Annotated in this window: 45 protein-coding genes, 1 tRNA gene and 1 other annotated feature (1 of these 47 running past the window's edge); of the genes, 24 read left to right on the forward strand and 22 right to left on the reverse strand. The window is 61.7% G+C overall.

Going from position 1 to position 57,671, the window contains the following annotated elements; all coding sequences use genetic code 11:
* Positions 1-179 precede the first annotated feature (179 nt).
* The 3 genes from abc-f to B5G03_RS03700 all read right to left on the reverse strand — a co-directional run bounded on the left by abc-f (position 180) and on the right by B5G03_RS03700 (position 3,452).
* Positions 180-1,799 (reverse strand): ribosomal protection-like ABC-F family protein, encoded by a 1,620-nt coding sequence (gene abc-f, locus B5G03_RS03690; RefSeq protein ID WP_087180426.1) that lies wholly within the window; start codon positions 1,797-1,799, stop codon positions 180-182.
* Positions 1,800-2,275: 476 nt separating this feature from the next.
* Positions 2,276-2,977: a zf-HC2 domain-containing protein gene (locus B5G03_RS03695; protein WP_087180427.1), complete on the reverse strand. Its 702-nt coding sequence runs from the start codon at positions 2,975-2,977 to the stop codon at positions 2,276-2,278.
* A gap of 1 nt (position 2,978) precedes the next feature.
* A complete protein-coding gene (locus B5G03_RS03700) occupies positions 2,979-3,452 on the reverse strand; it encodes an RNA polymerase sigma factor (protein ID WP_140401632.1) in 474 nt (157 codons plus the stop codon).
* 120 nt (positions 3,453-3,572) lie between these two features.
* Between B5G03_RS03700 and B5G03_RS03705 the strand changes: the two genes are divergently transcribed.
* The gene (locus B5G03_RS03705; protein WP_087180429.1) at positions 3,573-4,724 is read left to right on the forward strand and encodes a hypothetical protein; all 1,152 of its coding nucleotides are present in this window, start codon (positions 3,573-3,575) and stop codon (positions 4,722-4,724) included.
* Positions 4,725-4,856: 132 nt separating this feature from the next.
* On the opposite strand, the gene B5G03_RS03710 is transcribed toward B5G03_RS03705, so the two are convergent.
* The 4 genes from B5G03_RS03710 to pheS form a co-directional block, all read right to left on the reverse strand.
* A complete protein-coding gene (locus tag B5G03_RS03710) occupies positions 4,857-5,453 on the reverse strand; it encodes a hypothetical protein (protein ID WP_140401633.1) in 597 nt (198 codons plus the stop codon).
* Positions 5,454-5,735: 282 nt separating this feature from the next.
* Positions 5,736-6,437 (reverse strand): DUF6198 family protein, encoded by a 702-nt coding sequence (locus tag B5G03_RS03715; protein WP_087180431.1) that lies wholly within the window; start codon positions 6,435-6,437, stop codon positions 5,736-5,738.
* 145 nt (positions 6,438-6,582) lie between these two features.
* Complete coding sequence (gene pheT / locus B5G03_RS03720; protein WP_087180432.1) at positions 6,583-9,024, reverse strand: phenylalanine--tRNA ligase subunit beta; 2,442 nt, start codon at positions 9,022-9,024, stop codon at positions 6,583-6,585.
* Between the two features lie 12 nt (positions 9,025-9,036).
* Positions 9,037-10,059 carry a phenylalanine--tRNA ligase subunit alpha gene (gene pheS, locus B5G03_RS03725; protein WP_087180433.1) on the reverse strand — a complete coding sequence of 341 codons (1,023 nt, stop codon included), beginning with the start codon at positions 10,057-10,059 and terminating at the stop codon, positions 9,037-9,039.
* Positions 10,060-10,108: 49 nt separating this feature from the next.
* Positions 10,109-10,343 (reverse strand) — a binding site (T-box leader).
* A gap of 732 nt (positions 10,344-11,075) precedes the next feature.
* On the opposite strand from pheS, the gene B5G03_RS03735 reads away from it, so the two are divergent.
* The 5 genes from B5G03_RS03735 (at position 11,076) to B5G03_RS03755 (ending at position 18,894) form a co-directional block, all read left to right on the forward strand.
* On the forward strand, positions 11,076-12,119 hold the full coding sequence (locus B5G03_RS03735; protein ID WP_087180435.1) for a 3D domain-containing protein: 1,044 nt from the start codon (positions 11,076-11,078) through the stop codon (positions 12,117-12,119).
* A 461-nt stretch (positions 12,120-12,580) separates the two neighbouring features.
* Positions 12,581-13,516: a magnesium transporter CorA family protein gene (locus B5G03_RS03740; protein ID WP_087180436.1), complete on the forward strand. Its 936-nt coding sequence runs from the start codon at positions 12,581-12,583 to the stop codon at positions 13,514-13,516.
* Between the two features lie 178 nt (positions 13,517-13,694).
* A complete protein-coding gene (gene cysS / locus B5G03_RS03745) occupies positions 13,695-15,095 on the forward strand; it encodes a cysteine--tRNA ligase (protein ID WP_087180437.1) in 1,401 nt (466 codons plus the stop codon).
* A gap of 258 nt (positions 15,096-15,353) precedes the next feature.
* A complete protein-coding gene (locus B5G03_RS03750) occupies positions 15,354-18,317 on the forward strand; it encodes a phospholipid carrier-dependent glycosyltransferase (RefSeq protein WP_087180438.1) in 2,964 nt (987 codons plus the stop codon).
* Positions 18,318-18,678: 361 nt separating this feature from the next.
* Entirely contained in the window at positions 18,679-18,894 is a 216-nt protein-coding gene (locus B5G03_RS03755) for a hypothetical protein (protein WP_087180439.1), read from the forward strand.
* A gap of 212 nt (positions 18,895-19,106) precedes the next feature.
* Here B5G03_RS03755 and B5G03_RS03760 read toward each other — a convergent pair whose 3' ends face one another.
* The 11 genes from B5G03_RS03760 to B5G03_RS03810 form a co-directional block, all read right to left on the reverse strand.
* On the reverse strand, positions 19,107-19,715 hold the full coding sequence (locus B5G03_RS03760) for a V-type ATP synthase subunit D (RefSeq protein WP_087180440.1): 609 nt from the start codon (positions 19,713-19,715) through the stop codon (positions 19,107-19,109).
* 33 nt (positions 19,716-19,748) lie between these two features.
* The gene (locus B5G03_RS03765) at positions 19,749-21,173 is read right to left on the reverse strand and encodes a V-type ATP synthase subunit B (protein ID WP_058965870.1); all 1,425 of its coding nucleotides are present in this window, start codon (positions 21,171-21,173) and stop codon (positions 19,749-19,751) included.
* A gap of 28 nt (positions 21,174-21,201) precedes the next feature.
* Complete coding sequence (locus B5G03_RS03770; RefSeq protein ID WP_087180441.1) at positions 21,202-22,959, reverse strand: V-type ATP synthase subunit A; 1,758 nt, start codon at positions 22,957-22,959, stop codon at positions 21,202-21,204.
* Between the two features lie 11 nt (positions 22,960-22,970).
* Positions 22,971-23,564, reverse strand: coding sequence for a V-type ATP synthase subunit E (locus tag B5G03_RS03775; protein WP_087180442.1), 594 nt, complete (start codon positions 23,562-23,564; stop codon positions 22,971-22,973).
* Positions 23,565-23,601: 37 nt separating this feature from the next.
* Complete coding sequence (locus B5G03_RS03780) at positions 23,602-23,910, reverse strand: V-type ATP synthase subunit F (RefSeq protein WP_087180443.1); 309 nt, start codon at positions 23,908-23,910, stop codon at positions 23,602-23,604.
* A gap of 34 nt (positions 23,911-23,944) precedes the next feature.
* Complete coding sequence (locus B5G03_RS03785) at positions 23,945-24,403, reverse strand: ATP synthase subunit C (protein ID WP_164496667.1); 459 nt, start codon at positions 24,401-24,403, stop codon at positions 23,945-23,947.
* 42 nt (positions 24,404-24,445) lie between these two features.
* Positions 24,446-26,404 (reverse strand): V-type ATP synthase subunit I, encoded by a 1,959-nt coding sequence (locus B5G03_RS03790; RefSeq protein ID WP_087180444.1) that lies wholly within the window; start codon positions 26,402-26,404, stop codon positions 24,446-24,448.
* A gap of 12 nt (positions 26,405-26,416) precedes the next feature.
* Positions 26,417-27,382 (reverse strand): hypothetical protein, encoded by a 966-nt coding sequence (locus B5G03_RS03795; RefSeq protein ID WP_087180445.1) that lies wholly within the window; start codon positions 27,380-27,382, stop codon positions 26,417-26,419.
* Positions 27,383-27,398: 16 nt separating this feature from the next.
* Entirely contained in the window at positions 27,399-28,460 is a 1,062-nt protein-coding gene (locus tag B5G03_RS03800) for a V0D/AC39 family V-type ATPase subunit (protein WP_087180446.1), read from the reverse strand.
* Between the two features lie 3 nt (positions 28,461-28,463).
* Positions 28,464-28,790, reverse strand: coding sequence for a hypothetical protein (locus B5G03_RS03805; RefSeq protein WP_087180447.1), 327 nt, complete (start codon positions 28,788-28,790; stop codon positions 28,464-28,466).
* Positions 28,791-29,068: 278 nt separating this feature from the next.
* Positions 29,069-29,581 carry a GNAT family N-acetyltransferase gene (locus B5G03_RS03810; RefSeq protein ID WP_087180448.1) on the reverse strand — a complete coding sequence of 171 codons (513 nt, stop codon included), beginning with the start codon at positions 29,579-29,581 and terminating at the stop codon, positions 29,069-29,071.
* A gap of 131 nt (positions 29,582-29,712) precedes the next feature.
* Between B5G03_RS03810 and B5G03_RS03815 the strand changes: the two genes are divergently transcribed.
* Positions 29,713-30,846 carry an exonuclease SbcCD subunit D gene (locus B5G03_RS03815; RefSeq protein WP_087180449.1) on the forward strand — a complete coding sequence of 378 codons (1,134 nt, stop codon included), beginning with the start codon at positions 29,713-29,715 and terminating at the stop codon, positions 30,844-30,846.
* A complete protein-coding gene (locus B5G03_RS17975; RefSeq protein WP_087180450.1) occupies positions 30,843-34,034 on the forward strand; it encodes an AAA family ATPase in 3,192 nt (1,063 codons plus the stop codon). The genes B5G03_RS03815 and B5G03_RS17975 overlap by 4 nt, the downstream gene beginning before the upstream one ends.
* Positions 34,035-34,093: 59 nt before the next feature.
* On the opposite strand, the gene B5G03_RS03825 is transcribed toward B5G03_RS17975, so the two are convergent.
* Positions 34,094-35,317 (reverse strand): 6-phosphofructokinase, encoded by a 1,224-nt coding sequence (locus B5G03_RS03825; RefSeq protein ID WP_087180451.1) that lies wholly within the window; start codon positions 35,315-35,317, stop codon positions 34,094-34,096.
* Between the two features lie 189 nt (positions 35,318-35,506).
* Here B5G03_RS03825 and B5G03_RS03830 point away from each other — a divergent pair, with 189 nt between their 5' ends.
* Entirely contained in the window at positions 35,507-36,469 is a 963-nt protein-coding gene (locus B5G03_RS03830; RefSeq protein ID WP_087180452.1) for a DUF4349 domain-containing protein, read from the forward strand.
* Positions 36,470-36,620: 151 nt separating this feature from the next.
* Positions 36,621-38,309: a hypothetical protein gene (locus B5G03_RS03835; protein ID WP_087180453.1), complete on the forward strand. Its 1,689-nt coding sequence runs from the start codon at positions 36,621-36,623 to the stop codon at positions 38,307-38,309.
* Between the two features lie 75 nt (positions 38,310-38,384).
* Here the strand turns inward: B5G03_RS03835 and B5G03_RS03840 are convergent, their stop codons facing one another.
* The 3 genes from B5G03_RS03840 to B5G03_RS03850 form a co-directional block, all read right to left on the reverse strand.
* Positions 38,385-39,521, reverse strand: a complete 1,137-nt coding sequence (locus tag B5G03_RS03840) for an aldo/keto reductase (protein ID WP_087180454.1) — start codon at positions 39,519-39,521, stop codon at positions 38,385-38,387.
* Between the two features lie 127 nt (positions 39,522-39,648).
* A complete protein-coding gene (typA, locus tag B5G03_RS03845; protein ID WP_087180455.1) occupies positions 39,649-41,475 on the reverse strand; it encodes a translational GTPase TypA in 1,827 nt (608 codons plus the stop codon).
* Between the two features lie 139 nt (positions 41,476-41,614).
* Positions 41,615-44,152 (reverse strand): YfhO family protein, encoded by a 2,538-nt coding sequence (locus tag B5G03_RS03850; RefSeq protein ID WP_162613321.1) that lies wholly within the window; start codon positions 44,150-44,152, stop codon positions 41,615-41,617.
* Between the two features lie 138 nt (positions 44,153-44,290).
* Between B5G03_RS03850 and B5G03_RS03855 the strand changes: the two genes are divergently transcribed.
* The 14 genes from B5G03_RS03855 to B5G03_RS03920 form a co-directional block, all read left to right on the forward strand.
* Positions 44,291-44,366: transfer RNA gene (locus B5G03_RS03855), tRNA-Val, on the forward strand.
* Positions 44,367-44,679: 313 nt separating this feature from the next.
* Complete coding sequence (ruvC, locus tag B5G03_RS03860; RefSeq protein ID WP_058965903.1) at positions 44,680-45,177, forward strand: crossover junction endodeoxyribonuclease RuvC; 498 nt, start codon at positions 44,680-44,682, stop codon at positions 45,175-45,177.
* Positions 45,178-45,206: 29 nt separating this feature from the next.
* Complete coding sequence (gene ruvA / locus B5G03_RS03865) at positions 45,207-45,809, forward strand: Holliday junction branch migration protein RuvA (RefSeq protein WP_087180457.1); 603 nt, start codon at positions 45,207-45,209, stop codon at positions 45,807-45,809.
* 45 nt (positions 45,810-45,854) lie between these two features.
* On the forward strand, positions 45,855-46,859 hold the full coding sequence (gene ruvB, locus B5G03_RS03870) for a Holliday junction branch migration DNA helicase RuvB (protein WP_087180682.1): 1,005 nt from the start codon (positions 45,855-45,857) through the stop codon (positions 46,857-46,859).
* A gap of 99 nt (positions 46,860-46,958) precedes the next feature.
* The gene (locus tag B5G03_RS03875; protein WP_087180458.1) at positions 46,959-47,825 is read left to right on the forward strand and encodes a class I SAM-dependent methyltransferase; all 867 of its coding nucleotides are present in this window, start codon (positions 46,959-46,961) and stop codon (positions 47,823-47,825) included.
* Positions 47,826-47,863: 38 nt separating this feature from the next.
* Positions 47,864-48,697 carry an energy-coupling factor transporter ATPase gene (locus B5G03_RS03880; RefSeq protein ID WP_087180459.1) on the forward strand — a complete coding sequence of 278 codons (834 nt, stop codon included), beginning with the start codon at positions 47,864-47,866 and terminating at the stop codon, positions 48,695-48,697.
* 91 nt (positions 48,698-48,788) lie between these two features.
* Positions 48,789-49,673, forward strand: a complete 885-nt coding sequence (locus tag B5G03_RS03885) for an energy-coupling factor transporter ATPase (RefSeq protein ID WP_087180460.1) — start codon at positions 48,789-48,791, stop codon at positions 49,671-49,673.
* A complete protein-coding gene (locus B5G03_RS03890; RefSeq protein WP_087180461.1) occupies positions 49,667-50,485 on the forward strand; it encodes an energy-coupling factor transporter transmembrane component T family protein in 819 nt (272 codons plus the stop codon). The genes B5G03_RS03885 and B5G03_RS03890 overlap by 7 nt, the downstream gene beginning before the upstream one ends.
* 4 nt (positions 50,486-50,489) lie before the next feature.
* The gene (truA, locus tag B5G03_RS03895) at positions 50,490-51,287 is read left to right on the forward strand and encodes a tRNA pseudouridine(38-40) synthase TruA (protein WP_087180462.1); all 798 of its coding nucleotides are present in this window, start codon (positions 50,490-50,492) and stop codon (positions 51,285-51,287) included.
* A gap of 30 nt (positions 51,288-51,317) precedes the next feature.
* Complete coding sequence (locus B5G03_RS03900) at positions 51,318-52,514, forward strand: DUF5711 family protein (RefSeq protein WP_087180463.1); 1,197 nt, start codon at positions 51,318-51,320, stop codon at positions 52,512-52,514.
* Between the two features lie 45 nt (positions 52,515-52,559).
* Positions 52,560-53,237 carry a CvpA family protein gene (locus tag B5G03_RS03905; RefSeq protein WP_087180464.1) on the forward strand — a complete coding sequence of 226 codons (678 nt, stop codon included), beginning with the start codon at positions 52,560-52,562 and terminating at the stop codon, positions 53,235-53,237.
* A 45-nt stretch (positions 53,238-53,282) separates the two neighbouring features.
* Positions 53,283-55,589 (forward strand): ATP-dependent Clp protease ATP-binding subunit, encoded by a 2,307-nt coding sequence (locus B5G03_RS03910; RefSeq protein ID WP_087180465.1) that lies wholly within the window; start codon positions 53,283-53,285, stop codon positions 55,587-55,589.
* A 249-nt stretch (positions 55,590-55,838) separates the two neighbouring features.
* Positions 55,839-56,348, forward strand: coding sequence for a sigma-70 family RNA polymerase sigma factor (locus tag B5G03_RS03915; protein WP_242962282.1), 510 nt, complete (start codon positions 55,839-55,841; stop codon positions 56,346-56,348).
* Positions 56,335-57,671 carry the 5' portion of a hypothetical protein gene (locus tag B5G03_RS03920; protein WP_087180466.1) on the forward strand. The gene runs 112 nt beyond the window's last position, so the window shows 1,337 of its 1,449 coding nt (coding positions 1-1,337); the start codon lies at positions 56,335-56,337; its stop codon lies beyond the right edge, outside the window. The genes B5G03_RS03915 and B5G03_RS03920 overlap by 14 nt, the downstream gene beginning before the upstream one ends.

Raw genomic sequence — 57,671 nt, forward strand, 5'->3', positions numbered from 1 at the left:
GTAAAAAGCAACGCCAAGTGCGGTTGGCGTTGCTCATTACGCACCTTTAGGTGCTGCTGGAATAATGGCCCTTATAGGGCCGTTCTGCAAACCCCACGTTCAACGTGGGGTTATGATTTACTGTTCACTCTTCACTTTTCACTTGCTTCCCGTACCTGAGGGGAAGTTTCTGGTTTCGCTTAAAGCGCCCTCTTTTGCGCAATCAGCTGTGCAAACTCTTTTTCCAGCTCCTCTTTATCCGAACAGTTCGGGAGCGACAGGCGCGAAATCACTTCGGCCAGCCGAAGCTCCAGCAGAACTTTATCAATTTTCTTTTCGGATTTTGCCTCAGCCTGCTTGTTCTCCCAGGCGGTAAGGTTGCCGTCAAAGGCGAGGAGCTTTCTGTTTTCAATCCGCAGAATCCGGGGGGCACAGGCGTCTGAAAACGCCCGGTCATGGGAGACGAACAGAACGGTTCCCTCGTAATCCTGCACCATTTTCTGCAGCGCCTCGATGGCGGGCATATCCAGAAAGTTCGTGGGTTCGTCCAGCAAAAGCAGGTTGGCGGGGGAACCGAACAGCTTGGCAAAGGCCAGTTTCACCCGTTCGCCGCCGCTCAGGACACCCGCTTTTTTGAACACATCCTCCCGGCGAATCAAGAGCCGGGCCAGAATGCTTCGCATGGTGCTTTCGCTCTGGACCGAGGTTTCCATCACGTTTTCCAAAACCGTTTTGTCCGGGTCCAGGGCATCCAGGCTTTGCCGGAAATACCCGATTTTTGCCTTGGGAACCAGACGGATTCCCGGTGCGCCGAAGCGAATCAATTCCATGAGGGTGGTTTTTCCTGCTCCGTTTGGTCCAATCAAAGCGGTTTTGCTCCCTTTGGGCAGCGAGAAGGAGGCGTTTTCAAAAATGAGGTTGTTCCCGTAGCCGAAGGTGATCTGGCTGCCGGTGGCAATTTCCCGGTTGGCAGGGGGATCGGTGAGAGAAAAATCAATATGAACCAATGCCGTTTCCTGCGGCTTTTCTTTTACTTCCAGCTGTTCCAGACGGGATAAGATCGTCTTCCGGGCGCTGTCCAGCTTTTCCATCTTTTCGCCTGCCGCTCGCTTGTGAAGACGGGCTTCGGAATTTCCCATGCGGCTGGGCGCTTTTCGCACGCTCTGGCTGGCCTGGCTCCGCTGACGGGCCGCTTTCTCCAGCCGGGCTTTTTCGCTGCGGTATTGCTGGTACTCAAATTCCTGCCGCTGGAAGGCTTCTTCCCGCTGTTTGTGATAGGCGGTAAAATTGCCGGTGTAAAAATGAAGCTGCCCGTCCCTTACCTCAATGATGCGGGTACACAGCCGGTCCAGAACGGCCCGGTCATGGCTGACCAGCAACAGGGTGGGATGCTGCTCCAAAATCCGGCAGCAGTGCTCCACGCCCTCCGTATCCAGATTGGCGGTTGGTTCGTCCGCAAAGGTCAAGAGCGAATCCGGGTTCATGGCCGCCAGCCCCAGGCGGGTCATCTCGCCGCCGCTTAGCCGTTCGCGGGAAAGCTTTCCCGAAAGGCCCAGCTCACGGCATTTTTGCGGGTCTGCCTGTGCCGCCGGGGCCCGGAACTGCTTGAAATAATTTACCGGCACCGCTCGCGTTACAGTTCCCTCGTCCGGAACCAATTCCCCGGACAGGATATTCAGAAGCGTGGTTTTGCCCGCGCCGTTGGCTCCCACGATCCCGATGCGATCTCCTTCGTATACGTTTAGTTTCTCGAATTCCAGAATTTTATGCTCTCCGAAATACCGGACGATATGGTTTGCAGACAACAAAATTTTGGACATAAAAATACCTCCTTGGCCTTGCAGAAGGCGCCGGAGGGGCGGTTTGGGCGCAAAAAAGCCTGGAAATACACGAAGCCGCACATTTCCAGGCCGTTTTCACAAAAACGGAAAGGCCCAGCAATATCCGCCCGGTTCCAGCACAAACAAAGGGTCCAAAGACCCCTTCTGCAGTTCAGAATTTGTTTGTGTGAAAACGTTAGCGAATACGCATCCTGGCAATACCTTTCCCTTTCTTTTTTATTTGTTCTAAGCATAGCACAGTTGCCGGGTTTGGGCAAGTGCCTTTGCCCAGTACAAGCAAAGGTTTATGTGCGAATCTTTTTGCCTCTTGCGGTTTTCCCATAGGCAGAGATATTTGAACGTTTTAATTTGAATCGACTCTTTTAGAAAAAACGACAAGCCCAGCAGAGGCTTGTCGTTTTTTGTATCTAAGAACTTTTGATTAAGGGGCACATCTTTGCGGGCGAAGAAGTACGTCATCCGATAACAGAGAATGGAGAGGCGGTGGCGGAAGCTTGTAGCTCGATGGATTCAGGGGCAGCGGGCAGAGTACATTCGCCATCCCAGATAACAAGTGTTTCCTGGCTTTGCCGGTAAACAAGCTGGCCGCTGCTGGAGATTTGATTCACGATTTCGGTAGGGATCGTAAAGGCATATCGCTTTTCTGTGTCTTTTGCTCCAGATTTGGCTTGAAGGAGCGTGTACAAGGAGTAGCCCATGTGGATCGAGTAGTCAGAGTCGTTGTGGCCAAAGCCATCGTGATAAGAAATAGAAGAAATATTGCTTTCCGGTGCGACTGCCTGCAATTCAAAATAAATACTTCCATCCGAAAGGCGATACAGGTTTTCAACGGTGAAATGAAAAGGAAGCTGATGCAAAATCACCGCATAGACTGTCAAAGCGCAAACAAGCAGCGTGATGCCGACGGAACACCAAATTTGCCACAGTGTTTTTCTCTTTGCTTTACGGAAAAAGGCCACGGCGGCAGCGTCCGTGTTCAAAGAAGGCTCGCCTACAGGCTGGATGGGGGCTTGTAGCTGCAAAAGCTTTTTCTGGCAGTGTTCACAGTGATTCAGATGGCTTTTGATTTTTTCGTCAGAGTCTTGTGAAGTGAGGTGTTCGATGTAATTGGGAAGCAGGTCTTCCACGATGCAGCACGGCAGATCATGCGGTTTCATGTTACTGTTTCAACTTCTCCTTTGCTCGATAGTAGGTGATGCGCGCCCAGTTGCCGGTATGATGCAATATCTGGCCGATCTCATCAAAGGTCAAATCACCGGAAAGACGCAGGTAGATCACAGTGCGATAGGGCTCATCCAGGGCGTTGATTCGTTGATACAATGCAATTTTTTGCGACGAGTCCTCCACGATATCGTCCAGTCGATAGGTATCTGCGACAGATTCCGGCGAATTGGATACAGAAGAGCGCGACAGGCGGCGGGCCTCTTTGCACCATACATTATGGGCGATCTGAAACAGCCAGGTTTTCAGCTCGCAGCTTTGGTCGTAACGATGAATGCATCGAACTGCCTGAAAGAAGGTTTCTGCGGTAAGCTCTTCTGCAATCTGCGGATCGTGGCATAGACTGAGAAAAAAACAGTAGACGGGATGTGCGTATAAACGGTACATCTCCTCTTGATTGATCGTGTACAATGTTTTTCTCCGATTTTATTGGCCTATGATGTAACAAAAAGCCTGCGAATGGTATTAAGGGATAGAAGCTGCCGCTGTTTTTCGAGCGGCGGTGAATCAACATGAAAACGGAGGAAGGTTATGAAAATCAGAAGCTTTTATGAAAAACTATGGGGAAACCATTCCTTGCTTACGATTACCATCGCGGCAATCGTGCTTCGGGCGCTGTTCATCCCTGTGCAGTCGGGCGACTATGTGGAGTACCTGCATCCATGGTTTTTGGAATTGCAGCAAAATGGAGGGCTTTCTTCCATTGGAAGGCCGGTAGGAAATTACATGGTTTCTTATATTTATATTTTAGCGCTGCTGACCCATCTTCCCGTGCCGGACCTGATTTCCATAAAAGCGGTCTCCTTTTTGGGGGATATATTCCTGGCGATGTATGTAAAAAAGCTGGCATTTGCTGTTTGGAAAGATGAAAAAATGTCAAATATACTATACACCATGATCCTGTTTTTGCCAACCGTGTTTTTGAACAGCGCGGCATGGGCGCAATGCGATGGAATCTATACCGCGGCGCTGATCGCTTGTTTGTATTATTTGCAAAAGGAATGCCCGCATCAGGCCATGATTGCTTTTTCCGTCGCGTTTGTTTTTAAGCTTCAGGCTGTTTTTTTAGCGCCGTTTCTGCTTGCGGTATTTCTGCAAAAAAGAATCCGAATCCGGCATTGCTTTTGGGTGCCGGCGATCTATGCTTTCACAATTCTGCCGGCCTTTCTGGCGGGAAGACCACTGCAGGAACTGCTGCTGCTTTACGTCGATCAAGCGGGTACCTATCAGGCGCTTTCCATGAACGCGCCGAATCTCTTTGCCTGGTTCCCGCCTTTTTATGAGAATTCGTTTTTGGCGGGTTGCGGGATTTTGGCTGCGGCCATTGCCGCTCTGGCTGTGCCGGGATATGTTTGGTATAGAAACATCGAACTGAAAGGCGAAGCATTGCTGTGGACCGCGCTGTTTTCTTTGTTTTGGATTCCGTTTTTGCTTCCGCACATGCATGAGCGATATTTTTTTGCAGCGGATATTCTTGCAGTGACTCTGTTTATGGGGCTTCCCAAGGAAAAATATACGATTCTCCTCATCCCCATGTGCTCGCTCCTGCTGAGCATTCGGTTCCTGACCGGCGCGCTGTGGATATCGCCCGCGGCGCTATCCATTCCGATGCTTATTGCAGGAGGATATTTAATCGGGAAAATGGTGAATTTGCCAGCCCGGAGAAATGAAGGAATAGCGTAAAAGCTGGAAGGCTGATAGATAAAAAGAAAGCCCGCGGAGCAGGTGCTTGCATGCTTTGCTCCGCGGGAATTTGTATTTACTTTGCAAACTGCTACAGGTTGTTTTTGACGTAGCAGAAATCGGGCAGAAAGATTATAAGGAGTTGAACAGATCAATGACCTCCTGGGGAAGAGAGTTGTTGTTCAGCAGCACCAGGCCATCGTGGGCGAGGACCGAAAAATCACCGAAGCCTTCCAGGGTCACAATGCTCTCGGATTCCGCCTTCTTGTATGCGTCGGACTCCGGGTCAAACTGGTACAGCTCGATCTTATAGCCGTCGCATTGGTATTTGTACCCGGTTTCACCGCCGATGTACGTTGCATCCATGGTGACACGCTCGGAGTAGGAGATCCCCAGGCTGGCCAGGCCGGACTCAAAGCGATTGAAGGCATCGGAATCCGGGGTTGGAAGGTCCGGTGCGGAGACAGACGCGTCTGTTACGTCCGAAGCGGAAGAGTCGGACTCGGTAACATAAAAATAATCGGAGCGGATGACGCTGGAGGATTCCGGCGAGGAAGCTGCTTCGCTGGAGGATGCAGGTGCGGAGGCCGCGGGAGCGGAGGACGATGCGCTGGCGGATTCCGGGGCAGAAGCCGGTGCGCTGGAGGCAGGTGTGCTGGAAGCCGGAGCCGAGCAGGCGGCCAGCGTCAGGACCAGAACCACAGTCAGAAGAATGCAGGATGTTTTCACAAAAATCACCTCAGTAGAAAAATGAAATGCCGGAACAAACAGGGCGCAGGCAGCAAAAGCGGGATGGTCCCCCAATGTTCTTGCTCATCCTGTACACTTTTGGCCGGAAGGAAAAATGCAGGAACTGTTTGGCGGACTTGCCGGAGCATCTCAGTGGCGTACTGCTATCCATAGTGTACTACAATTGAATGCTTGTTTCCAGCGATTAGGCATTCAGAAAACGCCTGTCCGGAAAATATAAGCCGGGCAGGCGTTTTTGATGCAGCGGCGGGAAGGAAAGGTTCAGGCGGCCATGCCGGAGAGACGGTCGATTTTTTGCCCTGCCAGATAATAGAACAGGGCAATCACGCGGCCCACGCCCACCACAGCCAGCACCGTGCCCAGTCCAACACCCACCAGATGTCCTGCAAGCAGCAGGCCCAGCAGGACGGTAAGAGTGATGTTGCACAGGTCAAAGCAGTTTTTGGTAAAGCCCACGCTCCGGTGGGTGCAGTCCGAAAGAGTCTGGACGATGCCGTCGCCCGGGTTGGGTACGATGCGCATGGAAAGCGACATGGACGCCCCCATACCGGTGCACAGGATGGCCAGCAGCAGTACCACAAGGCACAGGGGAAGCCGGTCAGTCCAGCCCGCCGCCCCGGCGGAAAGATCCGGGAAAAAGGCGCCGAACAGGTTGAGAAACCGGGTGAATATCAGACTCAGCGGAATCTGCAGCACGTCCATCAGCAGTACAAAGCGGGAATCGGTTTCGGGGTGCTGTTTCCACTGGATGCCGTGCAGAACCAGCTGGGCCAGCACAAACACGCAGTAAAGGAACATGGTGGTGTTGCCGAAGTTCAGCCCAAAGATATGGGCAACGCTGTAGGAAACCGAAATGATGGGGGAAACGCCCAGACCGGCCTTGGTGTTCAGGATCAGACCCAGGGCCAGGATCAGAAGCCCCAGCACATAAAAGAAAATGCGATAAAAAATCTGCTTTTTCAATGGAATGCTCTTCTTTCTTGCATGGAATCGCGCATCCGCCGCTGCTTACCGGGAGAAAGCGCGGCAGGTGCAAACAAAAAGCAGCTTCGCACCAAAAAACGGTACGAAGCTGCCGGGGATGAACCGGTTAAAACGGGCAGGCCGATCAGCGCATGTCGATGTTCAGCTTGTGCTTCAGGTTGCCCAGAATCTTGTTCATGAAGCGGTCGATGTCCTTGGGGGTGAGCGCCTTGTCGGCGGGAACGAAGAAGATCTTGAAGGCCATGCTCTTCTTGCCTTCGCCGATCTGCTCGCTGCGGTACACGTCGAACAGCTCCACGTCGCCCACCTGCTTGCAGGCGGAGCGGATGGTCTCCACCAGGGTGCCGCAGGTCATGCCCTCTTCCACCACCAGAGCCAGGTCACGGGTCACGGCGGGGAACTCGGAAATGGGCTGGTAGCGCATGCTCTCGGGCAGCAGAGCGCACAGAGCGTTGTAGTCGATCTCGCCCAGGAAGATCTTGTGGTTGGACTTGCTGTCCTTGGGCAGCTTCAGCTCGCCGGTTACCTGATTGGCCAGCTTGCCGAACACGCCCACCCGCTTGCCGTTGCACAGGATGTAGGCGGAGATGCCGGGGTGCAGGTAGGGCACATCCTCGGCGCGCTCATAGTCAAAGCGCACGCCGAAGGCCTCGGCCAGGGCCTCCATGGTGCCCTTCACGGTGAAGAAGTCCTCGTCGTCGCCGAAGGCAGCGAAGCCCAGGTGGGGAATCTCGTCCGGCAGCTGGGTCACGGGCAGCTCCTTGGGTGCGTACACGTTGGACAGCTCAAAGATGCGGCCGGCGTTGTTGCCCTTCTTCAGGTTCTCCACCACGGTGTTCAGCATGGAGGGAGCCAGCAGGGGCCGCATGATGGTCAGGTTGGAGGTAATGGGGTTCAGCAGACGAATCACCCGGCGCTCGGGAGCGTCCTCGGCCAGATGCAGCGCATCCAGATCGGCGTCTGCGTAGAAGGCCAGGGTGGAGATCTCGTAGTAGCCCTGGCCGCACAGGGTGCGCTTGAGCTTGGCGCGGCGCTGCTGGGCGGGGTTCAGGCCGCCGTTGGTCACGCTGGAGGCCTGCAGGAAGGTGGGCACAATGTGCTCGTAGCCGTATTCCCGGATGACCTCCTCGGCCAGATCGGGCTCGCCGATCTCGATGTCCTCGCGGTAGCGGGGAGCGGTCACGTCCAGCACGTCGCCGTCCTGCTCCACCTCGAACTGCAGGCGGCGCAGGATGTCCAGAATGGCCTCGGCGGGCACCTCGATGCCCAGAATGCGGTTGATGCCGCTGATGGTGGCGGTGAAGCGCTTGCCCTCACGGGGGGCACCGGCGCTCACGTCAAAGGCGCTGGCGGTCACTTCGCCGCAGCCCAGCTCCTGAATCAGGTGCAAAGCGCGGGCCATGCCCAGCTCGCAGGTGTATTCGGAGATGCCCTTCTCGTAGTGGCTGGAGGCATCGGTGCTCTGGCCCAGGCTGCGGGAGGTCTTGCGGATGTTGTCCCGCATGAACTTGGCGGACTCGAACAGCAGCTGGGTGGTGTTCTCGGTGATCTCGCTGTTCAGACCGCCCATGATACCGGCCAGGGCAACGGGCTTGGAGCCGTCGCAGATGACCAGATTGCTGTCGCTGAGCTGGAACTCCTTGCCGTCCAGAGTGACGATGGACTCGTCGTTGCGGGCGCGGCGCACGATGATCTGGGTGCTCTCCAGGGTGGACATGTCAAAGGCGTGCATGGGCTGGCCGATCTCCAGCATCACGAAGTTGGTGATGTCCACCACGTTGCTGATGCTGCGCAGGCCGCACAGGGCCAGGTACCGGCGCATCCACTGGGGAGACTGGCCGGGGGTGATGTTGCGCACGCCGTGGCCCAGGTAGCGGGGGCACAGGTCCAGAGCCTCCACGGTGATGTTCAGGCCGGGATAGGTGTAATCGCTGGTGGTGTAGTCGGTGGCGGGCATCTTCAGGGGCTTGTTCAGCACAGCGGCCACCTCCCGGGCAATGCCCAGCACGGACTGGCAGTCCGCACGGTTGGCGGTGACCGAGATGTCGAAGATGTAATCGTCCATGCCCAGCAGGGGCTTCACGTCTGCGCCCACGGGAGCGTCCTCAGGCAGCACCAGCAGGCCGAAATAATCGGCGCCGGGGTACAGATCGTCGTTCAGACCCAGCTCCACGCCGCTGCACAGCATGCCGCAGCTCTCGTAGCCCCGCAGCTTGCCCTTCTTGATGGTCAGAACGCCTTCCACGGTCTTGTGGTCCTTGCCGGTGGCCAGCACGGTGGCGCCCACCAGAGCACAGGGGTACTTGCCGCCCGCCTGCACGTTGTCCGCGCCGCAGCAGATCTGCAGCAGCTCACCGGTGCCCGCGTCCACCTTGCACAGGGACAGATGGGTGTCGGGAATCTTCTCACACTCCACCACGTGGCCGACCACCACGCCGGAGATGTCCTTGCCGACAGGGATCAGTTCCTCTACTTCAAAACCGCAGCTGAAGAGCTTTTCCTCCAGCTCCTGGGCGGTCACGTCAATGTCTACATATTCCTTCAGCCAGCTGAATGGTACTTTCATGGGTTTGCCTCCTTAGTCCTTGAACTGCTTCAGGAACCGCAGATCGTTCTCATAAAGCAGGCCGATGTTGTTGATGCCGTATTTCAGCATGGCGATACGCTCGATGCCGATGCCGAAGGCCAGGCCGGAGTATTCGCTCGGGTCGATGCCGCAGTTCTCCAGCACCTTGTGGTGCACGATGCCGCCGCCCAGAACCTCGATCCAGCCGGTGCCCTTGCACAGCGAGCAGCCCTTGCCGCCGCACTCAAAGCAGCTCACGTCCACCTCCACGCTGGGCTCGGTGAAGGGGAAGTAGCTGGGCCGCAGGCGGGTCTTCACCTCGCTGCCGAAGATCTTCTTCACGAACTCGTCCAGCATGCCCTGCAAATCGCACAGGGTGATCTTCTTGTCCACCACCAGACCCTCCATCTGATGGAACATGGGGGAGTGGGTGGCGTCGCTGTCCGAACGGAACACGCGGCCGGGCACCAGCACCTTGATGGGGGGCTTCTCGGCGTCCATCACGCGGATCTGTCCGGGGCTGGTGTGGGTGCGCAGCACGATGTCTTCGGCCACATAGAAGGTGTCCTGCATGTCACGGGCGGGGTGGTTCTTCGCCACGTTCAGCCGGGTGAAGTTGTGGTCGTCGTCCTCGATTTCAGGGCCTTCGTAGATTTCAAAGCCCATGCCGGCGAACACGTCCACCATCTGGTCCTTCACGATGGTGATGGGATGCAGCGAGCCCATGGGCCGCTTTACGGCGGGCATGGTGATGTCCACCTGCTCGTTCTTGTTGCGGGCCTCCAGCTCCTTGCGGTCCATCTCGGCGCGCACTTCCTGGTAGCGCTGCTCGGCGTAGGCCTTGAACTGGTTGATGAACTTACCCATGGCGGGCCGTTCCTCGGCGGAAACCTTGCCCAGCTCCTTCATCAGCCCGGCGATGCTGCCCTTTTTGCCCAGGTAAGCCTGCCAGAATTCGGCCAGCTCTTCCTGAGACTGCACAGCGCCAAGCGAAATCTCCATCTGCTCTTTCAGAGCATTGATCTTTGCTTCCATAATACACCTCATTTTCATGATAAAAAAGAACAGCCCCGCCCCGCAAACACAACGGGACGAAGCTGTAAACTCCGTGGTACCACCCATATTCCGCCGCAAAAAGCGACGGCACTTTCGGCGCCGGTAACGGGGCGAACCGTTCCGCACTACTGAGGCCGTGAAGGCCCGTTGGCACGAACTGCTCCGGAGGGAATTCGCATCGCTCTGTTCGGAAGGCCTTTCAGCCGGTGAACCTTCTCTCTGTACCCAGGGGTGCGGTGCGCTGTCTCCATCTCAGCATTTTAACTTTATAAAGTATACTCGTTTGGAAAGCTTCTGTCAAGGGGCGGGGACCCGGCGCGAAAAACGGCGGCTCTTTTATATATTACATTATATAGGGAGGGGGGGCAGGCACAGAGAAAAGGAAAAACAGCCGCGGATGCCGGAGCTTTTGAACGAAAAAACAGAGTCGGGCGCTCTTCGGCAAAATGTGCCGGGCAGGGGAGACTACAATCAAAAGCAGACCCGGAAAACGGGGCCGGGCGAAACCCGAAAACGGACGGAAAAAGCGCTGGAACCGGCGGCACTTGATGCAAATCATACCGAGTTGCATCGGCGAGGAAAAATCCCCGATCGGAATAAAAATTGTGGAAGCTGCACAAAATCCTTCCAGAGGATTCTGTAGGCGGCAGTAGGAACTTGTGTTGCACAAAAGGTGGTGATGTTGATACAATCGTTTTGAATCTTTAGAAATCTAAAGAAAAAGGCCGAAAAAGAGAGAATTTTAAAAGCAAGAGTGAACGGTAAATATATTTCGGCGAAATTTGAAAGCATGCGGCGAAAAACGGCGGAGCTTTCCCGTTTGACGGCCCCGGCCCGCTTTTGCTACAATGCCACAAGTGCCCGGAACAGGCCGCATTTGACGGCAAAGGCTCCGGGCCATCGAAAGCAGGGCGCGGTCTGGCCCCATGTTCCAGGCCGCCGGCGGGCCGTTTTTGGCCCCCATTGCCCGCCAGCATGGAACGTTAGGAGATTGCATGATTACGATCATCAAGAAATTGCGCCGCCTGGTTCTGGCGGTGCCGGTCAAGGTGTGGGCCTGCCTGATTACCGTGGGCTGCCTGGCGCTCACCCTGATCGGCCTGCATCAGGCGCTGCATCTGGTGCGCATCACCGATTCCGAGGGCGCGAGCGAGGTGGTTATGACCCACCTGGACGACCCGCAGAAGCTCATGCAGCTGAGCGGCATCGTGGCCGAGGAGGGCGACGATGTGCACTACACCGCCTACAAGGGCAATCAGGCCAGCCTGAGCATCCAGCGGGCGGTGGACCTCACCGTCACCGCGGATGGCCAGACCCACGACCTGCGTCTGGTGAACGGAACGGTGAGCGACGCACTGGCCGCCTGCGGCGTGGAGCTGGGCGAGCACGATTACACCGAGCCCAGCCTGCACACCGCCATCTCTGAGGACCTCGATGTGCAGGTGCACCGGGTGGAATACCGGGACACCGTGGTGGAGGAATCCATCCCCTACGAGACCGAGTATGTGTACACCAGTCTGTTCTACAAGAACCGGAACCGGACCCAGCTGGTGCAGCAGGGGCACGAGGGCACCAACCAGATCACCCACCGCGAACGCGTGGTGGACGGCGAGGTGGAATCCAGCCAGGTGATCAGCGTGGTGCAGACCGTGGCACCCCAGAACACCATCATCAAGGCCTATCAGGCCGGGGCGCCGGTTTCGCCCCTGGAAGGTCCTGAGGTGGTGAACGGCGTGCCCACCGGTTATACGGCGGTATACACCGGCCGGGCCACCGGCTACAGTGCCAGCCGGGGCCGGGGCGCTTCCGGCATGGGGCTGTACTGCGGCACCGTGGCCGTGAACCCCGCCCTCATTCCGTATGGTACCAAGCTCTATATCACCAGCACCGACGGCAAGCTGGTCTACGGCTACGCCATCGCCACCGACACGGGCGCTTCGCTGCTGAACGGCAGCTGCCTGGTGGACCTGTTCTACGACAGCTTCTCCGAAGCATTGATGAACGGTGTGCAGGAAGTGAACGTGTATGTGATGGGCTAACGCCCGCAAAACGCAGCACACCGCGCCGGAACAGCCAGCAAAACAGCTGGCTGTTCCGGCTTTCTTTTTTACCCGAACAATCCGGCTGACTTGCCCCAAACCGGGCCGAATTTGCCCGTTTTGGGGCGTTTTTCGCCTTTTTACCCGCTTTTTACCGCATAGCGCCAAAAAGCGGCGTTTTTTGGCGTTTTATGGCTTGACAAACCCGCCCGGCGGGCATACACTAAGTGAGGGCCAATGGGCCCGCAACAAAAAATTCAATGCAAGGAGATGACAGCATGGACGGCGACCCCAGTAGATGTGTGGATCGTTTTATCAGCGGAACCGGCTTTGCTGCCTTACCCTGCATCCTGCGCTGAACAAAAGCGTGGAACCTGCTTTTCGGGGGGCGGCTGTAATGCCGTGCGCCGCAAACACAGCCGGCACAAGGGCCGGTAAGTTTGAGAAAGCAGGTGTTTTTTATGTTGAATATTTATCTGAGCGATAGCGGCCGTATGCTGGAGCAGGACCAGATCCTGCCCGGTTCCTGGATCAACCTGTGCGACCCCAACGAGAAGGAAATCGGCCGGGTTTGTGCCCAGCTGCATGTGGACCCGGACCTGGTTCGGGCCGCCCTGGACGAAGAGGAACGCAGCCGTATCGAGGTGGAAGACAACGGCCACATCCTCATCATCGTGGACACCCCTATCGTGCAGACCGAGGGCCACAGCTTTGTGTATTCCACCATTCCCTTCGGCATCGTGCTCACCGAGGATAACATCATCACTGTCTCCCTGAAGGAGACCGCGCTGCCCCGCGCCTTCATGGAGGGCCTGGTCAAGGCCTGCAGCACCAAGAAGCGCAAGCGCATGGCTCTGCAGATGCTCTACCGCAACGCCAGCCTGTTCCTGTTCTACCTGCGTCAGGTGGACAAGGCCAGCACCCGCGTGGAGAACGAGCTGCACAAGAGCATGAAGAACAAGGAGCTCATTCAGATGCTGGGCCTGGAAAAGAGCCTGGTGTACTTCTCCACCTCCCTGAAGGGCAACGAGATCGTTCTGGAGAAGCTGCTGCGCATGGATTTTGTGAGGGACTTCCCCGAGGATACCGACCTTTTGGAGGATGTAATCATCGAGAACAAGCAGGCCATGGAGATGAGCAGCATCTACCGGGACATTCTGTCCGGTACCATGGACGCCTTCGCCTCCGTGATTTCCAACAACCTGAACATCGTGATGAAGTTGCTGGCCGCCGTGACCATCATCCTCACGGTGCCCACCATCGTGTCCAGTCTGTGGGGCATGAACGTGCCGGTACCCTTTGCCGAGAATCCCTTCGGCTTCGTGATCGTGCTGGCCATTGCCGTTCTGGCTACCCTGGGCGCAGGCTTTTTGGCCCGCTGGAAGAAGTGGCTGTAACCGAGAACGGTTTTCAAAAGTACAAACGCGCCCCGGCGATCTGCGGATCGCCGGGCGTTTTGTTTTCGCCAAAAGGTCCGGTCCGCCGTTGCGTAAACCGCCAAAGGCTGGTATAATGATACCATTGAAACTGCGCCGTGCCATGGGGGCCGTTGCGCAGAGCAAGGAGCGAAGCAGTATGCAGATTTTTAACACCCTCACCCGCAAAAAAGAGGAGTTCATCCCGCAGAAGCCCGGCGAGTACCGCATCTATGTGTGCGGCCCCACCGTGTACAATTTCATCCACATCGGCAATGCCCGGCCCATGGTGGTGTTCGACACCCTGCGCCGCTATCTGGAATACCAGGGCAACAAGGTGATCTACGTTTCCAACATCACCGATATTGACGACAAGCTGATCAAGAAGGGCCAGGAGGAAGGCGTTCCCATGCAGGAGGTCGCCCGCCGCTACGAGGCCGAGTATATCAAGGACAGCGAGGGCCTGAACGTGCTGGCGCCCAGCGTGCGTCCCCGCGCCACCGAGCACATCGACGAGATTCTGGGCATCGTGGCCGACATCATCGAAAAGGGCTACGGTTATGTGGCCAAGAACGGCGACGTGTATTTCCGGGCCAGAAAGTTCAAGGAGTACGGCAAGCTGAGCCACCTGAACCTGGAGGACCTGGAGAGCGGCAACCGTGAGCTGCGCAGCCAGATGGACGACGACCTGAAGGAGGACCCGGCGGACTTCGCGGTCTGGAAGGCTGCCAAGCCCGGCGAGCCTGCCTGGGAAAGCCCCTACGGCCCCGGCCGTCCCGGCTGGCACATCGAGTGCAGCGCCATGGCCCGCAAGCATCTGGGCGCCACCATCGACCTGCATTGCGGCGGTCAGGACCTGATCTTCCCCCACCACGAGAACGAGATCGCCCAGTCCGAGTGCGCCAACGGCTGCACCTTCAGCCGCTACTGGATGCACAACGGCTTTTTGAACATCGACAACCACAAGATGAGCAAGAGCGCCAACAATTTCTTCACAGTGCGTGAGATTGCCGACGCTTACGGCTACGAGCCCATCCGGTATTTCCTGCTCACCGCGGGATACCGTATGCCCCTGAACTACACCGTGGAGCTGATTCAGTCCTGCAAGTCCAGCCTGGAGCGGCTGTACACCTGCCGCGAGAATCTGGATTTCCTCATCAAGAACGCCGCCGAGGCCGGCAGCGACGTACTGATCGAGAAGGCTGCCGCCGCCAAGGCCAAGTTCAACACCGCCATGGACGACGATCTGAACACCCCGGATGCTCTGGCCGCCATCTTTGAGCTGGTGAAGGAGATCAACACCCTGGGCAAGGAGGCCTCCAAGGCTGCTCTGACCAATGCCGCCGAGGTGTTCGACGAGCTGACCGGCGTGCTGGGCCTGCTCTACAACCGCAAGACCAACGAGGTGCCTGCCGAGGTGATGGAGCTGGTGGAGCGCCGCGCTGCCGCCAAGAAGGCCAAGGACTGGGGCACTGCCGACGCGCTGCGCGCCCAGATCACCGAAATGGGCTGGCAGGTGGAGGACACCGCCCAGGGCCCCAAAGTATCTAAAATTTCTTAAAATATCTCAGGCAATACCGGGCTTGCTCTAAAACGGGGCGGCCCTGCGATCCGACGTTTCGCCGGGTGTGGTGAAGGCTTCACCGCACCCGGTTTTTTTGTACCCCTCCCTTGCATTCTTTTTTCGTTTTCACAGGAAAACCACACCCTTCCCCTTGCAATGGGCGGCGGGTTTTGACTATACTGAACATAAGAGCGTCTACGATTTGAATAGACCATCCCCGCGCGGTGCGCCGTGCGTGTGTAAAGGAGAGAGATCATGGCAAACGCCAAACCATATGCCCGCCGGAACGCCCGGCGGCTGCCAGCCGGCCTGCTGGTGCTGCTGGTCTGTGCCGCTGTGCTGCGCATCGGGCTGACCCTGGTCACCGAGGGCTATTCCACCGACGTGGCCTGCTTCACCGCCTGGGCTCAGCGCCTGGCAGACCTGGGGCCGGGGCAGTTCTATTCCCCGGATTACTTTGCAGATTATCCCCCCGGCTATATGCTGGTGCTCTGGGTGCTGGGCAGCCTGGGCAAGCTGCTGGGGATGAATGTGAGCGGAAAGGGCTTTGTGCTGCTGCTGAGCAGCGTGCCCATCCTGTGCGATGTGGGTCTCACCGCTCTGGTATGGCACATTGCCCGCACCCATCTGAACGAAAAGCGGGCCATGCTGATCGCGGCGCTCGTCGCCTTCTGCCCGGCCTTTTTGTACGACACCGCCGTCTGGAAGCAGGTGGACAGCGTACCCGCCCTCTGTCTGGTGGGGGTGTTCTGGCTGCTGAGTCAAAAAAAATATCTGCCTTCTGCATTGCTTTACGGTCTGGCGCTGGCGTTGAAGCCCCAGGCTTTGCTGTTCGGGCCGGTGCTGGCCGTCTGCTTTGCGCTGCCCCTGTTCACCGGTCCGGCGGCCGAGCGGGGCAGGGTAGTGGGCCGCGCGGCACTGGGAGCGGTTCTGTCCGTGGCGGTGGTGCTGGCCTTCGCGCTGCCCTTCTGGGGCGATCAGCCCATGGACTGGCTGGTGGAAAAGTACACCGGCACCGTGTCCAGCTATCCCTATGCCAGCGTGAACGGCTTTAACCTGATTACCCTGCTGGGCGGCAACTGGACCATGCAGACCGATGGCATATTCGGCACGCCCATCACCTGGCAGATGCTGGGCACTGTGGGCATCCTGGTTGCCACTGCGGCGATGCTGTATCTGGCCTGGGTGAGTGTGCGCAGCGGCCGGTTCTGCCCCATGCTGCTGGCGGGCTTTTACGGTGCGGCCATCTTCTGTTTGAGCCACCGGATGCACGAGCGGTACCTGATTCCGGCGCTGGCGCTGCTGCTGGCGGCAGTGGCCCGCTGGGCAGACCGCAAGCTGCTGGCAGGCACGGCGGTGCTGAGCATGTCCACCCTGCTGAATCTGGCGCTGGTTCTGGCCTCCAACGGCACCGAGGACCAGTTCCTCACCAGCGACACCGCCCGGGTGATGATTGCAGTGGTGAGTCTGGCCAACCTGGTGGGCACCGTGATGGTCTGGCTGGCCTGCCTGCGGCTGTGCCGGGGCGGGAAGATCTGTGCGCTGCAGCCCTCCCCGGAGCCTGCCCTCACCGCGCCCGCGCCCCAGCCCCGCTGGACACGGCCGGAGCTGCTCTGGCTGCTGGCGGGCATCCTTCTGGTGGGTGTGGTGAGCCTGACCAACCTGGGCGACTTCACCGCGCCCCAGAACCCGGAGGTGGTGCAGGGGACCAAGAGCTATACCGTTCAGGTGGAGGGGGAGGCCTCCAGCCTGTGGATTCATCCGGAGATCAACTGGAACGGCCAGCTCACCGTGACCGACAGCCGGGGCACCGAGCTGGTGAACCAGACGCTGGACTACGGCAACGTGTTCCACTGGCTGTCCCTGCCGGTCACCGCGAACGAGACCTACACCATTACCCTCACCGATGCCAGCGTGATGGAGCTGGCCTTCAAGAACGATGCAGGCGAGTGCCTGGCCGTGACCGGTGAGAGCGGGGCACTGTTCGATGAGCAGGCCCAGGTGCCGGACACCATCAGCTACAAAAACAGCATGTATTTCGACGAGATCTACCACGGCCGCACCGCCTACGAGCATCTGCACGGCATGCCTGTGTACGAGACCACCCACCCGCCGCTGGGCAAGGTGTTCATCATGCTGGGTATTGCAGTGTTCGGCATGACCGGCTTCGGCTGGCGCGTGGCGGGGGCGCTGTTCGGCATCGCTCTGGTGCCGGTGCTGTATCTCTTTGTGCGGCGGCTCACCCGGTCGCCCCGGTGGGCGGGCTTTGCGGCCCTTCTGGCCGGGCTGGACCTGATGCGCTATGCCCAGAGCCGGATTGCCACCATTGACATCTACGGAACCTTCTTCATCCTGCTGGGGGCCTATTTCATGCTCTGGTACTGTCAGAGCGTGCTGACCAGGGGCGTGGACAAGAGCATCCTGCCCATGGCTCTGGCGGGTGTTGCCTTTGGCCTGGGTGCGGCCAGCAAGTGGACCGGCATCTACGCCGGGGCCGGGCTGGCAGTGCTGTATTTCGGTGTGCTTTGGGCACGCTGGCGGCAGAAGAAGCCGAACTTCGGCCGGGAGCTGGCCGTGGCCCTGGTGGGCGGTGTGCTGTTCTTTGTGCTGATTCCGCTGATCATCTACATTGCGGCCTACCTGCCCTACTGGTGGCGGGAAGGCGGGTTCAGCCTGGGCGAGTGGTGGCAGTGCCAGTTAACCATGTTCAACTACCACAGCCAGCTCAAGAGCACCCATCCTTACGAATCCAACTGGTATACCTGGCCTTTGTTATTACGTCCTGTATGGTATTATTCCGCCAGCGGGCTGCCTGCGGGGATGCGGGGGACCATTGCGGGCATGGGCAATCCCATCGTATGGTGGGCGGCGCTGGCAGGGCTGTGCGCGCTGGTATGGCGGCAGATCAGCGGGCGGGCCTGCCGGGCACAAGGGAGCGTGCTGGTGCTGTATCTGGCGCAGCTGCTGCCCTGGGTACTGGTGACTCGGTGCACCTTCCTATACCATTATTTCCCCAGCCTGTGGTTTGCAGTGGCGGCGCTGATTCTGATGCTGTCCAAGCTGGAACATGACCGGCCGCAGCTTGCGCGGCGACTGGCGCTGGGAATCCTGGTTGCGGCGGCAGTGGTGTTCCTCTGGTTCTACCCGGCGGTGACCGGTATCCCGGTATCCGAAACCTGGATCGCCTCCGCCCGCTGGCTCCCCTCCTGGTTTTTTTAACGACTCGACCGGTAACTGAGTGCGGTACGCAAACTGGTGCGCACCGGATTTTTCTCAGCAAGATACGCCAGCACCCATTTTTAGCGGACTCGACCGTTAGCGGGGTACGGGACGTTTACGGACCCAACCGGCAGGGGAATTGCGGCGGGATGTTTGCTTTGTGATTGTTTCGTATTTTCGTCGAAAAGCCCGGATAAAACTCTGTTTTGACCCTGGAAAGCCCGGTTCCTCCTGTGCTATCATATAAACTGGAACAAATAGAAAACCGACGGCGTATGGCTTGCGTTTGCCATGCGCCGCCGGTTTTTTTCTGCCCGTTTGTTTCCGGAAATTTCACCAGAACCAAAGGAGGAAAACACCCATGCGTTCCATGCCGAACCCCCTGTGCCCGCTGCGTCACTTCCATGTTACAGATTTGAAAGATGGAAACGTCAGTTTCGATCCTTCCATGCGCCGGATGCAGCACTTGAAAGTGACGAAACCGGAAGAGCAATATAAGATACCCAATAAGATATCCAAGAAGATATACACGCACAAAGAAGCACCCCGCCCGAAAAGGCGAGGTGCAATTGCGTGAGTTTTTTGAACACTCAAAGTAATTTTTACTTTTGATTCAACGAACTGGATTGAGATTCCGGCAGGGAATAACGCAATCTTATGCTAACATCCCTGAGACTCGGCGATGAACCGGTCGAGTCCGCCAAAAGGCGGCTGGAGTATTTCGCTGAAGCTTACTCGTCATATATCGGGTACCGCACTCTGTCAATGGTCGAGTCCGCTAAAAAACCGTCAAAAAGAAGATTTGATTACTTTGAGGCGGGAGAAATCTTCCCGTTCTTTTTCTTCCAGCACTTCAGTGATGTACTTGATGTTGGAATTGAACTGCGGGATCATGATGTTGCTCAGGGCGTTGGCCCGCTTCTGGGTCTTCTGAATGGCCTGTGCCAAGCGGTATACGCTGCTCTCCACCTCGGCCAGCTCCACCGTGAGCCGCTTCACCTGGCAGAACTTGCGGTATGCCTCGTCCAGCTGGCTGTTGGTCCCGCCCAGGCCGTAATACAGGCTCTGGGGCGCGGTCTCCTCCAGCTTCACCATAGGCAGCTCCACGCCCATCACGCTGCGCCAGTCCAGTGAAAGACCGTTTTCCACCGGTACCGTGTGTGCAAAACCCGATACCACGCCCAGAGTCACATTGGCCAGCTGCAGGGCAGCGTATGCCTCCGCATAGGCCGCGGCGATCTGGTCCTGAATGGAGGCGGCCCGGTCGATGAGCTGCATCATCTCGCGCACCAGAATGTTGCGCTTGCGGTCCATCAGTTCGTAGCCCTGGCTGGCCAGCGCAAGGCTCTTCTGCTGTGCCATCAGATTACTTTTTGTGGGGAATATCTGCTGTGCCAAAACGCGGCCTCCTTTCTCGGTATATTTGCCCGGTTACTCGGCATCGTCGTGGAAGGCCCGGCGCAGCCCCAGCTCCCGCTGCTTCGGGTCGGTTTTGGGCTTGTAGTAGTGGTCCAGCAATACCTGGTCCACACGGTCCAGCTCCTCCTTGGGCAGCATGCTCAGCAGCTCCCAGCCAAGATCCAGCGTTTCTTCAATGGTCCGGCTGGTGTTGCCCTGACCCACGAACTTCTCTTCAAAGGCGCGGCCGAACTCCATCACCCGCTTATCGCTGGGCGAAAGCTCCTCCTCGCCGATGACGCTGGCCAGCGCTTTTGCGTCCTGCACCCGGGCATAGGTGGCGAACAGCTGGTTGGCAAGCGGGTTGTGGTCTTCGCGGGTGTAGCCCTTGCCGATGCCGTCCTTCATCAGACGGGACAGGCTGGGCAGCACGCTGATGGGCGGATACACGCCGGTGGCGTCCAGATTGCGGTCCAGCACGATCTGGCCCTCGGTGATGTATCCGGTCAGGTCCGGAATGGGGTGGGTGATATCGTCGTTGGGCATGGTCAGAATGGGGATCTGGGTCACGGAACCCTTCTTGCCCTTCACGATGCCCGCCCGTTCATACAGGCTGGCCAAGTCGGAATACAGGTAGCCGGGGTAGCCCTTACGGCCGGGAATCTCGCCCTTGGAGGAGGAGAACTCCCGCAGCGCCTCACAGTAGCTGGTCATGTCGGTGAGGATGACCAGGATGTTCTTGCCCAGGTCAAAGGCCAGATACTCCGCGATGGTCAGCGCCGCCTTGGGGGTGATGATGCGTTCCACGATGGGGTCGCCCGCCAGATTCAGCAGCATGACCACCCGGTCCATCACATTGGCGGCCTCGAAGGAGCTCTTGAAATAATCCGCCACGTCGTTCTTCACGCCCATGGCCGCGAATACGATGGCGAAATCCTCGCCGTCGGATACGTTTGCCTGCTTTACGATCTGCACCGCCAGCTCGTTGTGGCGCATACCGGACCCGGAAAAGATGGGCAGCTTCTGGCCGCGGATCAGGGTGGTCAGCGCATCAATGGCGGAAATGCCGGTGCAGATGTAGTTGCGGGGATAGACCCGGCTCACCGGGTTGATGGGCGCGCCGTTCACGTCCCGGCGGCATTCCGGGTAGATGGCGCCCAGACCGTCGATGGGGCGGCCCAGACCGTCCAGCGTGCGGCCTAAAAGCTCCGGGCTCAGGTCCACCTGCATGGGATGGCCGGTCAGGGTGGTGCGGGTGTTGCTCAGCGAGAACCCGGTGGTTCCCTCGAACACTTGAATCACGCATTTTTCGCCCTCGATCATCACGATGCGGCCGATGCGCTGGCTGCCGTCGTCAAGGCGCAGCACCACCATCTCGTCGTAGCTGGCGTTTTTCACCCCATCCAGAATCACCAGCGAGCCGTTGATCTGGCTGAGGCCAACATACTCTAAGAGCATGGTACAAATCTCTCCTTTCCGGCGCCGGTCACGGGCGCATGAGTTCGCCGATCTTCTGATCGATCTCGGCGGTATAATCGTCGAAAAGCTCCAGGTGGTCGTTGGGGATGTCGTACTTCATCTTGACCAGCTTGTCGAACAGGCCGGTGCGCAGCACCCGGCTCATGGGCACCTGCTTTGCCACCAGCACCTGGCTCTTTTCGTACAGATGCAGGATCACCCGCATCATTTTCAGCTGCTTTTCCAGGCTCACATAGGTGTCCTGGTCGTGGAAGAAGTTCTGCTGCAGGAAGCCCACGCGGATGACGCGGGCGATCTCGATGATCAGCTTCTGATCGTCCGGCAGAACGTCGGAACCGATCAGCTTCACGATCTCCATCAGGCTGGTCTCCTGCAAAAGCAGACCGGCAATGCGCTCGCGGCACTGCATGAAGTCCGGGCCCACATTGTCGTAGTACCAGGGGGACAGATCGCCCAGATACTCGCTGTAGCTGGTGTTCCAGTTGATGGCCGGGTAATGACGGGCATAGGCCAGGGCTTTGTCCAGCGCCCAGAAGCAGCGGGTGAACCGCTTGGTGTTCTGGGTCACCGGCTCCGAGAAGTCGGAGCCCTGGGGGCTGACCGCGCCGATTACCGTTACAGAGCCCTCCTGGCCGCACAGCGCCTGGGCATAGCCCGCGCGCTCGTAGAACTGGGCCAGACGGCTGGGCAGGTAGGCGGGGTAGCCCTCGTCGGCGGGCATTTCCTCCAGGCGGCCGCTGATCTCGCGCAGGGCCTCGGCCCAGCGGGAGGTGGAGTCTGCCATCATGGCGGCATGGTAGCCCATGTCGCGGTAGTATTCCGCCAGCGTGATGCCGGTGTAGATGGACGCCTCACGGGCGGCCACCGGCATGTTGGAGGTGTTGGCGATCAGTACGGTGCGGTCGGTCAGCGGGCGGCCGGTCTTGGGGTCGATCAGCTCGCTGAATTCGGTCAGCGCCTGGGTCATCTCGTTGCCGCGTTCGCCGCAGCCCACGTAGATGATGATGTCCGCGTCGCACCATTTGGCCAGCTGGTGCTGGGTCATGGTCTTGCCGGTGCCGAAGCCGCCGGGAATGGCCGCCGCGCCGCCCTTGGCGATGGGGAACATGGTGTCCACCACCCGCATGCCGGTAATCAGCGGCCGCTGGGCGGGCATCCGGCGGGAGACAGGGCGGGGGATTCGGATGGGCCATTTCTGGCACAGGGTCAGCACCCGCTCGTTGCCCCGATCATCGGTGAGCTTTACCACCGTGTCGTTCACGGTGTAACTGCCGTTTTCGGCCACCCAGGTCACGGTGCCGGACACATTGGGCGGCACCATGCACCGGTGCTCAATGGCGGGGGTCTCCGGGCAGGTGGCGTAGATCTGGCCGGGGGTGAGCCGGTCGCCGGGCTTTGCCAGCACCGTCACGTCCCAGCGGGTGGTCTCGTCCAGTGCGGGGGCGGAGCAGCCGCGGCCGATGAAGGCCCCGCTCAGCTCCTCCAGAGCGGGCAGCGGGCGCTGGATGCCGTCGTAGATGTTGCGCAGGATGCCGGGGCCAAGGGTCACGGCCAGCGCGCCGCCGGTGGAATATACCGGCTCGCCGGGGGCAAGGCCGCCGGTCTCCTCGTATACCTGGATGGTGGCGGCGTCCTCGCTCAGGCGGATCACCTCGCCCACCAGCCGGGCCTCGCCCACATACACCATCTCCATCATGGAAAACCCGGTTTTGCCCCGCACGGTCACAACCGGGCCGTTGATGCTATAGATGCGATTTTCTGCCAATTCCCTTCACCTCACAACTGTTCCAGCGCGATGGACATACCGCAGGAGCGCAAAAACCAGTCCTTCTGGTTCTCCATGCGCATGTCCAGCGTGTCGTCCGCCTCGGTGCTGCCCGCGCGGGCGCGCAGCCCGCCCAGGCGGATGGTATTGTCCGCCTCCACGGTGCAGCCGGCGGGCAGGTTCTGCCGGGCCAGCTCCAGGTCCTGGGGCCGGGCGAAGAACTGGGCGGTATCGCACCGCAGCAGTGTCAGCAGCCCGGCGGCGTTCTGCTTTAAAAACGGCCCGTAATCCGGGCTGTTCACAAAATTCGAAATCTCCTTCTCGCAGGCGGTGAACACCTCGTCCGCGATCTGGCCCCGACGGCGGGCAAGCTCCGCCCCGGCGTCCAACACGCTCTGCGAAAGCAGCCGGTTGGCGTTTTCGGTGGCGCGCTGGGTTTCGTATTCCTCCATACGGGCGGCCTTTTTCTCCGCTTCGGTCCGCTGCTTTTCCAGCTCGGCGGCGGTCTCGGCGTCAATGGCCTTCACGATCTCGCTGCGCCGGTGCTCGGCGTCCCGCTGGATGGCCTGCAGAAACTGCGCGGCCCGCTCGTTTTCATCGATCATGGCTTACACCTCTTTTGGTTGGTTTTCGGCCCTCGGGTCAAATTTTAACGCCGATGGCCTCCCGCACGTAGCGGGTGATGCGATCCTTGCCCAGGGCCGAGCCGTGCCGGTCCGGAATGGCAAGAATCAGCGGGGCGTCCGGGGCCTGTTTGGCTTCGTTCACGATGGCCTCGAAATCGTCGGCAATCTTTTCCGTTACCAGGATCATGCCCACGTCCGGCTGAGCCAGGGCGTAGTCCAGGGCGGCGGTCACCTCGTCGGCCTGGTGGGCCACCACGCCCTCGATGCCCGCCAGCCGCATGCCGGTCTGGGTATCGGTATTGTCGCTGATCAGGTAAAACCGCATGGTCTGCCCTCCCTTCGCTTTTGAAGCCGCCGGGTCAGACCAGCTTGTTCAGGATCAGGATGGAGATAACCACGCCGTACAGGGCGATGGACTCGCCCAGAGCAACGAAGATCAGGCTCTTACCGAAGCTCTTGGGGTCCTCGCTGGCGGCAGCAATGGCGGCGGGAGCACCCGCGGCAACGGCCAGGCCGCCGCCGATGCCGGCAAGACCGGTGACCAGCGCGGCAGCCAGCAGGCCAAGGCCCATGCTCTCGTTGCTGGCGGCCTTCTCGGCAGCGGTCATCACGGCGGTGGTGGCGGCAGCGTCCTCAGCGCTGACCGCGAAGGCAAAGCAGCCGGCGATCAGCAGAACGACCAGAAAACAGCTCAGGTTGAGGGCCAGGGTGCGCTTGACGGGCATACCGGCGGCGGAGCGCTTGGCCAGATAGGCGGCGCAGCCCATGATCAGGGCCAGGGGCAGCAGAACGAGCAGAGCGGTGATTACGGGATTCATAGATCATTACCTCCAAATAACTATCTCAAAGGCGGCGGACGGTCAGCCCTGCTGCGCCTTCTTGGTCAGGTCCACGCCCCGGAAGGGGTGGCCGCCGCCCTCGTAGCAGCGGCTGAACATTTCGTAAAATTCAAGGCGCAGGCCCTGAATGCCGGAGAGCAGGCCCTCCAGTGCGATGATGAGGGCATTGCCCAGCACCACCACGATCATGTTGGGCGGGTCGCCCGCCAGGCTGAAGATGGCCATCATCATGGCCGCGTGCACGAAGACGAAGGCGCCCACGCGCAGGAAGGATACCGTGTTGCTGAAATAGCTCAGCACGTATTCCAGCAGTTCAAAGATGTTCTGCATGCAGTAGTCGGCCCAGCTTTCCGGCTTCCAGTGGGGATGATGATCCACCAGGCCGATGAGCACTTCTTTGAAGAAAAGCACCACCAGACCGACCGCCAGAATCGCCAGAGCAGCGCCGCTGGGAAGGAACACGGGGCCCTTCATAAAGCCGCTCACCAGCGAAACACCGGCGGCGTACACCAGCATGCCCACCAGGCCGTTGTTGGAGAAGATGGCTTCGCCCCACAGCTTTTTGCGCACCGCTGCGTACACGTGCAGCAGCATGGCCAGGAAGACCATGGCCACGCCGATGAAGATGGCGCAGATCAGAATGGGGTTGATGGCGGCGGCATCCAGTACCGTGTGGGGGGCGCCGGGCCACCAGCTGATGGGCTTGCCGCTCCAGCCGAGGGCCTCATACACCGGGTTCAGCGCTTCCTCAAAGCCGAAGACCGAGCCGAACAAAAAGCCGAACACCATGCTGGAGATACCGCAGGGTACCACCAGCCGGGCCAGACCGATTTTTTTCCACTTCCAAAGGACAAAGCCGCCGACAGCAAGCACTGCACCCTGGCCCAGGTCGCCGAACATGATGCCGAACAGCACCGTGAAGGTGATGGCCACAAAGGCGGTGATGTCCATCTCGCCGTAGCTGGGCAGGCCGTACATGTCCACGAACATCTCGAAGGGCCGCACGAACCAGGGGTTCTTCAAGAGGGTGGGCGGCGTGGATTCCTCCACCTCGCCCGGGTCGCTCACCGTGACCCGCATGTGGGGGATGGCCTTTGCCTTCTTCTCGAATTCCGGGGCCTTGTCGGCGGGCACCCAGCCCACGAAGAAGAAGTAGTTGTCGCGGCAGGCGGCGTAGTGGCGCATATCGAATACGCTCTGGTGCCATTTCAGCTGGCGGTAAATGTCCGCCAGAGGCTTTTCCTCTTCGGCCCAGTAATCGGCGGTGCGCCGGGCCACGTCCTCCAGCTTTTTGTCCAGCTCGGCCATCTGGGCGTTCAGCTGGCTCACGATCTGGGCCGGAGTGCCGGTGGCGGCGGGCAGATGCAGCCGCTCAAAGAACAGGGTGGAGAAGATGCCGTCGATCTCGTCGGCGGTCTCCCGGGGGGTGAAATACAACCCCCAGTACCCGGCGGCCTCCTCGCCGCAGGTGACGAAAAGCACATGAGGGTTCTCGGCATAGGCCACCGTCATGCGGGCGTAGCTGGCCTTGGGCAGAAAACCGAATCGGATCTTGATATACTCGCAGCCCAGAATGCTTTCCAGCGGCACATCCAGCCCGGAGAAGTGGGCGAACTGGTCCCGCTGCTGGGCCAGCTGGTTTTTCTTCTCCACCAGTGCGTCCCGCTCGGCGGCCAGGTCCTGCAGCTGCCGGGCCACCTGATGCACCAGTTCCAGCTCCTCGCCCCGGATGTGGCGGGGCTTGCCGGTGACGGCGGGCAGCTCAGTCTGCCCGGCCAGCCGGAACAGCTCCTCCATCTGCTGCACGTCCGGGGTGTAGGGGTTGTCCTCGCTCAGGGTCACGTAGCCCAGCGAGCCGGACATGTGCTGCACCGCGGGCTCCGGGTGAAAATCGCCGTTCAGGCAGCAGGCTGCGATCAGCTCGTCCAGCTGAGGCAGCAGCCCGTCCACCCGAACCAGCTTCATTTTTTCAATGGCCAAGGTGTTCTCATCTCACTTTCGTTCGCTTCTTCCTGTTTCCTGCTCCCAGGCCCGGCGGGCCAGCACCCGGTCCGGCAGCAGATTCAGCTGGCCCAGACCTCGGCAGGCGGCTTCAAAGGCCTCCAGATCCGGCTGGCGCAGCCATACGCAGTAAAAGAATCGCTCGCCGCGCACCGCGGCGCACCGGCGCAGCTCCTCGATCCGGGCCTTCCGGCAGGCCAGGGCGTAAAGGGGAGCGGCCCAGGGCTTTGCCTGCTGCCACAAAGCGGTCCGGTGGTCCAGAGCGGCGGCTTTTTCAGCCTCCAGCAGCCGGATGTTCCGGCCAAGATTTTCCACGATCTGAGCGGGCGTGCCCGCCGCGCCCGGCAGGTGCACCGGCTCGAACCGCAGCTCGGCCAGCACGCCGTCCATGCGGGCGGCCTCCACCATGGGGGTCAGACAGACGCCCCAGCAGCCCTGTTCGTTCTGACCGCAGGGCAAAAACAGCAGGCAGTCTTTGGAATAATCCCGCTGCAGCATCTCCAGACCCCGCTGGGACATGCAGCCGAAGCGCACCTGCACGAAGCGGCATTGCTCCAGCTGATCCACCGGCACCTCCAGCCCGGAAAACTGGTTGAATTGCTCACTGCCGGTACGGCAGAGGGTGAGCTGGTCGTTCAACAGCTTTAAATCCGCGTCGCTCTCGGCCAGCTGGTGCTCCAGCTCCTCCAGCAATTGACGCTGCCGGGGCGAAAATTCTTCACAGGGGTGGGTCAGGGGCAGGGAATCGTCTCCGGCATCCGTCTCCAGCCGGGCCACCAGAGCGGCCCATTCACCGTCTGTTTCCGGCTCGGCGTAGCCCGCCGCTGCGTTCATGTTGTCCAGCGCCCGGGCGGGATGCACCGTGCCCTGGTCCAGGCAGCAGCGCTCGAGAAAATCCGTCAGCCGGCCGATGGGCCCGTTCACCCAGACCAGCTGCATTTTCGGTTCAAACAGCATCGCTCGGCACCTCCCTTCAGTCGCCCACGCCCACCAGCAGGGGGGCGATCTTTTCCGGCGGCAGGTGATAGCGGACGCCCTCGATGATGTGGGTCAGGTTGGTCAGCTCGTTTTCCGCCAAAAAGATGTAGCAGAACAGCACCACGCTGGGGTCGGTGGAAAAGCGCAGCTTTTTCAGATGCCAGCGGTAATCCAGCCGCTGCACCGCGTCCTCCACGCGGGTGAAGGAGGAGCCGAAAAACTCCCGGGCATAAGGGGTACGGGCCAGCCGGTGCACAAAGTCCTCGCAGTCCGCCGCGTCCATCAGGTAAAGCAGCTGTTTCTGGCTCATGTTGCTGTAGCCCACCGCCAGCCGGGGCAAAAGATACGCCCGGTCGGCGCCGGTCATCTGCTTGAGCCGGTACATGTAGACGATGGCGGCCAGGTCACTCTTGCGGCGCAGCAGGTAGTCCATGTCCTTTTTGGCGGCGCCGTGCAGCTTTTTGGCCACCAGCTCCTCCATGGTGTTGTAGATCAGCTGGTCCAGTGCGGCCTGCACCTGCAAAACGCCGTCCTTATCCAGCACAAAGCCCGCCTTTTCGCAGAAGCTCATAAGAATGGGATGGTAGACGGTGCCCTCCACCACGGCGGTCAGGCTGGCAAGATCCCGGGCGGCGGCCAGCGCGGCGGCATCCAGTTTCGAGTGACGGCGGATGAATTCCGGCATCTGATACAGCCGCAGCGTCTCGCTGCCGGGGGCGGCCAGCTCCTGCAGACGGTTGGAAAGCGCCCGAACCTCCGCCTTTAAAATAAAGTAGCGGTAAAAATCGTGGCCGATGTTCATCTCGTACCGGCACAAAGCCGCGTACTGATCGAACAGATTCTGCCGCAGCCGGACCTCCAGCTCCGCCCGGCGTACCCGGGTGGGGTCCGCGCCCTCCAGCGCGCGGGCATAGGCGGTGCGGCTTTTTAAATAGGTGATCACCTCCGGCAGGTCCCGGCAGTTCATCAGCTGCTGGTAATCCTGCCCGGTGAGGCGGCGGCCGTAAAGCGCGCGGCTTTTGGCCAGAATGGAGTTGGAGGCCTGCGTGTTGCCCATGGCTTACGCCTCCCGCCCCAGCACCCGGTCGGTGATGGTCTTCACCCATTCCTCCCGTTTGTCCGCCCGGAACTGCTCCATCCGGCTGAGGGCCTGTTGCTTGCCTGCTTCCAGCTTGGCCAGGCGTTCGTCGGCCCGGGCTTGCTCCTTGGCGGAAAAGGCGTCCACCCGGGTGCGCATGGCGGCCATGATCTCGGCCTCCTGGCTGCGGGCTGCCTCGGTCAGGCGGGTCTGCGCACCGCGCCGGTATTCCTCGGTGGCCTGAGTGCGCAGCCGTTCCTCCTCGTCCATCTTTAAAATTGCCCGCAGCAGTTCGTTGGTGGCATTCATGCTAAGAGCTCCTTTCCCGCAGCAAGGGCGCGGGCCGGACCAAAAACCAGCCCGGCCCGTGGCCCAAAGGGCCGCGTTTGCGATGAAATTTTGATACTATTATAACGCTTTTCTCAGGGTGCGGCAATGGGCATTTGAACAAATTAACTAAAAAATATTCTATATTTTTGAGAAATAATGATTTGATATGCGGTGAAAAAGGCGAAAATATGCGCCGCCGCCTTACCCGAGTGGGAAGAAGGCGGCGGCGTGGTCGCGGTTATGAAAAATGCCATTGGTTACAGTTTGATCCAGTACCGCTGGATGGTCATGCTCCCCATGAGCAGCTCGTCCTGCAGCACCGCCCCGCAGTGCAGCATGGTGCGGGCGGAGGCGACGTTCTTCTTTTCGCAGGTGAGCATCACTCGGGTAAGCCCCAGACGGCGGCATTCCCCCAGGGCGAGGGTGAGCATGGCGGTGGCGTAGCCCCGGCGGCGCAGAGCCGGGCGCACGCTGTAGCCGATGTGGCCGCAGTAGCGGCGCAGATAGTCGTTCAGCCGGTGGCGGATGTCCACCATGCCAACCAGCTGCTCCCCGTCAAAGGCCAGGAACACACTGGTGGCCACACAGCCGGGGCGGGCGGTTTCGTCATGGGAATTGTCGGCTACGAGGTCCATCCACTCGTCAAAGCCGCTGCACCAGGCAAGACCGGCCGAGCCGTCGATGGAGTCGCCGCTGTTCAAAAATTCCCGCCGGTAGGTTTCCACCAGCGGCCGGTGCTCGGGCCGGGGTTCTTCCAAGCGCAGTTCCATCTTTGCTCCCGCCTTTCCGTTTGGGTTTGCCCCTATGGTAGCACAGGGCGGCGGGGCTTTCAAGTGGGCGAAGGCTTTGGTATAATCAAAGGAAAGACCCGAAACGCGGTACCAAAGAAAGGCAACAAAGCATGAAATTTCTGCATTTATCCGATCTGCATCTGGGGCGCAGGCTCTGCGAGGTGGATCTTTACGAGGACCAGCGGCACATCCTGAACCAGTGCCTTGCCATGGCAAAGGAACACCAGGTAGACGGTGTGTTGGTGGCGGGCGACGTGTACGACCGCAGCGTGCCCACCGTGGGCGCGGTGGCGCTGCTGGATGAATTCCTCACCGGGCTGTGCCGGGCGAAGATTCCGGTGTATCTGATCAGCGGCAACCACGACAGCGCCGACCGGCTGGGCTTCGGCAGCCAGCTGCTGGCCGCAGGCGGGGTGCATCTGGCGGCGGTGTTTTCCGGAGGGCTGGAGCACTACGTGCTGGAGGATGCATTCGGCCCGGTGCATCTGTGGGCGCTGCCCTTTATCCGGCCCAGCCAGGTGCGGGCCGCTCTGCCGGAGGAGACCATCGAGAGCTACACCGACGCGGTGGCCGCCCTGATCCGGGCCGCCGGGCCGGATTTTTCCGCCCGCAATCTGATCATGGCCCACCAGTTCGTGACCAGCGGGGGCAGGAGCCCCGAAACCTGCGATTCCGAAACGCTGAACCTGGGCACGCTGGACAACGTGGACGCGGCGGTGTTCGAGGGCTTTGACTATGTGGCCCTGGGGCACATCCACGGCCCCCAGCAGGTGGGCGCGGAGCACATCCGCTACTGCGGCTCGCCGCTGGCCTATTCGGTGAGCGAGGTGCGCCACCGCAAGGCGGCGGTGCTGGTGGAGCTGGGCGAAAAGGGGGGTGTGCGCTGGCAGCCGCTGCCCTTTGCACCGCTGCGGCCGCTGCGCCGGGTGCAGGGCCCGCTGGAGGAGCTGATCGACAGCGCCGAGCCGGGCTGCGCGGATTTTGTCCATGCGGTGCTCACCGACCGGCAGATCCCGCCCAACGCCGCCGCCCGGATGCGCAGTGTTTACCCGAATCTGGTCAAGCTGGAGCTTGCACCCCAGATTCCCACCGGGCGCAGCGAGGCCCAGCTGCGGGCGCGGCAGCTGCAGCGGGCAGGTCTTTTGGACCAGTTCGCGGATTTTTACAGGACGGTGCACGGCCAGCCCCTCAGTGAGGAGGAGCGGGCGGTGCTGGAGCCCATTTGCCGGGAGGTGGAAGCATGAGACCCTTGACCCTGACCCTGACCGCCTTCGGCGCCTATGCGGGCAGCCAGACCGTGGATTTTGAGGCCGCGGGCGCGGGCGGTTTGTTTCTGATCACTGGCGATACCGGCGCGGGCAAGACCACCCTGTTCGACGGGGTGTGCTATGCGCTCTTCGGCAAGCTCACCGGCCGGGTGCGCAGCGAGAAGATGATTCGCAGCGACTATGCGGACGATACCCTGGAAACCAGCGCTCAGCTGGTGTTCCTGCATCGGGGCGAACGGTGGCGCATTACTCGCCGCCCCGCCCAGACCCGCCGCAAAAAGCGGGGCGAGGGTACCACCGAGGTGCCCGCCACCGCCCTGCTGGAGCGGCTGGAGGGGGAGAACCCCGTCCCGGTGGCCGAGGGCAAGGAGAGCGTGGACGCGGCGGTGGAGGGGCTGCTGGGCATCCAGGTGGACCAGTTCCGCCAGATCGCCATGATCGCCCAGAACCAGTTCGCCGAGCTGCTGAACAAATCCGGCCGGGACCGCAGTGCCATTCTGCGGCAGGTATTCGCCACCGAGCGCTGCCAGCAGCTGCAGCAGCGGCTGAAAGAACTGGCGTCGGCCAGCCGTGCAGATACGGAAAAGCAGGTGGATTCTCTGCGCCAGTACCTGGCGGGTCTGCGCCTGCCCGAGGGGGAGGAGGCCGAGGCCCTGCCTTCGGCCCGAGAGCTGGCAGAACTGCTGGCGGATTCGGGCTGCGTCTGGCGCAGCGGCCGGGTGTTGGAGCTGGCGGAGGAGCTCTGCCAGGCGGACCGGGAGAATCTGGCCGCACTGGAGGAGAAGATCGGTGCGCTGGACGAGAGCATCAAGCAAAGCGCCGCACTGGTGCAGAGCGCCCGGGAGGCCGGGCAGCGGGCGGAGCAGCTGGCCCGGCTGGAGCAGCAGCTGGCACAGCAGCAGAGCGAAGCGCCCCGGCGGGCGGAGGACCTTGCCCGGCTGGGCCGGTGGGAGGCAGCTGCCCGGTTGGCCCCGGTGTGGGAGAGCAGCGAAAAGGCCCGGCGGGCAGCGGAGCAGGCCGCCCGGCTGCACGCCGAAGCGGATGCCCGGCTGGAAGGGCTGAACGCCCAGGCCCCCCGGTGGGAGCAGGCCCGGGAACAGCTGGCGCAGGACCAGCAAACCGCCGCCCAGCTGGCGGTGGCACTGGAACGCCAGACGGAAGCCCTGAAACAATATGACAAGCTGGACGCGGCGAAGGCGGAGCAGCAGGCCTGCATCCGGGAGCTGGACCGACTGAAAAACGCGGAGCAAGCGGCCCGTAAGCTGGAAGAGCAGCAGACCGCCGCCCTGGAACGGACCCAGGCGCTGGCAGATGGCCTGGCCGCCGCCCTCACCGCCGCCCAGGCGGTGGAACAGGAGCTGACCCGCTGGAGCGAAGCCAAGGAAAACATGGCGGAAGTCCGCAGCCGGATGCGGGAGCTGGTGAAGCTGCAAAAGAGCGAGCAGGCCGCCCGCGGGGCGCTGGAGCAGGCGAGCGACGGGCTGGACAAGGCCCAGCAGGCCTACATGAGCGCGGACCAGCTGTTCCGCCGGGACCAGGCGGGGCTGCTGGCGAAGGACCTGACCCCCGGCCAGCCCTGCCCGGTGTGCGGCAGCGTGCACCATCCCAGCCCGGCCCGGGGCGTGACCGGCGCGCCGGACAAAGAAGAACTGGACGCACTGGCCGCCGCCATGGAAGCGGCTCGCACCGACTACAACAACGCCTTGCAGGCAAGCAGCACCCTCACCGCCCAGGCGGGCAGCGCCCGGGAGCAGTACATCCGGCAGGCCCGTCAGGTGCTGGCCGGCCTGGAACAGGAGCTGCCCCCGGAAGAGGACGCAAAGACCCTTTCCCGCCTGCTGCTGGATTGGGATGAGCGGCTGGACCAGCTGCTGAAACAGGCCGAAGCGGCAAAGGTACAGCGTCAGGCACAGGTGGAGGCCGCCAGCGCGGCGGTGAACCAGCTGGCAGATGACCGCAAGCAGCTGGAGCAGACCCGCCAGAACCGCAGCGACCTGCAGGCCCAGGCGGCGCAGGCCGCGGCCCGGCAGGATGCGGCCCGGCGGCAGGCGGAGGAGCTGCAAGCGGCCCTGCCGCAGGCCACCCGGGCTGAGGCAGAACAAACTCTGGCTGACATGCAAGCCCGGCAATCTCAGCTGGACCGGAGCATCGGGCAAACCCGAACGGCTTTGGAGGAATACCAGAAGGCACTGGCCGCTGCCCTCACCCTGCAAACCGAGCGGCGGAACAACGACCAAACAGCGGCCGGAGAAGCCCGCCAGGCGGCCCGGGAATGGGATAAAGCGCTGACGGCCAGCGGCATGAGCGAGGAGGACTTCCGGCAGGCGCTGCACACCGAAGAAGAGATCAAGGCACTGCGCCAGCGGCTGGAGCAGGAGCAAAAGGCCTGCGAAGAGACCCAGACCCTTTACAAGCAGCTGCGCGCCCAGCAGCAAAACGCCCCCGCCCCGGCCTGCCAGCCTCAGGAGCTGGAGCAGGCCATGGAGGAGCAGGAGCAGCGGCGGAAAGCCCTGAACGGGGAGCGCATCCGGCTTGCCGGGCGGCTGGAGGCCAACCGGCAGACCATGGCGGATGTGCGCACCGCGGCCGGAAAGCTGGAGCAGGCCCAGAAGCGCCAGCAGCTGATCGAGCGGCTGGACGCCACCGCCGGGGGCAAGCTTTCCGGCGGACTGGGCAAGCAGCAGTTCGAGCAGTATGTGCTGGCCGCCTATTTTGCCGACGCGGTGGAGGCCGCCAACCAGAGGCTGTTCGCCATGACCGGCGGGCGCTATCAGTTGGAATGCCATCAGATGACCGCCGCCGAGACCAAGGATACCCTGGACCTAGACGTGCTGGACAACTACACTGGCAAGGTGCGCAGTGTGGGCAGCCTGTCCGGCGGCGAGACCTTCCAGGCGGCGCTGGCTCTGGCGCTGGGTCTGTCCGACGTGATTCAGAATTACGCGGGCGGCGTGGAGCTGGACGTACTGTTTGTGGACGAGGGTTTCGGTACCCTGGATGCCGAGAGCCTGGAGCAGGCGGTCACCACCCTGCACAGCCTTGTGCAGGGCCAGCGGATGGTGGGCATCATCAGCCATGTGCCGGAGCTGAAAAGCCGTATCGAGAACCAGCTGGTGGTCACCAAGACTCCCGGCGGCAGCACCGTGGCCTTGCGTAAACTGTAAATCAAAAAGCACCCTCAGCCAACCGGCTGGGGGTGCTTTGCTTTGCGGAATAAAAACGCTTACAGGCGGGTATGCAGGGGTACGCCGTTTACATAGATGGGGATCTGCTCACCCTGGATCAGGGGCCGGGCGTAGGCCTCGAAGGAGGCGGTCACCTGCATGCCGTCCGGAGTGATCCACCCGGCGGGGATGGCCTTTTCCTTGTTGGCAACGGCCTGCACGTCCACGGTCTCGCAGTCCGCCACATAGGGGGCATCCTGACGGCGGACCAGCGCGCTCATGCGGCCGGTCTGGCCGTGGATCGCCGCCTGTACTGCCACGCCGCCCACCTGGTAGGCCTCGTTCACGTCGATGCGGCTGGTCAGGTGGCTGGCGCACCGCTGCAGAGTGGACAGCTCGATGGCGCGGGTCTTGCAGCCCAGATGGTGACGGATCAGGCCTTCCAGATACCGGCTGGTGCCGGACAGGGTGACCTTGTGGCCGAAGGCGTCCACCGCGCCGTCGCCGCCCGCCAGATCGCACAGGAAGGTGCCGTCCTTGCGGCGCACGCCCTCGCTGGCCGCGATGACGATGTTGTTCTTTTCCTTGCGCAGGGCCTCTACCCGGCTCAGGAACAGCTCCTCACTGAAGGGAACCTCCGGCAGCAGGATCAGGTCCGGGCCGTCGCAGTCGTCGCCCTTGGCCAGGCTCGCGGAGGCGGCCAGCCAGCCTGCATGGCGGCCCATGATCTCGGTCACGGTCACGCTCTTCAGATCGTACACGTTGGAGTCCCGGATGATCTCCTTCATCACGGTGGCGATGTACTTGGCCGCGCTGCCGAAGCCGGGAGTGTGGTCGGTAAGCATCAGGTCGTTGTCGATGGTCTTGGGCACGCCCACAAACCGGATGTGGCTGCCGATGCGACTGCCGTAGGCCGCCAGCTTGGCAATGGTGTCCATGCTGTCGTTGCCGCCGATGTAAAGCACCGCGTCGATCTGATAACGCTCAAACAGGCCGAACAGGGTCTTGTATACGCCCTCGTCCTGCTCGGGGGTGGGCAGCTTGTACCGGCAGCTGCCCAGGTAGGAGGAGGGGGTGCGCTTGAGCAGCTCGATGTTCAGCGCCTTGCCCAGCAGCTGGTCCAGATCCAGCAGCTTCTCGTTCAAAAGACCCTCAATGCCGTAATGCATGCCGTAGATGCGCCCGGCGCCGCAGGCGCGGGCAGTCTCGTACACGCCCGCCAGACTGGAATTGATCACCGCAGTGGGGCCGCCGCTCTGCCCCACCAGAAAATTCATACCCATCAAAAATACACTTCCTTCTTCAAAAAGCGGGTCAGCCGTCGACCCCTTGTGACACAACGCCTTTTATTGTATCTTATTTATAAAGGGGCTGCAATAATCCCCGCTGCAATTTCGTATAAGGGTCAGAGAGGTGACATTCTTCACGGCGAAATCTTGGTGGTTTTGCCAAAAAACAAGGAGGGAAACCAGATGAAGCACAGGAAGCATTGGCTCGCCGCGGCGCTTGCCGCCGCCCTTTTCGCAGGCCTTCTCACCGGGTGCGGCGGGTCCAGCACGGCGGCCGCCAGCACCGCGGCGGTGCAGGAGAGCATGCCGGACATGGGGGAGGCCGGAGCTGTGGCCGACGCCGCCAACGGAACAGGCGGTGGGCAGACCAGCCTGGATTCCGGCGCCCTTGCCCCGCAGGACAGCCGCAAGATCATCTACAACGCAACCCTCTGGCTGGAGACCAAGCAGTATGACCAGGCCAGCGCCGACCTTTTGGAGGCGGCCAGCCAGGCGGGTGCCTACGTGCAGAACAGCGAAAGCAGCGGAAGCGCCGAACGGGGCGACCGCAGCATTTATTACACCCTGCGGGTGCCCGCGGACCATTACAGCGAATTTCTGAACGCGGCGGCCCAGGCCGCCAACCTGATTCGGCGCAGCGAGTCCAGCCAGGACGTGACCGCCGAATATGTGGATCTGGAAGCCCGCCTGGCCAGCCTGGAGCAGCAGCGCCAGCGGCTGGATGAGCTGGCGGCAAAGGCCGAGAGCCTGGAGGACCTGCTGGCCATTGAGCAGCAGCGCAGCGAGGTGCAGTATCAGATCGAGAGCTACACCGGCCAGATGAACGTCTTACAGGACCAGATCAGCTACAGCACGGTGGAGGTCTACCTGGACGAGGTGACCGAGCTGACGCCCCAGAGCCCCAGCTTTATCAGCCGGGTGGGCTCTGCCTTCCGGGGCAGCTGGAACGGCTTTGTAAGCGTGGTGCAGGAGCTGGTGATCGGCCTGATCTACCTGCTGCCCTTCCTGGTGGTGGCGGCGGTGGTGATCGCCGTGGTGGTACTGCTGGCCCGCCGCGCGGCCAAAAAGCGCCCCCAGCCCGTGCCGCAAAAGCGCCCGGATGGGGAAAACGGCAATCAGCCGCCCAAATACACGCAGATGAAGTGATTTGATCTATAATACTGCCCCGGCGAAACCGCAGCCTGCGGCCCGCCGGGGCCTTTTTTGCGCCCATGCCAACTTTTGGGGCGGCAATTTCCGTCTCTGTGTGCTATAATAAAAAGAACGCATAAATTGTAGAAAAAGGCGGAAACGATCCATGCGAGCGAAAACCATTCGATACGAGCTTGCCACCGGCCTTGGCTGCGCCGCGCTGGTGCTGTTGCTCTGCGCGCTGCCCTTTGCCAGCCGGGACCTGGTGGCAGGGCACGACAGCGTGTTTCATATCCTGCGGCTGGAGGGTCTGGCCGCGGCCCTGGGCGGCCATGCCAGCATCCCGGTGCGCATCTATTCCTTGATGCTGGGCGGCTACGGCTACGCCAGCGGCCTGTTTTACCCGGACCTGTTTTTGTATCCGGCGGCATTGGCCCGGGTGGCGGGCCTGGGACCGGAGATGGCCTTTAAGTTTTTGATGCTGGGCTGCGTGGCGGCTCAGTGCGTCACCAGCTATTTTGCCGGACGGGCCATTACCAAAAAGCACTTTGGCGGCTGTCTCTTGATGGTGCTGTACGGTCTGTGCCACTACCATTTCACCAACCTCTACATCCGCAGCGCGGTGGGCGAGGTGCAGGCCATGATCTTCCTGCCCCTGGTGGTCTGGGGCCTGTGGGACCTGACCGAGGAGGGGACCAAGCGTCCCTGGGTGCTCTGGCTGGGCTTCACCGGTCTGGTGCTCAGCCACACCGTGAGCCTTGCTCTGGCGGGCCTGCTGGCCATCGTGTGGGTGCTGGTGCGGCTGCCCCGGGTGCTGAATCGCCGGGCCATCCTGAGCGGCCTGGGAGCCGCCGGGGCCTGTCTGCTGGTGAGCTGCTATTACTGGCTGCCCATGCTGGAGCAGTTTGCCAGCGATAAATTCGCCGTGACCGAGCAGCCGCTGACCCAGGTTTCCTGGAATACCGTGAATCTGGCTGGGCTGTTTACTCCCAACAATTACATGGGCCTGGGCATCACCGGCCTGGTGGGCATTGTGGCCACTCTGGTGCTGCTGGTCTGCCCGCTGGGGCGGCGCAGCGGAGCGCGCCGTGCCGCCTGGGTCTTCCTGGCGGCGGGGGTGGTGCTCACGGTGCTGGTGCTTCCCTTCGTGCCCTGGCGCATGCTGGACGATACCCTGCTGAACAGCATCCAGTTCCCCTGGCGGCTCAATGCTTTCAGCCAGCTGGCGGTCTGCCTGGCCATCACGATGGTGCTGGCAGGCCTCGATAGCCGCCGGGTTCGGGTGCTGGTGCTGGCAGCGGCTTTTGTGCTGGGCGGGGTGGACCTTGCGGTCAGCTCCACCGAGTTTCCGGAGCAGGTGAACTACCCGGCCAACTATTTCACCAGTCAGCGGGGCGAGACCTTCTATCTGGTGGGGGCCGAATGGGTGCCCGCCGGTGTGGACGCCAAGGCCTTTGCCTTTGAGCCGGGCGCTCAGTACAGCAACACCACCGGCGTTTACAGCGGCAGTTACCTGCCGAATGGTGATTTCGTGTTTGACTTCGACGGCGAGGTCTTTGGCGTGTACGGCATTCCCAAGCTGTGGTATAAGGGCTACTCCGCTACCCTCACCCCGGCGGACGGCAGCGAGCCCATGGAACTGGAGCTGCACAAGGACGGCGGCGGCCGGGTGGAGCTGACCATTCCGGAGAATGCCCCGGCGGGCCAGGTGCGGGTGAGCTACACCGGCACCACCCTGCAGCATGTGTCGGACTGGGTGAGCGGCCTTGGCACGCTGGCCCTCTGCGCGGGCGCGGCCTGGTATCTGGTGCGCACCCGCAAGGCGGAAAAGCGGCAGCCGGCGCTGACCCATTAAACAGAATAACAAGAGCGCGGGCTCTTCCGTTCCACTTTGCTGGGAACGAAGAGCCCGCGCTCTTGTTTTGTATTTTTAGGCCTTGGGCGCGTCGAACTGGGCGCTCACCTGGGCCAGCAGCTGACGGATGGGCAGATGCTGGGGGCAGGAGGACTCGCATTTTCCGCAGCCGATGCAGTCCTTTGCCTTGCCGTGACCGCCGCGGGTACAAATGTTGTAATAAGTGGCGGCGCCGGGGTCCTGGAACAGGTTCCGGCTGTTGGCACAGGCGAACAGCTCGGGAATGGAAATGGCCTTGGGGCAGCCGTCCACGCAGTAGCGGCAGCCGGTGCAGCCGATGCTCTTCAGCCCGGCCAGCGCCCGGCGGGCTTTGGCCACCGCCTGCCATTCCAGCGGCGACAGGGCACGGAAGTTTCGGAACAGGCCCAGGTTCTCCTCCATCTGGGCCGGGTCGCTCATGCCGCTGAGCACCATGCACACGCCTGCAAAGCTGGCGGCAAAGCGCAGGGCGTAGCCTGCCGGGCTGCCTTCCATTCCGGCAAAGGCCTCGGCGGCCTGGGGCGGCAGGTTGGCCAGCGCGCCGCCCCGCACCGGTTCCATCACGATCACCGGCTTTTGGAAGCGGCGGCAGATCTCATACAGCGCCCGGCTCTCCACGCTGGGGCTGTCGTAGTCCGCGTAGTTAAACTGGATCTGCACCACCTCGATGTCCGGCTGCTCGGTGAGGATTTTTTCCAACAGAGCGGGCTTGTCGTGGAAGGAGATGCCGATGTGCCGGATGCGGCCCTCCGCTTTCAGCTGCCGGGCCACGGCGAAGGCGTTGCAGGCGCAGTATTTGGGATAATACTCCGCGTTCATGGCGTGCATCAGGTAAAAGTCGAAGTAGTCCACCCCGCAGGCCTCCAGCTGGGAGAAGAACAGGGGCCGAATTTCCTCCTCGCTTTTGAAAAAGCCGTTGGAGAGCTTGTCCGCCAGCAGGTAACGCTCGCGGGGGTAGCGGTTGGTCAGGCAGTGGCGCAGAGCGGTCTCGCTTTTGCCGTTCAGGTAACCGTGAGCGGTGTCGAAGTAGCAAAAGCCCGCGGCCAGAAAATCGTCCACCATGCGGCAGGTCTTTTCGTAATCCACTTGGCTGGCCGGGTCGGCGGCAGGGCCGGTGAGGGGCAGGCGCATGCAGCCAAACCCCAGCTTTTTGGTTCCAAACAGTTCTTCCATGGCAAAGAGCCTCCATTGCGGTGAATTCTGTTTTCATCATAAGGCGGGGTGAGGGCCTTGTCAACAAAAAAGCCCCCGTGCCGGGCGGCACAGGGGCGGATGCTCAGTTCAGAGAAGGGGGAGCGGATTAGCCGTTCTTCTTGCCCTTCAGCTGCTTCATGCGCATGTCGTGGTTCAGGATGCGCTTGCGGATACGCAGGTTCTCGGGGGTGACCTCCAGCAGCTCGTCGGGAGCCAGGAACTCCAGGCAGGCCTCCAGGCTGAACTTGGAAACGGGAACCAGGCGCAGGGCGTCGTCAGAGCCGGAAGCACGGGTGTTGGTCAGGTGCTTGGTCTTGCAGACGTTCACGCTGATGTCCTCGCCGGTGGGGGTGTAGCCGATGACCATGCCCTCGTAGACCTTTTCGCCCGGGGTCACGATCAGGGTGCCGCGCTGCTGGGCGTTGAACAGACCGTAGGTCACGGCGTCGCCGGTCTCGAAGCTTACCAGGCTGCCGGTGCTGCGGCAGGTGATGTCGCCGCACCAGGCGTCGTAGCCGTCAAAAATGGTGTTCAGGATGCCCTCACCGTGGGTATCGGTGAGGAACTGGCTGCGGTAGCCGAACAGGCCGCGGCTGGGCATGCGGAACTCCAGACGCACGCGGGTGCCGATGGGCTCCATCTGCTGCAGGATGGCCTTGCGGGAGCCCAGAGCGGTCATGACCGCGCCCTGGTACTCGGTGGGGGTGTCGATGACAACGCGCTCGAAGGGCTCCATCAGCTGGCCGTCCTCCTCGTGGGTCAGAACCTTCGGGGGGCTGACCTGCAGCTCGTAGCCTTCACGGCGCATGGTCTCGATCAGGATGGACAGGTGCATCTCGCCACGGCCCATCACGCGGAAGGAATCGCTGGTGGCGGAGTCCTCAACCTTCAGGGCCACGTCCTTCAGCAGCTCGCGCTGCAGGCGGTCGCGGATCTGGCGGCTGGTGACGAACTTGCCCTCGCGGCCGGCGAAGGGGCTGTCGTTAACGGCGAAGGTCATCTCCACGGTGGGATCGTTGATCTTCACGAAGGGCAGGGGCTCCACGTTGGCGGGGTCGCACAGGGTGTTGCCGATGGTCACATCGGTGATGCCGGAGAAGGCGACGATATCGCCGGCAGAGGCTTCCTCGGCGGGCTCACGGCCGTTGGCCTTGAACTCGTACAGCTTGGTGATGCGGCCCTTGATGGAAACGCTGGGGTCGTGCCAGTCGCAGACCTGCACATCCTGGCCAACCTTCATGCGGCCGTTCTGGATGCGGCCGATGCCGATGCGGCCCACGAACTCGTTGTAGTCCACGCTGGAGCACAGCATCTGGAAGGGAGCGTCCGGGTCGCCCTCGGGACCCTTCACGTACTCCAGGATGGTGTCGAACAGGGGCTTCAGGTCGGTGCCGGGCACGTCCGGGCTGTAGCTGGCGGTACCAGCGCGGCCGGAGCAGAAGACCATGGGGCTGTCCAGCTGCTCGTCGGTGGCGCCCAGGTCCATGAGCAGCAGCAGCACTTCGTCGATGACTTCCTTGATGCGGGCGTCGGGACGGTCGATCTTATTTACGGCGATGACCAGGTTCAGGTTCTGCTGCAGGGCCTTCTGCAGCACGAAACGGGTCTGGGGCATGCAGCCCTCGGCGGCGTCCACCAGCAGCAGCACGCCGTTGACCATCTTCAGAACACGCTCCACCTCGCCGCCGAAGTCGGCGTGGCCCGGGGTGTCCACGATGTTGATCTTCACACCGTTGTAGGTGGTAGAGCAGTTTTTGGCCAGGATGGTGATGCCGCGCTCCCGCTCGATGTCGCCGGAGTCCATCACGCGCTCGGCCACCTGCTGATTTTCACGAAACGCGCCGCTCTGCTTCAGCATCTGGTCCACCAGGGTGGTCTTACCATGGTCAACGTGGGCGATGATGGCAATGTTGCGCAAATCTTTACGTTCCATACTGTTATCCTTTCTGATATTGGATCGCGATTGGATCGCTCCATATATAATTACATCTATTCGTAACCTTACCTATACTAAAGCAGGAAAAAAGGTTTGTCAAGAATATACAAATGATTTTTAACAGCATTGGGCGTTGTCACAAGGTTTTTTGTCTGCTGTGCGGGGCTTTCTGGGCTGTATGACCAAGGCGGCGCGCCGCCAGCCAGGCCGCCGCGGCCCCCAGGCTGCAAAGGCTCACCGCTGCGCCAAGGCCCAGTCCGGCGGGGGTGAAGCGCAGGGTGATCTGATGTTCGCCCGGGGTGATGGGCACGGTAAGCAGTGCATCCCAGCCGGTGCCGGGTTCCACTTTTTGACCGTCCACCAGTACCTGCCAGCCCGGCTCGGCGGGGATGCTGGTGAAAAGAGTAGTGCAGCCCTCGGGCACCTGGATGGTCCCGCGCACAAGACCGGGGGCAAACTGGTCCACCTGAAGGCCCTGCTGCTGCAGCCGGGTGCAGGCCGCGGCAAGAGCCTGGCTGTCTTCCACGGTAAAGCTCCAGCCGCCCAGCGAAAGAGTATTTGTCTGCGGCCGCAGCTCCACGGTGAGGGCCTGGCCCGCCTGCACCTGCCCCAGGCAGATCGTGCCGTTCTCCTGCTGCAGCAGGGTCTGGCCTGCCGCTTCGCCGTTCACGAAAACATCGGCCCCGCAGTACTGGTCATACACCGGGAAGCTGGCGTACAGCACGCCGGAAACCGGCGCGGTGAGGGAAAAGCACAGAGCGGCATTTTCGCCGGTCACGGTGTAGTGCAGCCCGTCCGCTCCGGCTTCCATGCCCAGAACCAAAGGCTCGGCTTCGATGGGGTGCAGAATGCCCGCGTCTTGGCCCAGAAGGGTGTTGTAGATTTGGTTCAGATTGTCAAAGGGCCGGTCCAGCGCCAGCCGCTCGCTGCCAGTGTCTGCCGCCGCAACGACCAGCAGCAGAGCACAGGGGTTCTCCCATACATCGCCCTGCTGCTGCCACTGGCCGGAGGCTGCGCCGCCCAGCTGCCAGCGCAGCCCCAGCAGGCTGGCGGTACTTTGGGTCAGCCCGTCGGACCAGGCCATCCAGCCGCTGGTGCCGGTGCAGCCCAGCGCCCGCATCAGTTCATAGGCGGTCTGGGAATAGCTGCTGCTGTAGTGGCTCAGGCCGTTGTAGTCCAGCAGGAAGGGCGTATTCTGCCCGCCCTCGGCCAGCTGCATTCGGGCGGAGGGGTCTCGGGCGCTGAGCTGCTCCACGGTAGCCTGCCATTGCTCGGTGAGCTGGGGCAGAGTGGAGGGAAACGGCTCGAAGGCCTCCAGCGCAGCCCAGCCGTTGGCCGTCAGCTCCACCGCCAGGAAAAGGGCAGCAAGCAGGCCCACGGCCCGCCGCCGGGGCATTGCCAGCAGCAGTGCAGCGGCCGCCAGGCAGCACAGAGTGAGCACCGCCGCCCAGTCGGGAACCAGCCCAAGGCACCAGGCACAGGCCAGCAGCAGGGTGGCAGCCCCGACAGCCGCGAACCGGCGGGCGACGGGCAGATGTTCTGCAAGGCCTTTGCCGCCCAGCGCCGCCAGCTCCAGCAAAGTGAAGATGAACAAAAAGCTGTAGCGGTAGTTGAACCAGCTGGGGCTCTGGAAGCCGTGCCAGACAAGGTCCGGCGTGCGCAGCCAGAAGCTGAGCAGCAGACAGGCCAGCAGCCCGCCCGCCGCAAGCTTTGGACGCAGCGGGCCGGGACGAAGGAAAAACAGCGCTGCCAGCACCAGCGGCAGGGTGCCACAGAAGATAAGGGGCAGGGTGTTGGTGTCCTGCCCGGCGGGATAGGCCCCCGCGAACAGCTGGCCCAGCAGCTGGGGAAGGGAAAAGTTGGTGGAAAAGCCCCATTCCATGGCCGCCTGGGCCTTGCCCTGGCCGAGCGCTTTCGCAACCGGCAGCAGCATCCAGCCGTTCAGCCCGCCCGCCAGCAGGCTGGCCAGCGCAAAGCGCACCGACACCCGCAGCTTACGGCCCGCCGCATCGCCTGTGGCCAGGCCGAAGAGAAAATAGAGCAGAGAGTACAAACAGAGCATCCAGCCGATGTAATAGCAGCAGAAGATGCCCGCCGCCAGACTCACCAGATATAACCAGGGGGAACGCCCTTCTAAAATGCGCCGGATGCCCCAGGCGATCAGCGGCAGAGCGATCAGGGCATCCATCCACATGATGTTCTGGGAAAAGCCCAGCAGGTAGCCGCTCAGCGCCCAGGCCCAGCTGAGCGGCACCGAGAGCATGCCACCAGCCCGGCGGCGCAGAAACAGATGCATGGCCAGCCCGGCGCAGCCTGCCTTGGTCAGAGTGAGCAGGGTCACGGCGGTGGGCATCTGGGAGGTGGGGAACAAGAGCACCAGAAAATTGAAGGGGCTGAACAGGTAATAAGCGGCCCAGCTGAGGGCCTCGCCGCCCAGGGCTTTGTGCCAGGTGTAGAACGCCCCCCGGCCGAATAATTCCGAAAAGCCGGCCAGAAAGTGGGAATACTGACCATCCATATCGCCGAAGAACAGACTGTTCGGGCCGAAGGGGGCCACGCCTTGGGCGGCATACAGCCCGGCCAGCAGGGCAACCGGAACCAGCGCGGCGGCCAGCGCGGGCAAAGGGCCGGAGAACCGGCGGGAGGATTCGGACCGGGAGAAGGGAATGGGCATGCAAAGGACTCCTTTCCAGAAGGGAAAAATGCGCCGGAAAGCGGCGAAAAAAGAAAAATAAAAAAAGAAAAACTTTTTTTCAAAAAGTACTTGCAATTTGAAAAAAGATTCGATATAATAATCAAGCCGAAAGGACATGGACGGTTAGCTCAGCTGGTAGAGCATCTGCTTGACGTGCAGAGGGTCAGGGATTCGAGTTCCTTACCGTCCACCACACAGGGCGCTCAATCGAGCGCCCTGTTTTTTGTTTTTACGAGGCTTGAAAAGAAAACAGGCACTCGAATCCCCAAAAAACTTCCTCTCATACAACGAAACATTAAGCAGTTATGATACACCAATACTATGAAAATAGTATGAAATAAAAAAGAAGAATCGGTCGATTTGACCGGCTTCTGAGAAAAGAGCAGGGCCCAAGCGGGGTCCTGCTCTTTTTGTCTGCCCGGAGTCCGCCCGCTGGTGGTGGGCGGTATTTGCTATTTTATAAAAAATATAGTATACTATATCGGTTAATATGGAGAGGTGTATCTATGCGAGTATTGGGCATCGACCCCGGCTATGCAATCGTGGGCTGGGGCGTGGTGGAATATGTGGGCAACCGGTTTACGCCGGTGGCGTTCGGCGCGGTTACGACCGAGGCGGGCGTGCCCTTTGAACAGCGGCTGGACAAGGTGTATGAGGGCGTGTTGGATGTGATGACAACCTACAAGCCCGAGGCGCTGAGTATCGAGCAGCTGTTTTATCAGCACAACCAGACCACGGTGATCGGCGTGGCTGAGGCACGCGGCGTGATTTTGCTGGCGGCAGCCAAGTGCGGTATCCCCATCTTTGAATATACCCCCATGCAGGTGAAGCAGGCGGTGACCGGCTACGGCAAGGCGGTGAAAAAGCAGGTGCAGGAGATGACCCGCATGATGCTCAAGCTGGAAAAGGTGCCCAAGCCCGACGATACCGCCGACGCACTGGGCATGGCCATCGCCCATTGCCATTGCAGCCGCAGCCGCCTGATGGGCACGCCGCTGCGCTGACCGAAGCAGAAAGCAACAGGAGGTTCCCGATGATTTATTGTCTGACCGGAAAACTTTTGAAAAAGACCCTGGACATGGTGGTCCTTTCCTGCGCGGGAGTGGGTTATCTTGTGCAGGTGCCCGCGTCGGTGTCGTCGGCGCTGCCGGCCATCGGCCATGAGGCTACCCTTTATACCTATATGAATATCACCGAAAACGACGTGACTCTCTTCGGCTTTGCCACCGAGGAGCAGCAGGCCTGCTTCAAGATGCTCACCGCCGTCTCCGGCGTGGGCCCCAAGGTGGGTCTTGCGATTCTGAACGTGATGACCCCCGAGCGGATCACACTGGCCATCTCGGCCGGAGATCACAAGGCCTTCACCGCCGCCAACGGCGTGGGCCCCAAGCTGGCCCAGCGCATTGCCCTGGAATTGAAGGACAAGGTGGGCAAGGGTCTGGCCGAGGGCATCACCCTGGGCGATGTGAGCGGCGGCGGAGCCCCGGCGGGCAACCTGAGCCAGGCCATCGCGGCCCTCACCAGTCTGGGCTACAGCCCCAGCGAGGCGGCCCAGGCGGTGGCCAAGGCCGACCCCTCCCTGCCGGTGGAGGAACTCATCAAGCTTGCGCTGCGCGGCATGGCGAAAGGAAGGTAACCCGTGGAAGAATACGAATTCGGCACGCGGCTGGTCAGCCCGGAGATGAACCAGGGCGAGAGCGAAGAGATCAGCCTGCGGCCCAAAACCCTGGACGAATATGTGGGCCAGGAAAAGGTAAAGGAAAACCTGCGCATCTATCTGGAAGCAGCCAAGCGCCGGGGCGAGCCCATGGATCACATCCTGCTCTACGGCCCTCCGGGTCTGGGCAAGACCACTCTGGCGGGCATCGTGGCCCAGGAGATGGGGGTGCAGATCCGCATCACCAGCGGCCCGGCCATCGAAAAGCCCGGCGATCTGGCAGCCCTGCTCACCAATTTGCAGGAGGGCGACGTGCTCTTCATCGACGAGATTCACCGACTGTCCCGCCAGGTGGAAGAGGTTCTGTATCCCGCCCTGGAGGACTACGCGCTGGACATCATGATCGGCAAGGGCCCCAGCGCCCAGAGCATCCGCATCAATCTGCCCCGGTTCACCCTGATCGGCGCCACCACCCGGGCGGGCCAGATCACCGGCCCGCTGCGGGACCGGTTTGGTGTGCTGCTCAAGCTGGAGCTGTACAGCCCGGATGAGCTGAGCGGCATCATCCAGCGCTCGGCGGGCATCCTGGGCCAGCCCTGCACCCCGGAGGGAGCTTATGAGCTGGCAAAATGCAGCCGGGGCACCCCTCGTGTGGCCAACCGGCTGTTAAAGCGGGTGCGGGACTTCGCCGCCGTTCTGGCGGACGGCGTGATCGACGAGGCCACCGCAAAGCTGGCCCTCAAGCGAATGGACATCGACCAGCTGGGCCTGGACGAGATGGACCGGAGCATGCTGCGGGCCATCATCGAGCTGTACGGCGGCGGGCCGGTGGGTCTGGATACCCTGGCCGCCGCACTGGGCGAGGAGGCCGTGACGCTGGAGGATGTGTGCGAGCCTTATCTGATGCAGATGGGCTTTTTGACCCGCACCCCGCGCGGCCGCTGCGCCACCCGGCAGGCCTGGGTCCACCTGGGACTGGAGCTGCCCAAGGAGCTGGACGCCCCGGGCCAGCAGAGTATGTTCGACTGACCCCGCCAAGAAAATTTCACAAATACACGTTATACTGATACGGAAATCGCCCAGAGAAACAGCGGCCGGTTTCCCCGGAATGAAAAAGGAGAATTGCGTATGCGCCCTGCCACCAGCTGGCAAGATTATGAACTCATCGACGCAACCTGCGGCAACCGTCTGGAGCGCTGGGGCAGCACCCTGCTGGTGCGCCCGGACCCCCAGGTGGTGTGGAAAAGCCCCGAGACCAGCCCCCTGTGGGCCAAGGCGGATGCGGTGTATCACCGGTCCGAGCGGGGCGGCGGCCAGTGGGAATACCGCCGCCGCCTGCCGGAAAAGTGGAAGATCGGCTGCGGTCCGCTGACCCTGGTGGTCAGCCCCACCGGTTTCAAGCACACCGGCGTGTTCCCCGAGCAGGCCGTGAACTGGGCCTGGTATGAGGAGAAGATCAAGGCCGCCGGCCGCCCCATCAAGGTGCTGAACCTGTTCGGTTATACCGGCGGCGCCACCCTGGCCTGCGCCGCGGCGGGCGCCAGCGTCTGCCATGTGGATGCCTCCAAGGGCATTGTGGCCTGGGCCCGCGAGAACGCGCAGGCCAGCAATCTGGCCGACCGGCCCATCCGCTGGATCGTGGACGACTGCGCCAAGTTCGTGGCCCGGGAAATTCGCCGGGGCAACACCTACGATGCCATCATCATGGACCCGCCCAGCTACGGACGCGGCCCCGGCGGCGAGGTGTGGAAGCTGGAGGACAACATTTACGACCTGATCGCCCTGTGCGCGGGTGTGCTCAGCGAGCAGCCCCTGTTCGTGGCGGTGAACAGCTACACCACCGGCCTGTCGCCCGCGGTGATGGAGTACATCCTGAAAACCACCCTGTGCGGCAAGTACGGCGGCGTGACCAGCTGCGACGAGATCGGCCTGCCGGTGAGCAGCACCGGCGGCGTTGTGCCCTGCGGCGCCACCGCCATCTGGCAGGAGGCCTGAACACAGGACCCGAAACAAGAGGGGAGAGGAAAATCGAAATGAACGAGATGATCGCCGCCAAAGACGTGCGCTTTCGCTATACCCCGGAAAACCCCTACGCGGTGGACGGCGCGTCCATGACCATCCGCAAGGGCGAGTTCGTGGCGGTGCTGGGCGCCAACGGCTGCGGCAAGTCCACCCTGGCCAAGCACTTCAACGCCATCCTGCTGCCGGAGAGCGGCACTGTGACCGTGGAGGGCATGGATACCCGGGATGAAAGCCAGCTGTACGACATCCGCCAGACCGTGGGCATGGTGTTCCAGAACCCGGACAACCAGATCGTCGCCACCGTGGTGGAGGAGGACGTGGCCTTCGCGCTGGAGAACCTGGGCGTTCCCCCGGCGGAGATCCGCGCCCGCATCGACGAGGCCATGCAGATGTCCGGCATCTACAAGCACCGGGAAAAGGCCCCTCACAAGCTGAGCGGCGGCCAGAAGCAGCGTGTGGCCATCGCGGGCGTGATCGCCATGCGGCCGGACTGCCTGGTGCTGGACGAGGCCACCGCCATGCTGGACCCCCGGGGCCGGGAAAAGGTGATGGAGACCATCCACCACCTGAACAAAGACTTCGGCATCACCGTGGTGAGCATCACCCACTATATGGAGGAGGCTGCCCAGGCCGACCGGGTGCTGGTGATGAGCGAGGGCCACGTGGTCATGGAGGGCACCCCGAAAGAGGTGTTCAGCCAGACCGAGAAGGTGCGCTCCCTTCGCCTGGATGTACCCCAGGCCGCCGAGCTGCGGGATGAGCTGGTGAAGGCGGGCCTGGACCTGCCCGAGGGCATCATCACCGAGGACGAGTGCGCCGCCGCCCTCTACGAGCTGCTGAAATAACGGCGAATATAAAAAAGACGAAAGCGCCATCTTGCAAGCAAGAGGCACATTTCCGGGGCTGAAAACCCCTTTGCAGTAAGGATGTGAAATCATGGCAGCCATCATTGAAACGCGCCATCTGACTCATATATACAACGCCGGCATGCCGGATGCCACCACCGCCCTGGAGGACGTGAGCTTCGCGGTGGAGGAGGGCGACTTCGTGGGCATCATCGGGTCCACCGGCAGCGGCAAATCCACCCTCATCACCCACTTCAACGGTATTCTGAAGCCTACCAGCGGCCAGGTGCTGCTGGACGGAAAGGACATCTGGGCCAAGGGCCAGGACATCCGCAAGGTCCGCTTTGCGGTGGGTCTGGTGTTCCAGTACCCGGAGTACCAGCTGTTTGAGGAGACCATTTACAAAGACATCGCCTTCGGCCCCAAGAACATGGGCCTGAGCGAGGAGGAGATCGACCGGCGGGTGCGACGGGCGGCGGCCTTCACCGGTCTGCCGGAGGACTATCTGGAGCGCAGCCCCTTTGAGCTTTCCGGCGGTCAGAAGCGCCGGGTGGCCATTGCGGGCGTGCTGGCCATGGAGCCCCGTGTGCTGGTGCTGGACGAGCCCGCCGCGGGCCTGGACCCGGAGGGCCGGGACATGATCCTCAGCCAGGTCAAGCGCTACCACAAGGAGACCGGCACCACCGTGCTGCTGGTGAGCCACTCCATGGAGGACATCGCCAAATACGCCGACAAGGTGCTGGTGATGGACCAGAAAAAGATCGCCATGTACGACCAGGTGGACAAGGTGTTCGCCCGGGCGGATGAGCTGCTGGCGCTGGGGCTCTCGGTGCCGCAGGTGACCAAGATCTTTTTGAAGCTGCGCCAGATGGGGCTGGACCTGCCCCAGGACGTGTACACCGTGCCCTGGGCGGTCAAGACCATCCTGGAGGCAAAGGCCCGCAAGGAAGCCAAAGGGGAGGGGACCACATGCTGAAGGACATCACCATCGGGCAGCACTTCCCGGGCGATTCCATCGTGCACCGCACCGACCCGCGGCTGAAGATTCTGCTGGTCATCGCCTACATCGTGCTGCTGTTTACCATCAACAATTTCCTGGGTCTGGCGTTGAGCCTGGTGCTGCTGGCGGGGCTGTATCTGCTGGCCAAGATCCCGCTGCGCATCATAATCAAGAGCCTGAATCCCATCATTCCCATCATCGCCTTCACGGCCATTCTGAACCTGTTCTTTATGGGCGGCGAGGGTGAGCCGCTGATCCACTTCTGGGTCATCAAGGTGTACAAGGAGGGCATCGCCTACGCCATCTTCATGGCGGTGCGTATCGTGGCCCTGATCGCGGGCACCGGCCTGCTCACCTACACCACCAGTCCCATCGTGCTCACCGACGCCATTGAGCGGCTGCTGTCGCCCTTTGCCAAGCTGGGCCTGCCGGTGCACGAGCTGGCCATGATGATGACCATCGCGCTGCGGTTCATTCCCACCCTGATCGAGGAGACCGACAAGATCATGAACGCCCAGAAGGCCCGTGGCGCCATGCTGGACAGCGGCAGCGCCAAGGACCGGATCAAGGCCATGGTGCCCATTTTGATCCCGCTGTTCATCTCGGCCTTCCGCCGGGCGGATGAGCTGGCCATGGCCATGGAGTGCCGGTGCTACCGGGGCGGCGAGGGCCGCACCCGCCTGAAGGTGCTCAAGTTCCAGCCCCACGACTGGGGCACAGTGGCCTTCTGCGCCGTCACCTTCGGTCTGGTCTGGGCCACCCGCTTTGTGATGCCGGGGGTGCTGTGAGGCCATGAACATCCTGCTGGACATCAGCTACGACGGCAGCGGCTTCTGCGGCTTTCAGGTGCAGAACAACGGCCTGTCGGTCTGTCAGGCGCTGCAGGACGGGCTGGAGGCCCTGCTGGGTACCCGCCCGCCGGTGAAGGGCTGCTCCCGCACCGACGCGGGGGTCCATGCCCTGCACTACGCGGTGAATTTCTGGGCGGACTGCCGCATCCCCATGGAAAAGCTGCCGCTGGCCTTGAACCAGAAGCTTCCGGCGGCCATCCGGGTGAACCGGGCCATGGAGGTGGACGAGGGGTTCCACGCCCGCTACGCCGCCCACGAAAAGACCTATTGCTACCGCATCTGGAACAGCCCCATCGACAGCCCCTTCGGGGCGGGCTGGCACCACCGGCTGCCGGGCAAACTGGACGAGGCCGCCATGCAGGCGGCGGCGGACCGGTTCGTGGGCAGCCACGATTTCATGAGCCTGTGCTCGGCCGGCTGCGAGGTGGCGTTGCGGGGCAGCACCGTGCGCACCATCAGCCGGTGCCGGGTACAGCGCACCGGGGACCTGGTCACCGTCACCGTCACGGCGGACGGCTACCTCTACAACATGGTGCGCATTCTGGCGGGCACGCTGGTTTTAGCAGGCCAGCACAAGCTGGACCCGGAGCGGGTCCCCGCCATTCTGGAAAGCCGGGACCGCAGCCAGGCGGGCCCCACCCTCCCGGCCCAGGGCCTGTTCCTGGCCTGGGTGGATTATCCCGAGCTGCCCGCGTGGCAGGCGGGCAAGCCCCAGGGCGAACCGGGGCGCATTTTGTGACGAACAACCAATAAGAAAGGGGGCGGGGATATGGAAACCAATCAAACGCCCGGCGGGGCAAAGCTGACCCGCCTGAGTGCGCTGAAGCGCCGCCGCAGGCTGCGCCGGCTGCGCACCGCAGCGCTGGCACTGGTGGTGCTGGCGGCGCTGGCCCTGTATGCCAGCGGTATTTTCGGCCGTGGTCTGGCCCTGCTGAGCGATGTGGTGGAATCTGCCCGCATCGGGCTGCAGCCGGGCGGCGGCTGGCCGGTGAAGACCGGCATTGCCGAACCGTTCCAGGTGGAGAGCCTGGGCGGCGGTTTTGTGGAGCTGGGCAGCAAGGACCTGGTGGTCTTTTCCGCCCGGGGCGCGCAGCTGCGAAGCATCGCCCACAACTACGCCCGCCCGAGCATCAGCAGCGGCAAGACCCGCTTTGTGCTGTATAACCGGGCCGGGTACGAACTGCGGGTGGAAAGCAGAACCCGCACACTGTACACCAACACCTACACCCAGCCCATCCTGATGGCGCAAATGGCCTCCAACGGAACGGTGGCGGTGGTCACCGATTCCAGCCGCTATCTGGCGGAGGTCACGGTCTACGACTCCACCTTCCAGCCCATCTACCAGTGGTATCCCAGCGATGCCGAGGGCGTGCCCGGGCAGATCGCCTTTTCCCAGAACGGAAAGCGGTTTGCCGCGGCCTGTCTGAGCGCCGCAAACGGCCAGCTGGCGGTGAAAATCCATCTGCTGGATCTGAACTCCAACACCATCGGCCTGACCATCGACGCGGGCACCAGTCCGGTGCTGCAGATGCACTGGCTCAGCGCCAGCAAGCTGCTGGTGGTGTTCCAGGGCCGCGTCGCGGTGTTCGATACAAGCACCGGCGAGCAGCTGGCTACCTACAGCTACCCCAGCGGCACGCTGCTCAGCGTGTCGGTGAGCCAGCGGGCGGTGGGCATCCTGATCGGCTCGGAGATGGCCGACGCTCCGGTTCGGCTGATTCTGCTGGACACCAATTGCCAGGAGACCGGCACTGTTTCGGTGCCCGCACCCGCATCCAAAGTGGTGTGTACCCGTTCCGGCGCGTATGTATTACGGGGCAACAGTGTTGCCGCCTACGATCTGGAAGGGGAGGCGCTGTGGGAAATGACCACCGAAAGCCAGCCTCAGGCGCTGCTGAATGCCAAGAACCTGCTGGTGTTCGGCGGTGGCCAGGCGGCTCTGGTGACCCAGCCTGCCGAGGAATGACCCCGGCTTCGAGCAAAAATCCAAAAGAAAACGAGGAAATGACCCATGACCATTGCCAATGGCTTTGACCTGATCCTGCTGGCGATCCTGCTGCTGGTTGCCATGCGCTACGCGGGCAAGGGCTTCGCGGCCGCACTGGTGCAGTTCGCGGGCAACCTTGCCAGCCTGCTGGGCGCGAGCATCTTCAGCCAGAACATCGCCCCGGTGCTGTTCACCAACTTCTTTGAAAACAACTTCACCACCAGCATCGAAAAGACCCTGGCCGACGGCGGCCAGGTGCAGCTGGACCAGCTGGTAGAAAAATACGCCGGTTTTCTGCCGGACGAGATTCAGCAGAGCATCATCCAGTCCGCGGGCGGCGTGCTCACCGGCAACGCCCCCGAGCTGGCCGAGCAGGTGGTGAGCCAGGTCATCGCTCCGCTGCTCACCCCCATCATTGCCATCGTGGTGTTCTTTGTGGCCTTCGCGCTGTGCAAGGTGATCGTGGGCTTTGTGGTGGCGGTGCTCACCAACTTCAACCGCATCCCCATTCTGGGCAGTGTGAACAAGTTGCTGGGCTTTGGCATGGGCCTGCTGGCCGGTGTGGTGGACCTGTATCTGATCCTGTGCGCCGTGTGGGCGATCATCGTGGTCACCGGCGGGTCCATCCCCTGGCTCAACCAGCAGGTGCTGGGCGACAGCGTGGGCTTTACGCTGTTTGGGCAGTTCAATCCGTTTTATTAAGCCGGGCCCTTTGGCCCCGGCGCCCCAAAGAAAGGGAAATGAGATATGCTTTGTGTACGTTGTAAAAAGCGCACGGCCATCGTGTTCGTGCAGCGCATGGAGGCTGGCCAGCCCAAGCAGGAGGGCTATTGCCTCACCTGTGCCCGGGAGCTGGGCATCAAGCCTGTGGACGACCTGATGAAGCAGTTCGGCGTCTCCGACCAGGATCTGGAGAACATGGAGGAGCGCATGAGCAGCTTCATGGAGGAAGCGGGCGAGAACGGCATGTTCCCCTTCGGCCCCATGGGCGGCCAGGAGGACCCGGACGCCGACGAGAACAATGAGGTCGATGAAGATGGCTTCACCCCCGGCGGCAGCGCCACCTTCCCCTTCGGCTTCGGCGCGAAGGAAAAGAAGGAAAAGGACGGCGAGAAGAACGAAAAGGGCAAAAAGCCCCGCTACAAGTTCCTGGACAAATACTGCGAGAACCTGACCGCCAAGGCCAAGGCCGGCAAGCTGGACGAGATCATCGGCCGCGAGCAGGAGATCTACCGCACCATCCAGATTCTGGCCCGCCGCCAGAAGAACAATCCCTGCCTCATCGGTGAGGCGGGCGTTGGCAAGACCGCCATCGCCGAGGGCATCGCCCAGCGCATCGCCCGGGACCAGGTGCCCTCCTGCCTGAAGGGCAAGCAGCTGTATCTGCTGGACCTGACCGGTCTGGTGGCCGGCACCCAGTTCCGCGGCCAGTTCGAGCAGCGGGTAAAGGGCCTGATCAGCGAGGTGAAGAGCGCCGGAAACGTGATCCTGTTCATCGACGAGATCCACAGCATCACCGGCGCGGGCGACAGCGAGGGCGCCATGAACGCGGGCAACATCCTGAAGCCCGCCCTGAGCCGCGGCGAGATCCAGGTGATCGGCGCCACCACCTTTGCCGAGTACCGCAAATATATCGAGAAGGACCAGGCGCTGGAGCGCCGCTTCCAGCCGGTCAAGGTGGGTGAGCCCAGCCTGGCCCAGGCCATCGAGGTGATCGGCGGTATCAAGAAATACTACGAAAAGCACCACGGCGTGGAGGTCAGCCAACCTATCGTGGCCGCGGTGGTCAACCTGAGCGAGCGCTATATCTCCGACCGTTTCCTGCCGGATAAGGCCATCGACCTGCTGGACGAGGCTTGTGCCTGCTGCAACCTGCGCCATCCGGAGATCAGCCAGCTGGCCGACACCCACCGCAAGATCGCGGAGCTGGAGGCCGAGGAGCTGGCGGCGGAGCAGTCCGGCGAGGGCGAAGGCCAGGCCGAGGAATACTACGCCCGTCTGGCCCAGATCAAGACGGATCTGGCCCGCCTGCGGGAGGAGCTGCCCGCCCTGGAGCTGAAGGCCGGGGGCATCCAGGTGGAGATGGAGGACGTGGCCAAGGTCATTGAGCTGTGGACCGGCATCCCCGCCGTGAAGGTGCAGGAGAGCGAGTTTGCAAAGCTGGTGAACCTGGAGACCGAGCTGAAAAAGCACATCATCGGACAGGATGAGGCGGTGAGCGCGGTGGCCCGCGCCATGAAGCGGGCCCGGGCAGACCTGTCCGGCCGCCGCCGCCCGGCAAGCTTTTTGTTTGTGGGCCCCACCGGCGTGGGCAAGACCGAGCTGGTCAAGCAGCTGGCCAACCAGCTGTTCGACTCGGTGGACCCGCTGATTCGTTTTGACATGAGCGAGTATATGGAGAAGCATACCGTCAGCCGCCTGATCGGCGCCCCTCCGGGCTACGTGGGCCACGACGAGGCGGGCCAGCTCACCGAGCAGGTGCGCCGCCGTCCCTACAGCGTGGTGCTCTTCGACGAGATCGAGAAGGCGCACCCGGATGTGCTGAACATCCTGCTGCAGATTCTGGACGAAGGCCGCATCACCGACAGCCAGGGCCGCACCGTGAACTTTGAGAACACGGTCATCTGCATGACAAGCAACGCGGGCAGCACCGAGAAGACCGGCGAGACCGGCTTCAACAAGAGCGCCGAGCAGATCAGCGAGAACAAGATGATGAAGGCGCTGGGCGAGTTCCTGCGGCCGGAGTTTTTGGGCCGTGTGGACGAGATCGTGGCCTTCAAGCCGCTGAACGAGCAGAGCCTGTGCCGCATCGCCGGGCTGATGCTGGACGAATACCGCCAGCCCATGGCCGACAAGGGCCTGGCACTGGAGTACACTCCCGCCGCTTTGGAGCAGCTGGTGAAGGAGTGCGGCGGCGTGAAGTTCGGCGCCCGCGACCTGCGCCGGGTGATCCGCAAGCAGGTGGAGGACCCTCTGGCCGAGCGCTTTGTGGCGGGCACCCTCACCGGCACGGTGAAGCTGGACGTGCAGGACGGCAAGCTGGTACTGGTGTAAACTGGCGCTTGTCTGCATAAGAAAAACCTGTTATAATAGCAGCAAGATTACCCGGTCCGGCCGGGTGCCGGGGCCCCGGCTCTGCGTTGCGCAGAGCTGGGGCTGCCGTGTATTTTGGCATGTTTCGAAGTTGTAACCAAGAAGTATCAGCTTTTTTAAGAAAATCGCAAGAATTTTTGGAAAATTGAAATATTTCAGGGCGCAGGTATCGTTTGTAGAATGGAGGCGCTCAAGAAGGAGCGTGATTTTGTGGCCTCGCAGACCCCATGTACCCAGCAGCAGATGGAGCGGCTGGTGGACGAATACGGCAACGGAATGCTGCGGCTTTGCTGCATGTATCTGGGGGACGTGCATCTGGCTCAGGACGCTGTGCAGGACGCCTTTGTGAAAATCTATCGGGCCTGGCCCGCCATCCCGGATGCGGCGGCGGAAAAGGCCTGGGTGATGAAGATCACCGTGAATGTGTGCAAGGATTATCTGCGCAGCGCCTGGAAGCGGCGGGTCAGTCTGGTGGACCAGTACCCTGAGCTGCCCGCGGGCCAGGAGCCCCGTTCGGAGGAAGGCCGCTTGATCCAGGAGATCATGGCCCTGAAGCCGAAGTACCGCGAGGTTATCCTTCTGCACTACTATCAGCAGCTGCGGGTGGGCGAGATCGCCGCCATTCTGGGCGCGCCCCAGTCCACCGTGAGCATCCGGCTCCACCGGGCGCGGGAGCTGCTGAAAAAACGTTTGGAGGGAGGGCCCTATGAGGATCTTTGACGACAAACGCTGCGACGATACCATCCGCCTCGCGATCGATCGCGAGTTGGGAAGCATCCAACTGGATGCTTCCCAAAAGAGTGCTATCCTGGCCCAGTGCAGGCCCAGCCTGACCGTGGCGCCGCGCCGCCGCCCGGCACGCCGTGTGCTGGCGGTGGCGGCAAGCTTTGCCGCGGTCATGGTGCTCAGCGCCGGTATGCTGGCCGCCGCGCCGGAGCTGCGGGAAAGCCTGAAAGGACTCTCGGAGGATACCATCGCCATTCTGCAGCCGGTGAACGAGGTAAGCGAGGACCAGGGCATCCGCATGGAGGTGCTGGGCGCAGTGAACGACGGCGGCGTGGCCGTGGCGTTCCTGAGTTTGCAGGACACCACAGGGCAGGGCCGTGTGAGCGACACCGTGCGCCTGAAAGACTGCAGCGTCAGCGACGATATGGGCATGGCAATCGCCAACGTGGTGAGCTATGACGAGACCACCGAGACCGCGATCCTGCGGCTGGAGAGCATGGGCGGCGACGCCGATGCCGGCGATAAGATCACCGTAAGCGCCCGTTCGCTGCTCAGCGGCGAGCAGCAGGTGAGCGATGCGTCCACCGGCTACACGGTAAGCGAGCTGCTGGCCAGCGGCCCGGCTGCGGAATACGCGGCCCCCGAGGAAGGAATGGTCATGGGCAGCATGGCAGGCGTGGCCGACCCGGAGCATGCGGAAATCAGCATGGAGGAGATCGAGCGGCTGAAGGATTCCGGCCAGGTGCCGGTGCTGAAGCCCTGGGCTGAGAGCCTGAAGATCGACGGCGTAGATTGGGCTACCGTGGCTGCCGCTGCCAAGATCGGCAACCAGCTGCATATCCAGTACAATACCGACAGCGTGCTGGGCGGCGTGAACAGCCTGGGCTTCCGTTTGAAGGATGCATCGGGCCAGGTTCTGGACCTGCCTATGCTGGAGCTGAACATCGGCCCGCGCACCGAGCTGAGCCAGGAGCTGTATTACACCGAGACCAATGAGTATGTGCTGTTCCTGCCCGAGGGCCAGGACGTGAGCGACATGGAAGTGGTCTACAGCGGCACCATCTATGACTCCCTGACCCAGGGCGAGTGGTCCACCACCTTCCGCCTGGAGCAGGTGAAGGAGCGGCTGCAGAGCAAGCTGAACCTGGACCTGGGCGGCTGGACGGTGGAAAGCGTGACCATCTCCCCGGTGGCGCTCACCGTGCGCGGCACCGGCGATATGTGGGATATGGGCGGCGAGATGGCTATGCCGGAAATCGTCATTCAGCTGAAGGACGGCACTCAGGTGCAGACCTCCGCAGCCGGCACCTCGGTTTC

Origin of the sequence: Gemmiger sp. An50 (assembly GCF_002161595.1) — a bacterium.
Taxonomy (GTDB): domain Bacteria; phylum Bacillota; class Clostridia; order Oscillospirales; family Ruminococcaceae; genus Allofournierella.

Bases quoted from the DNA above. Each gene is read 5' to 3' on its own strand.
- abc-f (WP_087180426.1), bottom strand. From the start codon at position 1,799: ATGTCCAAAATTTTGTTGTCTGCAAACCATATCGTCCGGTATTTCGGA.
- B5G03_RS03695 (WP_087180427.1), bottom strand. From the start codon at position 2,977: ATGAAACCGCATGATCTGCCGTGCTGCATCGTGGAAGACCTGCTTCCC.
- B5G03_RS03705 (WP_087180429.1), top strand. From the start codon at position 3,573: ATGAAAATCAGAAGCTTTTATGAAAAACTATGGGGAAACCATTCCTTG.
- pheT (WP_087180432.1), bottom strand. From the start codon at position 9,024: ATGAAAGTACCATTCAGCTGGCTGAAGGAATATGTAGACATTGACGTG.
- pheS (WP_087180433.1), bottom strand. From the start codon at position 10,059: ATGGAAGCAAAGATCAATGCTCTGAAAGAGCAGATGGAGATTTCGCTT.
- B5G03_RS03735 (WP_087180435.1), top strand. From the start codon at position 11,076: ATGATTACGATCATCAAGAAATTGCGCCGCCTGGTTCTGGCGGTGCCG.
- B5G03_RS03740 (WP_087180436.1), top strand. From the start codon at position 12,581: ATGTTGAATATTTATCTGAGCGATAGCGGCCGTATGCTGGAGCAGGAC.
- cysS (WP_087180437.1), top strand. From the start codon at position 13,695: ATGCAGATTTTTAACACCCTCACCCGCAAAAAAGAGGAGTTCATCCCG.
- B5G03_RS03750 (WP_087180438.1), top strand. From the start codon at position 15,354: ATGGCAAACGCCAAACCATATGCCCGCCGGAACGCCCGGCGGCTGCCA.
- B5G03_RS03755 (WP_087180439.1), top strand. From the start codon at position 18,679: ATGCGTTCCATGCCGAACCCCCTGTGCCCGCTGCGTCACTTCCATGTT.
- B5G03_RS03765 (WP_058965870.1), bottom strand. From the start codon at position 21,173: ATGCTCTTAGAGTATGTTGGCCTCAGCCAGATCAACGGCTCGCTGGTG.
- B5G03_RS03775 (WP_087180442.1), bottom strand. From the start codon at position 23,564: ATGATCGATGAAAACGAGCGGGCCGCGCAGTTTCTGCAGGCCATCCAG.
- B5G03_RS03780 (WP_087180443.1), bottom strand. From the start codon at position 23,910: ATGCGGTTTTACCTGATCAGCGACAATACCGATACCCAGACCGGCATG.
- B5G03_RS03785 (WP_164496667.1), bottom strand. From the start codon at position 24,403: ATGAATCCCGTAATCACCGCTCTGCTCGTTCTGCTGCCCCTGGCCCTG.
- B5G03_RS03795 (WP_087180445.1), bottom strand. From the start codon at position 27,382: ATGCTGTTTGAACCGAAAATGCAGCTGGTCTGGGTGAACGGGCCCATC.
- B5G03_RS03800 (WP_087180446.1), bottom strand. From the start codon at position 28,460: ATGGGCAACACGCAGGCCTCCAACTCCATTCTGGCCAAAAGCCGCGCG.
- B5G03_RS03805 (WP_087180447.1), bottom strand. From the start codon at position 28,790: ATGAATGCCACCAACGAACTGCTGCGGGCAATTTTAAAGATGGACGAG.
- B5G03_RS03810 (WP_087180448.1), bottom strand. From the start codon at position 29,581: ATGGAACTGCGCTTGGAAGAACCCCGGCCCGAGCACCGGCCGCTGGTG.
- B5G03_RS03815 (WP_087180449.1), top strand. From the start codon at position 29,713: ATGAAATTTCTGCATTTATCCGATCTGCATCTGGGGCGCAGGCTCTGC.
- B5G03_RS17975 (WP_087180450.1), top strand. From the start codon at position 30,843: ATGAGACCCTTGACCCTGACCCTGACCGCCTTCGGCGCCTATGCGGGC.
- B5G03_RS03825 (WP_087180451.1), bottom strand. From the start codon at position 35,317: ATGGGTATGAATTTTCTGGTGGGGCAGAGCGGCGGCCCCACTGCGGTG.
- B5G03_RS03830 (WP_087180452.1), top strand. From the start codon at position 35,507: ATGAAGCACAGGAAGCATTGGCTCGCCGCGGCGCTTGCCGCCGCCCTT.
- B5G03_RS03835 (WP_087180453.1), top strand. From the start codon at position 36,621: ATGCGAGCGAAAACCATTCGATACGAGCTTGCCACCGGCCTTGGCTGC.
- B5G03_RS03840 (WP_087180454.1), bottom strand. From the start codon at position 39,521: ATGGAAGAACTGTTTGGAACCAAAAAGCTGGGGTTTGGCTGCATGCGC.
- typA (WP_087180455.1), bottom strand. From the start codon at position 41,475: ATGGAACGTAAAGATTTGCGCAACATTGCCATCATCGCCCACGTTGAC.
- B5G03_RS03850 (WP_162613321.1), bottom strand. From the start codon at position 44,152: ATGCCCATTCCCTTCTCCCGGTCCGAATCCTCCCGCCGGTTCTCCGGC.
- ruvC (WP_058965903.1), top strand. From the start codon at position 44,680: ATGCGAGTATTGGGCATCGACCCCGGCTATGCAATCGTGGGCTGGGGC.
- ruvA (WP_087180457.1), top strand. From the start codon at position 45,207: ATGATTTATTGTCTGACCGGAAAACTTTTGAAAAAGACCCTGGACATG.
- ruvB (WP_087180682.1), top strand. From the start codon at position 45,855: ATGAACCAGGGCGAGAGCGAAGAGATCAGCCTGCGGCCCAAAACCCTG.
- B5G03_RS03875 (WP_087180458.1), top strand. From the start codon at position 46,959: ATGCGCCCTGCCACCAGCTGGCAAGATTATGAACTCATCGACGCAACC.
- B5G03_RS03880 (WP_087180459.1), top strand. From the start codon at position 47,864: ATGAACGAGATGATCGCCGCCAAAGACGTGCGCTTTCGCTATACCCCG.
- B5G03_RS03885 (WP_087180460.1), top strand. From the start codon at position 48,789: ATGGCAGCCATCATTGAAACGCGCCATCTGACTCATATATACAACGCC.
- B5G03_RS03890 (WP_087180461.1), top strand. From the start codon at position 49,667: ATGCTGAAGGACATCACCATCGGGCAGCACTTCCCGGGCGATTCCATC.
- truA (WP_087180462.1), top strand. From the start codon at position 50,490: ATGAACATCCTGCTGGACATCAGCTACGACGGCAGCGGCTTCTGCGGC.
- B5G03_RS03900 (WP_087180463.1), top strand. From the start codon at position 51,318: ATGGAAACCAATCAAACGCCCGGCGGGGCAAAGCTGACCCGCCTGAGT.
- B5G03_RS03905 (WP_087180464.1), top strand. From the start codon at position 52,560: ATGACCATTGCCAATGGCTTTGACCTGATCCTGCTGGCGATCCTGCTG.
- B5G03_RS03910 (WP_087180465.1), top strand. From the start codon at position 53,283: ATGCTTTGTGTACGTTGTAAAAAGCGCACGGCCATCGTGTTCGTGCAG.